The following is a 57,671-nucleotide window of genomic DNA, read 5'->3' on the forward strand; positions in this document are numbered from 1 at the left end:
GAGGAGAGTGCTGACAGGCGGAGTGGGAATCCTTTTGTTTGCGCTGCTATGCATTCCGATGTACATGTTCCGGGAAATAGTCGGAAATTCTGCAATCGCCTCTTTGATAACCGGTGGCTGGTGGTTGATGATCGGCATCGTGTCTATGTGCTTTATCTATTATTGCTATGAAGTAACCGTATGCAATCTTATGTTCCAGTGTATTTTGGGCCTTGCACTGGAAAATCTGGTGACTCTTGTTCTCCAATATCTGATTTGTAAAAAATTGTTTCCTTCCTTGCAGACGGAGCATACAGTTCTGTATATTGTGCTGACTGTTCTGTGTTATGCGCTGTTTGACATAATGGCATACCTGCTTCTTGTACGGAAAAATGTCAGAGGACAGATCGTAGTGGAAGAGGACTGGCGTACCTTTTTTATCTATCTGACGATTTATATTTTCATTTCAGTAATGGGAGATGTGACAAGCCTTATTTTCCATTGGGGGCAGGCTGGCGGCAAAATGTTTGGTGGGATGGAGGTATTTTCCCATACGGCAATACCGTATTTTTGCATTGCGGTAAATGTGATTGTCAATCTGGTAATCGTCCTTTTGCAGAGCATGACATACCGAATCCTCTCCTTGCAGCAGGAAAAAAAGATGATCCAGATACTTCAGAAGGAAAAGGAGCAACAGTACAATTTCAGCCGTGAAAATGTGGATCTGATCAACCAGAAATGCCACGATCTGAAACGGCAGATCCGGGCGTTGAAGCTGGTTCAGGGGGAAGAAAGAGACCGGCTTTTCAAGGAAACAGAAGAAGCAGTACAGTTTTATGATGCCCATGTGAAGACAGGAAATGACGTGCTGGATACTATTCTAACAGAAAAAAGTTTTGTGTGTACAAGACAGAGCATCCGTTTTTCATGCAATATCCATGCAGAACATATGGACATCATTGATGTGATCGATTTTTACACAATAGTAAGCAATGGCCTGGATAATGCAATTGAATGTGTTTCCAGGTACGAAGATAACGAGAAAAAGGTAATCAATGTAGCGGTTCTGGAACGGGGAAGCATGCTTCACATTTTTATTGATAACTATTTCGATGGTGAGCTGGAATTCCGCAACGGATTCCCGGTGACCAGTAAGGATGACAAAGGTTATCACGGCTATGGGGTGAAAAGCATGCAGATGATTGCGAAGAAATATGGCGGGGATATTCGGATCAGTGTGAATAATCATACGTTTTCGCTGCAGATTATGCTGCCGGTGAGGTAGGAAAGATTCGCAAATAGAGAAAAATATGTAACTGTTCAGTACCTTCACAGTTACGAGCTAAAATGCATTTCAAATCACCTACGGTGATGGTATTTTGAAAGAGAGGCATGCGGATTGTAGGAATGCTTTTTTAAATATGAGGAGAAAGTATAAATGAAAAAAATAAAAGGTGTCAATTTAGGCAACTGGCTTGTCCTGGAGAAGTGGATGCTTCCGGAAATGTTTGAGGGAACCGGTGCGGAGGATGAGGTCTGGCTAAATCGGAAGATGAATCCCGCAGAGTTAAAAGAAAAGATGAAGGAGCACCGTGATACATTTATTACGGAACAGGACTTCGCATTTATCAAAGAGCAGGGAATCTGGCTGCTGCGCATTCCGGTTCCATACTTTATTTTCGGCGACCGGCCACCTTTTAACGGATGTGTGGAATATCTGGACAAAGCCTTTGACTGGGCAGAGAAGTATGGCTTGCAGATATTAATTGACCTGCATACAGTTCCGGGAAGTCAGAATGGATATGACAATGGCGGTCTGACCGGTGTATGTAAATGGTGCAAAAATCCGGAGGAAGTGGAGTTTGCCCTTACCGTACTGGAACGGCTGGCGAAGCGTTATGGCCAGCGCGAGGGATTATATGGAATTGAAGTTCTCAATGAGCCAATCAGCTTTCTTGTGTATGCGACAGCGCCTTCTACCGGGAAAGCAGTGGACAAAGAAGAAGCCAAAGGTTCCGGCTATGTTCCCCTTCCGTTTTTGGAAAACTTCTATCGGAACGCCTATAGGCGTCTTCGGAAAATTCTCCCGGAAAATAAGACCATCGTGTTCCATGACGCTTCCGCCTGAGACACTGGGGAAAGTTTTTCCATAAAGAACATATGAAAAACGTGGTGCTGGACACCCATATTTATATTTTTGCCATGGAAAGCTTCGTACCGATTCATATGCCGTGGGTTTATCAGATTTACATAAAGAGCCAGCAGCGGCTGATAGAGAGAATTCAGAAGGATGTGCCGGTGGTGGTTGGCGAATGGTGCATCTGTAATAAATATGCGGAGAAAGCGGTTTCACAGGCGAAATCAGAAGAAACTGCTGCAAAAGAGAAGCAGGAAAAAACCACTTCAGAAGTGAAGCTGGCAGAAGACATTTCTGATAAGAGCGCAAAGGTAATAGAGCAAGACGAACTGCGTAAGAAACGTTATCTGGAAATCGCAGCCATGCAGCTTCAGGCATGGGAAAGCGGTGCAGGCTGGATCTACTGGAGCTATCAGTTTAAACCAAATCGAAAGGAGCCTCTTGATGAAAAGTGGAAAGAAAGCTGGGATTTTTCAAGATGTGTGGAAAACGGCTGGATTGAATTCAAGAACCGATAAAAAGAAGGTCACATTGCGGGAAATGATCTTCGGATATTTCCTGGGACCCCTTCTGGTACTGTCCATGACCAGCGTGGTAGCGTCTTATTACCTTACCTTTTACCGGACTTATGAGGATGTTGTAAATCAGAGAGTTTTTCTGACGGTATTGCCGCTGATCTCTGTGATCCCTATGGCATTGTCAAACATTGTAATCGGAATCATGGTTGGAAAGACCAGGACGAAGCAGGGAAAAGCAAGACCTTACATATTAATGGCAGCGCCAATGCTGCTGATTTCCGGAATCCTGGTATTTTGCATTCCTTATTTCAGTCTGGGCGTGCGCATGGTCTGGATGGTGGTAACCTACAATTTATTTGCTGCCATCGCCAATCCGGTCTATGGTACTTCCCACTATCTGATGGTGTCTTTGTCCACTCGTGACCTGGATCAGAGAGGAAAGCTTTCCGTTGTTTCGAATATTCCGGCGGTGGCAGGAAACGGTCTGATCAGCAGTATCGTAATGCCGCTGATTCTGGGCTGGATTAATTCTGCCGGCAGCAACGGCGTGATGCAGAATCGCTGGCAGGTGGTTATGACCATATTTGCGGTACTGGCATTTGTGGGCTGTATCCTGGAGTACTTCTTTACCAGAGAGCGCATCACGGAAGAGGATATGGTGGAGACAGATGCGGGAGTAAATAAAGCAGAAACTACAGGAACTCCTTCCACCCTACAGCAGCTTAAAGGCGCAGCCTCCGATTCCTACTGGTGGATCATCATCATTTTCTATATGCTGTACCAGATGGGTGTTATGTTTAAAGGTGGCTATGTGTTCAACATATTCTGTCATGAATTTTTCCAGGAAGTGCACATTTTCGGAATGACTTTGTCCGCAGATATGGCACAGTCCGTTCTGGCTCTGATCAGTGGAATCCCGCTGGCAGCAGGTATGTTGTTTATCTGGCCTCTGGCAAATCGCTTCGGAAAAAAGAATATGATCCTGGCAGGCTGTGTGGTTTCTATTGCAGGAAGTATTGTGTGTCTCCTGGCACCGGATAACTTCGTAGTGATGCTGGCAGGTCAGACATTGAAAGGCTTGTCCAGCGTACCAGGTGCATACATTATGATGGCACTGTTCGCAGATGTGCAGGATCACCTGGAGGCGAAGCTTGGTTACCGTGTAGATGGAATTTCCATGTCGGTTTACAATACGGTACTGACTGTGGTAAACGGTCTGGCTGTAGCTGTGTTCAACTTTTTCTATGACAGCGCCATGTTTTCCCATAAAGGAACAGCTGCATTCTTTTTCCTTGGATTCGAGATCGCGGCACATGGAATCCTGATTATCGTAGTATCCTTCTTGAATGTGGAGAAGAATATCAAGGAAGAGCAGGAGCTGATCGCCAGGAGAAAGGGACAGATATAGAGACTGTTTGAAAAACAATGTGGTTCATATATGGCAAAAACAGGCAATGCGGGAGGATGCATTGCCTGTTTCTGTTAAACTGAGAAATTAGAGCATAAGGATTATAGAAAGTCTTTTTCACTTAATATGAATGAATTTAGGAAATAAAGGAGATCACAATAAAATGAGCGATAAAAAATTCAACTGGATCTGGCTGCCCACCTGGACAGCAGAGGACAAAGAGAACCCGGCCTTAGTTTTGTTCCGCAAGGAAGTGGAAATAACAGGAACTCCAATTGCCGGAAAAATTACCATTTCAGCAGATTCCAGGTACAAACTATATGTAAATGGCGAACTGGTGGAGGTTGGCCCGAGCAAAGGAGACCGGCAGGTATGGTATGCAGATGATGTTGAGCTGCTTCCGTTTTTAAAAAAAGGAAAAAATGTAATAGCGGTCCGTGTCCTGAGATACCCGACTATACAAAGCAAAGGCTGTTTCGGAATCTACCGCACAGAATATCCATTCCTGTATGTGGAAGGCGACGCCGAAGATAACCTTGGCAGACAGTATACTCTGGACACAAGTGAAGGCTGGCTGGGAAGAAAAGATGAAGCATTTCATATCGTATCCGAATCCGATCTTTTTGCCCCATTACAGATCCTGGAAAATACAGGTGGTTCCATGTGGCAGAAGGGCTGGATGAAGCCTGGATATGATACTACAGGCTGGGCGCTTCCATATGTGTATCCAGATATGAACCGTGCGTGCAGCCCGGGAAACCTGGAAAAAAGAACAATTCCGTTTCTTTACAGAAAGAACCGGAAGTTTGAAAAGGTGATGCAGCTTGGCGAGAATGCACTTTTCGCAAAAGAAGAATGGGAAGATTTTCTTTTCGGAAAAAGAAGCCTTTGCATCCCGGAAAAGTCAACCGTATCGGTGGAAATCAGTGCCGGTGAGGAGATGACCGGTTATCTTCACCTTCTTATGGAAAAAGGAAGCGGTGCCCGGATAAAGATTTTACAGTCCGAGGCCTATGTGCTGGGCGGTGAAATTGGTGACTTAAAGGTTCCCTTAAAGGGTGACAGAGTAGATATGGAGCATGGATACCTGGATGGTTTTACCGATCAATACAAATGTGCGGGATATGGAACCGTAGATGAACCGGAAAGCTACGAGCCATTCTGGTTCCGGACGTTTCGGTTTATCCGCCTGGAAATTATTACCCAGGAAGAGCCGCTGATATTGCAAAAATTTGATTATACAGAGACCGGATATCCGCTGGAAGTAAAGACAAAGGCAGTTGCTTCCGATGAGCGCTTTGCAAAAATATGGGAAATCAGCGAGCGTACTCTGCGCCGTTGTATGCATGAAACCTATGAAGATTGTCCGTTCTATGAACAGTTGCAGTATGCAATGGATGCAAGAACCCAGATTTTGTACACCTATGCAGTTGCGGCAGATGACCGCCTGGCAAGACGCTGCATGGAAGATTTCCGGCGTTCCCAGAGATACGACGGACTTTTAAACTGTGCAGCACCCAGATATGATGTCAGTGTGATACCAGGATTTTCTATCTATTATATTCTCATGCTGTACGATCACATGATGTATTTTGGGGACAAAGAATTGCTGGAAAAACATTTGCCGACAGTAGAGGGAATTCTGAATTTTTTCCATTTTCACCGGAGCAAAGATGGGTACGTGGACAAGATCGGAGGATTAAACGGAAAGGTCCGCTTCTGGTCTTTTATCGACTGGGCTGTGGAATGGGCAGATACCACAGGAATCCCGCCAGCAACCTTGAAAGGTCCTGTAACTATGGAAAGCCTTCTATACATATTAGGACTTCAAAAAGCTGCAAAAATAGCGGAGTATCTTGGAAGAAAGGAATTAAAGCAGATTTTGGAGCTGCGGGCAACTGCTGTGCAGACTGCGGTAAGAACATTTTGTACCGGGCCAAACGGAATGCTGCAGGACGGTCCTGGAATCAATGAGTACAGCCAGCATACTCAGGTCTTTGCGGTTCTCACTGACACGGTAACCGGGGAGCAGGGAAAGCAGAATCTCAGAGAAACTATTTTGCACAAGGAACAGTATCCCCAGTGTTCCGTTGCTATGGCATATTATCTTTTCCGTGCTCTGGAAAAAAAAGGAATGTATGAGCTCACAGAATCCTACTGGGATATCTGGAAGAAGATGATTGAAAAGCATGCTACAACCTGTGTGGAGGATGACGTGCAGGAGCGAAGCGACTGCCACGCCTGGGGAGCATTGCTTCTCTATGAACTGCCATCCGTGATTCTTGGCGTACGTCCTTCGAAGCCTGGGTACGAAGATATGGAGGTAAAGCCAGTACTGGGTTATCTTACATGGGCAAAGGGTGAGGTAATTACGCCGAAAGGGACGATTCAGGTGGAGTGGAATAAAGATGGAGAGGAAGTTCACATTTTTTGATTTCAGATTTACTCTCTAGGCTGTATGAGTATCAAAACAAATAACGAATCTATTAACACTACAATGATAATTAATCGTCGAAAGAAGACGGGAATCACAAGTCGTAGAAGAGTTTAGACCGGGAATATTATCTGGTCTGCAGTATGGGGATAAAATTATTGTTGATTCATTGGAAACAATCGCGGATACTCAGCTGGATTTGAAGAGCGTATTTTTACAGCAGTAACAAATGGTGTGGATATCGTCAGTTAGAATAGTGATGTATTAATCCTATTGACATACTAGGGTACTTTATAGTAACATAAATCAAAATCGGCCGAGCTTTTTGCGCGAAGGATATTTTTTGTCTGAAAGGGAAAGATGGAGCTGGGGAGAGACTAAATTTACTGCCACAGGAGGCTAATCATATGAGCGAAATCACTGCAACAAAAGAGCAGCAGAATAAATACGAAGCTTTAAAAGAATACTTACGCAGTCTGGGAAGTGTGGCTGTGGCTTTTTCGAGCGGGGTGGACTCTACGTTTCTTTTGAAAACAGCACACGATGTGCTGGGGGATAAATGTATCGCGATTACTGCCATGTCCTGTTCTTTCCCGAAGAGAGAACTGGAAGAGGCGAAGACCTTCTGTGAGAAGGAAGGAATCCGCCACATTACAGTAGAGTCTGAAGAACTGGAAATTGAGGGCTTCTGCCAGAACCCGACTAACCGTTGCTATATCTGCAAGAAAGAATTATTTGAGAAAATCTGGACATTGCCACAAAAGAAGGCCTGAATGCAGTGGCAGAGGGCTCAAACATGGATGACAACGGAGACTACAGACCAGGCTTACAGGCTGTTGCAGAGCTTGGGGTAAAGAGCCCGATGCGCCACAGCGAATTGTATAAAGCAGACATCCGTGCCCTGTCTAAAGATCTTGGCCTTCCCACATGGGAAAAACAATCCTTCGCCTGTCTTTCTTCCCGTTTTGTATACGGTGAGACTATCACGAAGGAGAAACTTGGTATGGTAGACAAGGCAGAACAGCTTCTTCTGGATCTGGGATTTCATCAGCTTCGTGTGCGTATTCATGGTACACTGGCACGAATTGAAGTATTGCCAGATGAACTCCAGAAAGTCCTGGAGAACCGCAACCAGATCGTGAAAGCATTCAAAGAATACGGCTTCACATACGTGACCATGGATCTTCAGGGATACCGAATGGGAAGTATGAATGAGACATTGAAGAAATAGTTTCGGTTTATGCATTATCGTCTATACTATGCTGTTAGTTAATTGTTTTAAATGCTGTTTTGCTTTATCATTGAATTAATCGTCTGACAAATATTTGGAGGGAGTATACTGCGTGCTCATTTGCAGAATAGCAGGTTATCCATTTGGGGGAAGCGGTTATTGTTCTGTTGCGGATAATAATGGAAAAGACTTTTGCTCTAGAGCCTGTTTGAAAGGACGAAAAAAAGAATAGCGAGGTAAAGCGTATGAGAAACAGACGACTGGCACTGGCTGCAGCATTGCTGCTGGCAATCACAAGTGCAGACGGAGCAGCACTGGCAGTAAGTGGATCTGATTTTTCTTCTGAGGAAGTAGCAGAAGCAGTTTTTGACGAAGTGGAGAATGAGGGTCTGGACAATCAGGATGAGGTTCAGGAACAGGTTCAGACTCCGGAGATGGATCAGGTGGAGGATCAGTCATCCGAGGATTCATTCTCAGATGCGTCTGGCATGGAAGCAGCTGCAGAATGGCAGAATGAGGAAGCGGCAACAGCAGACGAAGCCCTGGTTTTTTCAGATGGAGAAGACACAGGAATTACCTACACCTTGTCAGATGATGGGAAACTGGTAATTTCCGGAACTGGAAGCATCGCAGATGATGCATTTGCTGGCAACACTAAAATAACAAGCGTGGTTATCTCTGAAGGAGTGACCGGCATTGGTTCCCGTGCATTTACCGGCTGCACCAATCTGACAAGTGTGACAATTCCAGAAGGCGTAACAACCATAGATGGTATGACATTTGGCAATTGTACCAGTCTGACAAGTGTAACCATTCCGGGAACGGTAACCTCAATAGAAGTTCAGGCATTCTGGAACTGCAGCAGTTTGACAAGCATAACTATTCCTGCAAGCGTAACGAGCATCGGAAGCGGTGTATTCCAGGGCTGTACCAGCTTGACAAGTGTAAAGCTTTCAGAGGGTCTGACCAGAATTGGAGATCAGACTTTTGGCAGATGTAATGCGTTAGAAACCATAGAAATCCCGGCAAGTTTGACATCTATAGGAAATGATGCGTTTAAAAACTGTGCCAAGCTGAGAAGTATCCGCTGCTATGCAAATAGCAGCACGTGGCAGCCCAGATACATTTGTGATTCAAATACAACCGTATATTACAGCTACAATCCGAACCATACTCATTCCTATAAGTCACATGTGATAAATGAGTGGCTGTACCTATTCAGGATCTGAAGAAGAAATCTGTGAATTTTGCGGTGATTACTATACGAAAGAAACACCGGCACTTGGTCATGACTGGAACCGTGGGGAAACAACAGAAGATGCTTCCTGTGAAAGTGACGGAGAAAAAACTTATACCTGCAGAAGATGTGGTGACAAAAAGAAAGAGACAATTCCAGCAACCGGACATAGCTGGGTAAGGTCATGGCATGAAGATGCAACCTGTACAGATGACGGAGTCGATGAATACACCTGCAGATATTGCGATACGGAAAAGAGAACTACAATAAAAGCAACCGGACATAAATTTTCTGCATGGGCAGTAACACAGGAAGCAACTGTGGATGAGGAAGAAGTCCAGACACGTACCTGCAGTGCATGCGGTGAGCAGGAAACAAAAATTACCCGGGACAGACTGCAGCCAACAATGAAATTGAATCAGTCCAGTATTGTGCTGAAGACCGGACAGAAGACGAAGTGTCTGAAAGTAACCGGGCTTGCAAAGGGAGATTTCATTTCCACCTGGAGTACGGATAACTGGAGTATTGCAGATGTATCTGTTAGTTCAGATGGAACCTGTAACATTACCGCCGGTAAAACTACAGGCAAAACCCGTATTCACATATACCTGAACAGCGGATATGAAAAGTCTGTTACCGTAAAAGTCCAGAAAACCGCTGTAAAAACCACAAAGATCAAAGGTGTGCCGAAAACACTGAAATTAAAGAAAAATCAGAAATATTCCCTGAAACCGGTTTTAAAACCAGTAACAAGCAAAGAAAAAATCACCTACAAATCCAGCTCCTCCAAGGTGGTAAAGGTAGATTCCAAGGGCAGAATTACTGCAAAGAAAAAAGGAACAGCCGTAATTACGGTGAAAGCAGGGAAGAAAACAGTTAAGTGTAAGGTGACTGTGAAATAACGTATATTTTGAAAGGACAGGAATGAAATATTTTCTGTCCTTTTTCATGAATATTTATTGATTCTTTTTCTCACATTTCCTATAATAAGTCTATGTGTTATGAATTTACCCATGTGACATGTAAAAACGCCGGAAAGGATATTGTATCCCATAGAAGTCAGCGATGCATTTTACCTGTTGCAGGGGCTTTTTGTTTTGAAGATTTGGGATTTCAAACACGCTCTGGTCTGCCATGGCAGCAGGTCTTTGGACAGTGTTGCAGACAGAAGTATATATTGAGTTAAGCTACGGTATCAGGTGCCGTGAGGGAGTAAAAGAGTATGAAGAAAAAATGTGTGGCAATGATGTTAATCGCAATAATGACCGCATCTTTAGCTGGTTGTGGAAGCAGCAAGGACGGAAGCGGTAAATCTGTAAAGCTGGATTCGGATCACCCGGTGTCCCTGACGATCTGGCATTATTACAACGGTGCCCAACAGGCAATGTTTGACACCCTTGTAAAGGAATTTAACGCCTCCGTTGGAAAAGAGGAGGGTATCTACGTGGAGAGCTACAGTCAGGGTTCCGTATCCGACCTTGAGGAAGCAGTCAACAGCTCTTTGAACGGAGAAGTAGGAGCAGAAGAACTGCCGGATATTTTTTCTTCCTATTCTGATACTGCTTACGCAGTACAGCAGCAGGATAAGCTGGCAGACCTTTCCGTGTATTTTACAGAAGATGAGCTGTCCAGGTATGTAGATTCCTACATCCAGGAGGGCTATTTTAACCAGGATGGCGCTTTATATCTTTTCCCAGTTGCCAAATCCACAGAGATCACCATGATCAATAAGACTGACTGGGAGCCTTTTGCAGAAGCCACTGGAACTACAGTGGAGGAACTTGCCACTACAGAAGGTATTACAGAGGTTGCACAGCGCTACTATGAGTGGACGGATGAGCAGACCCCGGATGTGCCGGACGATGGAAAAGCATTCTACGGCAGAGACTCCATGTCCAACTATTTTATCATTGGCATGAAGCAGATGGGAAAGGAAATTTTCCAGGTGAAAGATGGAAAAATGACCTTAAACACAGACGAAGATCTGATCCGCCGCCTTTGGGATAATTACTATGTACCATATATGAAGGGCTATTTCGCATCTCTTGGAAAATTCCGTTCCGATGATGTGAAGACAGGAGATATTCTTGCATACACGGGCTCCACATCTTCTGCCGTATACTTCCCGGATACCGTGGAAATAGGGAATAAAAGCTATCCGATTGATTACATCGTATGTGATTCTCCGGTTATGGAGGGCGGCGAGAACATAAAAGTTCAGCAAGGTGCCGGAATGGCAGTGACCAAGTCTGATGAGGAACATGAGTATGCTGCAAGTGTATTCCTGAAATGGTTCACACAGAAGAACCAGAACCTGCGCTTTGTATGCGAATCCTCCTATATGCCGGTTCTGAAAGAAGCCAACAGCGTAGACGCACTGGATTCCGTTATTAAAGAGAATAATATAGAAGTCAACCAGAAGGTTTACGATTGTTTTACAACGGAAATGGAAGACTTTGATAAAACAAGTTTCTATACAATTGGAGCCTTTGACAATAGCTACAGTGCCCGTAAGATCCTGGATTATTCTCTGGCTGACAAGGCAAAGGCTGATAAAGATGCCATGGACGCTGCAATCGCAGACGGAGAGAGCCGGGAAGAGGCTCTTGCACAGTATCTGACAGATGAGAATTTCCAGAGCTGGTATACGGAATTCTGCCATAGCCTGGAGTGTATTTGAAAAAACATTCCTGCAAACACGCTCTGGAACAGGCAGTTTCCAATTCCCGATGAAAATCCGGGTAAGACAAAATATTTTATAAAATGAACCGGATAAGCTTGCAAAGTGGTTTTTTAGACAGATTCTGGACATAAGGAGGTGAGGAAGGCTGTGAAGAAAAAGAAATCTCTTTGGAATATATTTCTGATTCCTATACTGATCATTGTGTTTGTACAGGGTGCAGTCCCATTCCTGACATTGATTTTCAGCGGAATCCGCTCAAACATGGAGAATGCGGTTATCGGTCTGGACAGTCATACGGTGGAGAACCGTAAGGTGGTTCTGGAGAACGATATGATCGAGCAGTGGAGCAGCGTGTACAAGGAAAGTGACAGTCTGTCCTCTGCGCTGACAAAGGTATTGAGCAATCATCAGATGGATATGCAGGGCTTCATGGGCTCAGGGAAAGTTCAGGAGGAATATCTGGAAACGGTTTTTTATGATATGGTGGAGGTTTTGCAGTACAATTCCACTTCTGGAATTTTTCTGGTTCTGGGAAATGACGGTGATACAGATTCGGAAGGGGAATACAAAGGCTTCTGGGTGAGAGACTCAGATCCCCAGACCAAAACGGCTTCCCGCACGGACCTGCTGATGGAGCGTGGAAGTAAGGTACTGTCGCAGAATATGTCCATTTCACTGGATACTTCCTGGCATACAGATTTCCACTTCCAGGGCAATGGGAAAAGAGATGCCGATGACTTTTTTTACCAGCCATATATAACAGCAGAAAATTACGTTGATTCCCGCACCAGTATGAAAAATCTGGGCTATTGGTCGAAGCCGTTTATTCTGGAAGATTTCTATAAGGATAACCATAAGATGATCACATATTCGGCACCTCTTGTTTATGATAAAACCGTTTACGGTGTGCTTGGAATTGAAGTGGGAGTGAATGATCTGACCAAATTTTTTCAGGTAAAAGATCTGGATTCCGATCTGAATGCAGGATTTGCCCTTGTGGTAGACCATGGAAATGGAAATTATGAGGGAATTGCCGGTGAGGGTGCGCTGTATGATGCAGTTTCCCGGGACGGAAGTGACTTTGTTCTGGAGGAGCCGGTGCAGGAGAATTTGCGGCTGGTACAGGGGGCTGCCATTGGGAAACAGCAGATTTACGGACTTGTGAGCAATCTGGAGCTGTACAGCAGAAATGTGCCGTATGAAGATACGCAGTGGGCATTGTGCGGTTTTGTTACAGAGGATTCTGTGTATGGATTGATTTCCGATGTTTATGAGAGAATTCTGGGAGCGATTCTGGGAAGTGCCCTGATGGCGGTTATTCTGGTTTATTTTCTTGTCCAGTATGCGACGGAACCGGTTTACCATCTGGTGGAGAGTGTACGAGGCGGAGTGAAGGGAATTCACGGTTTTCAGGAGTCAGGTATTCAGGAGCTTGATGAGCTCCATAAAGTGATAGAGAATCTGACGGATACCCAGATGCAGACAGAGAATCAGCTTCTGGAGGAAAAGGAGCGCTATCGGATTGCGGTAGAAAGTTCCCAGGATGCCTTTTTTACCTACAAATGTAAGGAAAAACTGCTGGAAATAGTTAACAGTAAAGGCAATGACGGTGTATGGGACTGCGGAAAGCATCCGGAATTTCTTGATAATGACAGTATCCATCCGGCAGATAAGGCAAAGCTGGTGAACGCAGTAAAAAGCTCAGACGGCGTTCTGGATGTTGACTTTCGTCTGCAGCATGCCAATGGAGAATTTCAGTGGGTAAATCTATCCGGAAGCATTACTTTTGATGAGAATAAAGAGCGCAGCAGGGTCGTTGGCTGTATTCACAATGTGCATCAGCACAAGCTTCTGGAGCAGGCGCAGAAAAGAAAGCAGATTTATGACTCCATTACCTCTTTTTACCGCCTTGGAAGCGGACTGGAAGTTGTGGAAACACTGTGTCGGGATGACCCGGAAGGGGTACTGGTACTTCTGGAAATCCAGCAGTTTTCCAAAATCGATGAGCGCTATGGCCTGATCTTCGGAGATATTATTCTGGAGCAGTTTGCCGGTCTGCTGGCGAAGCGCTTCCAGGAGGACGGTTTAAACGGTGGTATTTATATCAGGGCTGGTGCAGACCAGATGCTGGTATGGCTGCCGGTATGTACGACCGGACCGATCGTGAGAAGTGTGCAGGGACTGGAAAAGGAGTTTGGGGCGCTTACAGATGAGAAGCATCTGTCCCTTTCCCTGAAATGTGGAATCGCAGTTACAGGCAGCAGAAATTCGCTGTCTGAGGCACTTGAACAGACGAAGACTGCTCTTACAGCTGCACGTCATGGAAAGCAGGAAATCATGTTCTATGAGGAGCTTTCAACGGTGGAAAAAGCCTGTGCGGTTGATGTGGCATTTGCGGAGGTGGCTTCTCTGGAACGTCTGAAGGAAATGACACTTTCCTCTATAGCTCTGAACCTGTTTGACAGAGATGGTGATACTTCTGTGGTTCTGGATATTCTGGCGTTGAAGCTGCAGGAGAAATACCATCTGACAGACATTGTGATCACCCATTTCAACGGGGAATATATGGTAAATAACCTGCTGTACTGCTGGAAAACCTGGGAGAAAAAGGATGGCTGGGACGGTATGGTCCACTGTTCTGAGAAGCAATACCAGCACTTTGTGGAGACACAGGAAATGCAGCAGCTTCTGACTTCCGGGGAAAGCATATGGAAAGAGCCGCTGATTCAGCCTTTTGCTTCAGGCAGAAACGATATTGTATTCCATATGACAGATAACGGACAGTATTCCGGAAGTATTGTATTCCGGGACATTGACCAGGATGTTCTGGAGAAAAAAGAAGAGTGTAAGTGTCTGGAAGAAATCAGCGCAATTATTCAAAACCGGTTGAATCTGGAGCGTCACGATCTTTCTGCCAAGGCGAAATCGGATTTCCTGGCCCGTATGTCTCATGAGATCCGTACTCCTATGAACGGTATTATAGGTATGACGGAGATTGCATTGAAAGATGGACAGACTGAGGAGCGGCGAATCGACTGTCTGAGAAAAATCGAGTACTCCTCGGAATATCTGCTTGGACTTATCAACGATATTCTGGATATGTCCAAGATTGAGAGCGGAAAGATGAGGCTGATCGAAGAAAAATGCAATCTCATGGAGATGATACAGGGACTTCGTCCTTTGCTGGAAGCGAAGCTGAACGAAAATAACATTCAGTATATAGCAGATATCCAGCTGAAAAACCATTGGTTTATGGCAGATTCCCTGCGGCTGAACCAGGTTCTGGTAAATCTTCTGGGAAATGCGCTGAAGTATTCCAGACCAGATGGACATGTGTGGCTGACCGTTCGCGAGACAGAAGAAGAGAAAGGCTTTTCCAATCTGTATTTTCAGGTCAGGGATGATGGAATTGGAATTGCACCTGAGAAACAGCGGCTTATTTTCCGGCAGTTTGAGCAGGCGGATAATTCTGAAAATGCAAGAAAACAGGGCACTGGTCTTGGTCTTGCCATCAGCAGAAGAATTGTGCGGATGATGGATTCCGATATTAAGTTGGAAAGTGAGCCTGGTAAGGGAAGCAGCTTCAGCTTTAACGTGAAGCTTCAGCCGGTAAGCGGAGAGAAGACTACGGTCACCAGCCAGCCGGAGGAGATCAGCTTCCCGGGAAAAAGAATCCTGGTGGTTGAGGATAATGAGCTGAATATGGAAATTATCTGTACGATTCTTGAAAATTACGGAATTAAAACCGAGCAGGCAGTTAACGGAAAAGAAGCTGTGCGGCGCATGGAAGAATCCGTTCCCGGATATTACGATATGATCTTTATGGATATTATGATGCCGGAAATGGACGGACTGGAAGCAACCCGGACCATCCGGAATCTGGATCGTGAGGATTGCAAAAAGATTCCGATTTACGCAATGAGCGCCAACGCTTTCGACGAGGATGTGAAACGTTCCCTGGCAAGCGGTATGAACGGACATCTTTCCAAGCCTGTGAATCTGCAGGTGCTGGAGAAAACGCTGCAGAAAGTGCTGGGATAAAAATAAATGGTTTTTTAATGCATCTTGTGCAATATATTGACAGTTTGTGATAACCCCGTCTTTTACAGACGGGGTTATGTTATATTTATGGCAATATAGAAGGGAGCGATCACAAGCATGAAATATCAGAATATCATAGATAACATGACCCTGAAGGAAAAAGCCGCATTCCTCAGCGGAAAAAGCGAGTGGCAGACAAGAGATTTCCCGCGTCTGGATATCCCGTCGATTTTCTGTTCAGACGGACCGAATGGTGTGCGTAAACAGGCTGGAGCAGGAGATCATCTGGGAATCAATCCAGCAGTACCGGCAACCTGTTTTCCTACAGCGGCAGCTATGGCAAATAGCTGGGATGAAGAGCTGGAGCAGAGGGTAGGCGTTGCCCTTGGTGAAGAATCCATGGAAGAAGACGTAAACGTTCTTCTTGGACCTGGACTGAACATTAAGAGAAATCCTCTCTGTGGACGTAACTTCGAGTATTTTTCCGAGGATCCTTATCTTTCCGGAAATGGCAGCTGCTTTTATCCGCGGTGTGCAGAGCACAGGAGCAGCAGCCTGCGCAAAGCATTTCGCTGTAAACAGCCAGGAGCTTCGCCGTATGGCAATGAACGCAGTGGTAGATGAGAGAACTCTCCGTGAGATTTACCTCACCGGTTTTGAGATTGCCATCAAAGAGGGTGGCGCGAAAACGGTTATGAGCAGCTACAACGAGGTAAACGGTGTTTACGCCAACGAAAACGAGCATCTGCTGAAAGACATTCTCCGTGACGAGTGGGGCTTCGAAGGCTCTGTTATCACTGACTGGGGTGCTTCTAACGACCATTCTCTCGGTGTAAAGAACGGTTCTACCTGGAAATGCCGACTCCGGGACTTGATGCAGCAAGAGAGCTTCTTGCCAGCGTAGAAAGCGGCAAGATCAGCGAGAAGGACATTGACGAGCGCGTAGACGAGCTTCTTGATCTGGTACTTACCACCACCGAGAATGCAAAGCATTATAAAAAAGTGGCAGACAAGAAAGCCCTTCATGAGGAGCACCACAAGCTGGCACGTCTTGCCTGCGAGAACAGCGCAGTACTTCTGAAAAATGAGGACGGAATCCTTCCGGTTGGAGCGAAGGTTCAAGCAGCCGTAATCGGTGACTTTGCTTTTGATCCAAGATACCAGGGCGCAGGTTCTTCCATGGTAAACTCCACAAAAGTAGATTCCATCAAGGACATGCTGGAGACCAGCGGAATCTCTGTGACTGGAATTGTACGCGGTTATCAGCGCGATGGCAAGGAAGACGAAGCTATGAAAAAAGAGGCCGTAGATCTTGCCCGCCGTTCTGATGTGGTTCTGTTTTTCTTCGGATTGAACGAGAAAAGCGAGACAGAAGGTCTTGACCGCAAGCATCTCCGCATTCCGCAGAACCAGATCAACCTGATCCAGGAGCTGGCAAAAGCCAACGCAAACATGATTGGTATCATCAGTGCAGGTTCTGTTATTGAAATGCCATGGCACCATCATTTCAAAGCCCTGCTTCACACCGCTCTCATGGGTCAGGCAGGTGCAGGTGCAGTGCTTGATATTCTTTCCGGTAAAGTCAACCCATCCGGAAAGCTTGCTGAAACTTACATTAAGAAATATGAGGATACTCCTTCTTACAATTACTATCCGTCACAGGAGCGGAACTCTGAGTACAGAGAGGGAATTTACGTAGGATACCGCTACTTCGACACCGCAGGTGTGCCGGTAAACTATCCATTTGGATATGGTCTTTCCTACACTACATTTGAATATGACAATCTTCAGGTGAAGCCGGATGGGGCGACGTTTACCCTTCGCAACACCGGAAAGTATGATGGTGCAGAGATTGCCCAGCTTTATGTAGGACTTCCGGGAGCAAAAGTTTTCCGCCCGGTCAAGGAGCTGAAAGGCTTTTCCAAGGTGTTCTTAAAGGCAGGCGAGGAGAAAACCGTTACCATTAAGTTCGACGACAAGACATTCCGTTACTGGAATATGAAGACAAATAAATGGGAAGTAGAAGGCGGCGTTTACAGCATTATGATCGGTGCAAGCTGTGCGGATATCCGTCTTCAGGATTCTCTTGCCATTATCGGAACCACTGAGGTAATGCCATACTATACTAACCGCATTTCTTCTTACGTGGAGGGAAAAATCCAGCAGGTCGGAAATGAGGAGTACGAGACGATCCTGGGACATTCCATTCCGGACGGAAGTTGGAGCGGCGAGCTTGGCATGAACGATGCCCTTTGCCAGATGTATTACGCAAAGAGCGGAATTGCCCGCTTCATCTGTAAGAAGCTGGGCGAAAAGTTGAAAAAGAGCGAGGCAGCGGGAATTCCGGATCTCAACACCTTGTTCCAGTATAACATGCCATTCCGTGCAATCGCTAAGATGACAGGCGGTATGGTTTCCATGGAAATGGTAGAGGGACTTCTAAAGGTTGTAAACGGTCATTTCAGCGGACTTGGAAAAGTAATCAGCGGATTTTTCAGAAACCAGAAGCTGAACAAGCAGTATGAGAAAGATCTGGAAGAGCAGAAATAGGAGGAGTATCATTATGGGAAAAATCAAACAGTTAATCGAAGATCACCCGAATATCTGGGAATTTATTAAATTTAACGTATTATCCAACTGTGCAACTATTACAAACTTCATTATCATGTGGCTGTGTACCGGTTTTATTTTCAAAAGCTTTGCAAATACACCATTTAAGTTTCTGGTGTTCAATTACGCAGATAATATCGAGTCCAATCTTGGTTTATGTGGATTTTTAAGCTTTTTGGTTGCAACTGCAGCAGCTCAGACCGTAAACTTCTTTGTACAGAAGAATCTGGTTTTCAAATCCAATGCAGCGTTTGAGAAGGCTGTACCGAAATACATTGTACTTGCAGTTGTGCTGGTGCTTGTATCTGCAGCACTTCCGGCTTACAGCCAGAGCTTTTTCGTAAACATCGGTATTTCCGAAGCACTTGCACCTACACTCGCAAATGTTCTGAACATTCTGGTTCAGGTAGTTCTCAGCTACCCGACCATGAAATTCTGGATCATGCCGAACAAATAAAGATGATTGTCCTTTACCCGGATTGCCTTGCAGTCCGGGTTTTTTAATGCTAGAGCGTGTTTGAAAAAGGCTTTCTGCAAGATGTGCGTCACAATTTGTGGGAGATTTCGCTCGGATGAGGGCGCCGTAGCGGGCTACGGCAACCGATTCGGGTGAAATCTCCCGCAAAGTGGGGCGTGCAGATTGCGGGAATGATTTTTCAAACAGGCTCTAATGTACTTATGCTGCCTCACGCCGCATATTTTACCGATCAGGCACTGGAAGATATGGTGCACAATTCACTGATTGTAACAAGCCAGTATTTTAAAACTATGAAAGAGCAGCCATAAGCAGTCTTCGTCAGCCCACAAACTAAGAATCCCCTCCACAAAAGCAACTGCTGCATAGTGGAGGGGATTCTCATTTACTATAAAATTTATGAATATTTACTGCCTTGCACAATTTCCAGCTTCCCCGGTCATAATCTCAATGCCATGACCAAGAGCTCCAATAATGTATTCCAGACTCTCCTTTACTGCTTTCGGACTGCCTGGAAGATTAATGATCAGAGTCTTTTTCCGGATTCCGGCTGTGGCGCGGCTGAGCATGGCGCGTTTTGTGATCGTCATGCTGTAGGCGCGGATGGCTTCCGAGATTCCTGGAACCTTACGTTCTGTGATATCTTCGGTGGCCTCCGGCATAACATCCCGCGGGGAAAAACCTGTTCCACCAGTAGTCAAAATCAGTTCTGCCTGATTCTCATCTGCGATTTCCGCCATTCGCCTGGAAAGCATGGCACGGTCATCCGGAAGAATATCCATAGATACTACCTGATAGCCTTCTCTTTCTGCGATTTCCTTAATTGCCGGACCGCTTAAATCTTCCCGCTTGCCCTGATATCCCATATCACTGGATGTGATAATTGCTACTCGTTTCATTTTTCTCCCCCCTTCGTTTTTATTTCTTTGAATAAAAAATCTCCACTCTTACCGCCGGTTTTCTCTACCAGATGAATATCCGTCATCACCATATGCTTGTCGATTGCCTTGCACATATCATAAATTGTAAGAAGAGTCACCTGCACACCTGTAAGGGCTTCCATTTCCACACCGGTTTTACCGTCTGTCTTCACAGTGCAAAAAGTGCGGATAATTCCATTTTCTTTTTCAATTTCGAAATCAATGGTACATTTGGTAACCGGCAAAGGATGGCACATAGGTACCAGATCCGAGGTGTGCTTCACAGACATGATCCCGGCAACTCTGGCAACGCCAAGAACGTCTCCCTTTGCCACAGTGCCTGCAGTAAGATGCTCCATGATTTCTGCTCCAACCTGGATAGAACCTGTTGCAATTGCAGTTCTGTGGGTAATCGGTTTATCCGAGACATCCACCATAACAGCATTACCATTTTTATCAAAATGGCTTAGTTTATTACACATAATTCGTCCCTTTTTATAACAATATTAACCTATTGTATTATATTCCGGCTATATCAGATGGACGCTTCCGGTCAAAATCAGCAGATTTCAGATCCTGCCGGCATATTTTTTTCAGGGCTGACTACGCATACATTTCCCTCAGCATCCTCTGCGCAGAGAATCATTCCCTCACTAAGGATTCCTGCAAGTTTCGCTGGTTTTAGTTGGTTACTACCATAACCTTTTTGCCAACCATTTCCTCTGGTGTATAGTAAGCCTTGATTCCAGATACGATCTGGCGAACCTGGCTTCCGATCTTAACCTGAGAGCAAAGAAGTTTCTTGGATTTCTTCACTGCCTCACAGGCAATAACCTCACCAACCTGGAACTGAAGTTTTGCGAAATCATCAAATGTGATCTCCGGCTTCGCCTCAATATCTACAACCTTCTCCTCTGGCTTTTCTTCCTTTGGTTCTTCTTTCGGTGGATGAAGCTCGTTTACTTTTTCCATAACTTCTTTGATGTCCATACGGGCAAAAAGGATCTCCGGTTTATCTGTTACCTTGTTTCCTGACGGATACAGTCCAAATGTCTTCAGATCCTCAAGAGTTCTCTCTGAAGCATTTAACTGACCAAGGATTCTCTTTGTTGTGTCCGGCATAAAGGACTCAAGAAGAGTGGTTCCAATGCAAATGCCCTCAACCAGATTGTAAAGAACGGTTGCAAGACGATCCTGTTTGGACTCATCCTTTGCAAGTGCCCATGGCATTGTCTCATCAATATATTTGTTGCAGCGTTTGAAAATAGTGAACACTTCTGTGATGGCATCTGCTACACGAAGTTTCTCCATCTTTGCATCAACCTTTGCAGGAACAGAAAGAATGAAGCTCTTCAGATCATCGTCAACAGGTTCTGTTACGCCTTTATTCTCTACCACGCCGCCAAAGTATTTGTTTGACATGGAGATGGTACGGTTTACCAGGTTTCCAAGAGTATTTGCCAGCTCGGAATTCATACGCTCTACCATCAGCTCCCAGGTGATCACACCATCGTTGTCAAACGGCATTTCATGAAGTACGAAATAACGGACAGCATCAACGCCGAAGAAATCAACCAGCTCGTCTGCGTAGATAACGTTTCCTTTGGATTTGCTCATTTTTCCATCGCCCTGGAGAAGCCACGGATGACCGAATACCTGCTTCGGAAGAGGCAGATCCAGTGACATCAGGAAGATTGGCCAGTAAATAGTATGGAAACGGATGATATCTTTTCCAATAAGATGAAGGTCGGCAGGCCACATCTTGTTAAACAGTTCAGAATTGTCTCCATCGCAATCATAACCGATTCCGGTAATATAGTTGGTCAGGGCATCCAGCCATACATATACAACATGCTTCGGATCAAAGTCTACCGGAATTCCCCATTTGAAAGAAGTTCTGGATACGCACAGATCCTGAAGTCCCGGAAGAAGGAAGTTGTTCATCATCTCGTTCTTACGGGATTCCGGCTGAATGAATTCCGGATGTGTCTTAATGTGCTCAATCAGACGGTCTGCGTATTTGCTCATTTTGAAGAAATAAGCCTCTTCTTTGGCTGGTACGCATGGGCGTCCGCAGTCCGGACATTTTCCGTCTACAAGCTGGGATTCTGTGAAGAAGGACTCACATGGAGTACAGTACATTCCCTCGTACTCTCCCTTGTAGATGTCCCCTTTTGCATACATTTTCTTGAAAACCTTCTGAACCTGTTTCTCATGGTCTTCATCTGTGGTACGGATGAATTTGTCATAGGATGTGTTCATCAGATCCCAGATGCTCTTGATCTGACCGGATACGTTATCAACGAATTCCTTAGGTGTAACACCTGCTTCTTCTGCTTTCAGCTCAATCTTCTGGCCATGCTCGTCAGTTCCGGTCTGGAAAAATACGTCGTAGCCCTGCTGTCTTTTATAACGCGCAATGGCGTCTGCCAGAACCGCCTCGTAGGTATTGCCAATGTGCGGCTTGCCGGATGTATAGGCAATGGCTGTGGTGATGTAATATTTTGGTTTACTCATTGTATTTCCTCCTTTTCTGTGTAACAAAAAGAGCTGGTTAAACTTCTCCTTCCTGTCACAACATAAAAAAAACGTCTTCTCAAATATACTGAGAAGACGAGTTATCCCGTGTTACCACTTCTATTCATTCCCGCCTCACGGTACAGATGGAAAAACCATCTTCGGGAATCTCACCGGGTACCTTCATACCCTTACGCTATAACAGGCGTTCCTGTCGCAGCCTAAATTACTTCAACTGCGCCCCTCCAAAGCCATCTTCCATCTGTTCCATACACACCCCCTCTCAGCCTGGAAAAGCAACTCTTAACTGCTCATCTCCCGGGGGATTCTCTGTAATGCGGTACGCAAATGTACTCTCTTTTTCTATGGGTTTGGCTTATAAATTCATATAAAAGAGCGTATCACATTTTAATGGGTTTGTAAACCCAAATTTATCATTTTACAGCGATGCAATATTTATAATTTTAGTGTAAATTTAGCCAAATTACTATTGACAAATTTGCAATTATCTTGTATATTAATATCAGTAACAATTACTATTATTGAGAGAAAGGAGGAATCAGATGGCCACATTGAAATACAGCCGCCAGAGAGAATCTATTAAGGAGTTTCTTACTGGCAGAACCGACCATCCCACCGCTGATTTTGTTTATGAGAATATGAAGCAGATTTATCCAAACATCAGCCTTGGAACTGTATACCGAAACCTCTCTCTTCTCGCTGATCTGGGTGAAATACAGAAGCTTTCCAGCTTTGGCGGAGCAGACCGATTCGATGCCCGCACCGTTCCCCATTGTCACTTTATGTGCACCCGCTGCGGCAGAGTGATGGACGTATTCAGCGAACATATTGATAAAAGCCTTGAGAGTATTGCAGCTGACTTTAAGGATGGTCAGATTTCCGATTATAAAGCAAGATTTTTCGGAATTTGCAAGGAATGCCTGAAGGAAGAGTCTCACTAATCAGTTGAATAAATTTTTCATTTTCTGATCATAGCTATTCTGTAGGGAATTACAGCCGCTCGACAAGCAATGGCCACAGCACCAAACTTTAAGTGAACATTCGATCCTGTTAGAAAAAAGTTTCAATAACTCTTGACAAGCAAGAAACAATATGTTACCATAAAACAGTAATGATTACTATTATTAAAAACTAAATAAAAATTTTATATAAGAAAAGGAGAATTTAATTATGGCTAAATGGGTATGTAGTGTATGTGGTTATGTTCATGAAGGTGACACAGCTCCGGAAGTATGTCCAATCTGCAAGGCTCCGGCTGAGAAATTTACGAAACAGGATGATGAAATGGCATGGGCAGCTGAGCATGTTGTGGGCGTTGCTAAAGGTGTCAGCGAAGACATCCTTGCTGATTTAAGAGCAAACTTCGAGGGCGAGTGCTCTGAGGTTGGTATGTATCTTGCTATGGCACGTGTTGCTCACAGAGAAGGATATCCGGAAGTTGGTATGTATTACGAGAAAGCTGCTTATGAAGAAGCAGAGCACGCAGCTAAATTCGCTGAGTTATTAGGTGAAGTTGTTACAGACAGCACCAAGAAGAACCTTGAGATGCGTGTAGCAGCTGAGAACGGCGCTACAGCTGGTAAGACTGATCTTGCGAAACGCGCTAAAGCAGCTAACCTTGACGCAATCCATGACACAGTTCATGAGATGGCAAGAGATGAGGCAAGACACGGCAAGGCATTCGCTGGTCTTCTTAAGAGATACTTCGGCTAATCTGAAAACCGCATAAAATAAGGATTTTTACGAGGGGGAATCACGAAAGTGGTTCCCTCTTTTTGCAGATTTATGCCATTTTCAGTGTGGAAATCAGGTGTCCCTAACCCATTTTTCACTCTAAAAAAATCCCCAAATGTGTACTTAGAAAAAGTGTACTTTTTGCGCTGCTAAAACCAAAACAGGAACCCTCACCTAATGTATTAAGTGAACGTTCCTGTTTTTACTTTACTTAACTGTTACTGCCACTTTCGCAGATTTTCCGCTTTTCAGTTTTACGGTGAGAACTGCTTTTCCACGTTTCTTTCCGGTTATTTTGCCTTTTTTCGTTACTGTGACGATTTTTTTGTTGCTTGACTTCCAGGATTTAACGCTGTCTCCTTTACCATATGTTACTTTTATGGTAGTGGATTTCTTCACTTTAATGGTTACTGTTTTTCGAACCTTGATCGTTGCCGGAAGTTTTGCAATTGTCTGTTTTATTGTTTTCTTGCAGACAGAACATTTTCCGGTCTTTTGTCCTGCTTTCAAAACGGTGGCTTTCTTAGTTACTTTCCATTTTTTCACATTATGTGTCGGGGCAATCTCAGTTTGCTGACGTATGATTGTTCCGCATACGCAACACTTTGTGCCATCCGTTTTTCCTGCTTCTGTACAGGTTGCCGGAGTTCCTTTGACTATAACTTCTGCATGACCGGTCACAGGAAGTTCATACTGCTCTTTCAGCACTAAACCGCATACAGAGCAATGTTTTCCTTCCGTTTTTCCAGCAGTGGTACAGGTGGTTTCTATAGCCTTATCTGTTACCTCTTTGTGACCGATTGCAGGGATTTCTTTCTGTTCTTTCAGAATAGCTCCGCAGATCGCACAGTGGCTTCCTTCCGTCTTTCCGGCAGTCGTACAGGTAGCTTCTACGGCTTCATCTTTTGCTTCCTTGTGGCCAAGAGCCGGGATTTCTTTCCGCTCTTTCAGGATTGCTCCACAGATCTCGCAATGGCTTCCTTCCGTCTTTCCAGCGGTCGTGCAAGTGGCCTCTACGGCTTCATCTTTCACCTCTTTGTGACCGAACGCCGGAATTTCTTCCTGCTCTTTCAGCACTTTTCCGCAGTTCGTGCAATGGCTTCCAGCTGTCTTTCCGCTGGTAATGCAGGTGCCTCTACGGCTTCATCTTCCACTTCTTTGTGGCCATACGCTGGGATTTCTTCCTGTTTTTCCAGGACTTTTCCGCAAATCGCGCAATGGCTTCCTTCCGTCTTTCCGGCAATCGTACAGGTGGCATTTACGGCTTCATCCTTTACTTCGCTATGGTCAAGCATTGGAATTTCTTCCTGCTCTTTCAGCACTTCCCCACAGGTCGCGCAATGACTTCCTTCCGTCTTTCCGACTGTCGTGCATGTTGCTTCTACGGCTTCATCTTTTACTTCTTTGTGGCCAAGCGCTGAGATTTCTTCCTGCTCTTTCAAGATAGCTCCGCAGGTCTCACAATGGCTTCCTTCGGTTTTTCCGGCTGTCGTACATGTTGCTTCTACAGCTTCATCTTTCACTTCTTTGTGACCCAGTGCTGGGATTTCTTCCTGCTCTTTCAGAACGGCTCCACAAGTCGTGCAATGGCTTCCTTCCGTCTTTCCCGCTATCGTGCATGTTGCTTCTACGGCTTCATCTTTTACTTCTTTGTGACTAAGCGCCGGGACTTCTTCCTGCTCTTTCAAGATAGCTCCGCAGGTCTCACAATGGCTTCCTCGGTTTTTCCAGCTGTCGTGCATGTTGCTTCTACGGCTTCATCTTTTACTTCTTTGTGGCCTGTTGCCGGGATTTCCTTCTGTTTTACCAGCACTTCATTACAAACAGAACAATGGCTTCCTTCCGTCTTTCCCGCTGTTGTACAGGTGGCTTCTACAGCTTCATCTTTCACTTCACTGTGGCCTGTTGCTGGCACATCTTTCTGTGCCACCAGCACTTCATTGCAGACAGAGCAATGACTTCCCTCGGTCTTTCCTACAGTCGTGCAGGTGGCTTCTACAGCTTCATCCTTCACTTCCTGATGTCCTGTTGCCGGGATTTCCTTCTGCTCTACCAGCACTTTATTACAGATAGAGCAATGGCTTCCCTTCGTCTTTCCCTTCTCCGTACAGCTTGCAACTACCGCCTCATCCACAATCGGATTGTGATTTCCCAAATCTGTGGTAACGGTCTTACGCCCAAGCACTTCATTACAAACAGTACAACGAACTACTTCGTCATAACTTCCATGAGCGATACAGGTTCCTGCAACTTCATTTTCTTTAACTGCCTCCCCTACAGTATGCTCTAATTTCTCAACCACAGTTCCGCTCTTTATAACAGCGCTGCATGTGCTGCACACCAGATCGCCGGTATAGCCATCAGCAGAGCAAGTAGCTAATTTTTTATTAATAGTTTTCTTTGCATAACCAGACGAACATCTGCCGCCATAATGAACAACAGGATTTGGCCACGTCCTTGCTGATGCTTTATTTACAATATCTGTCCACTGGCCTGAGGTTCCTGAAAAGAAAATATCAGTCATACCAGTGCAATATCCAAAAGTAGTATCTTCAAGTTCAATTGCCGAATTTTTTATCGTCACTTCACGCAGCTTTTCACATTCATAAAAGCAATATATGTCCACTTTTTTAACCGTTGACGGTATGGTGATTGACGTTATCTTTGACTTACTAAACGCTGCATTTCCTATCTCTGTAACAGATTTTCCTATGGTGATGGTTTCCATATCCGGGAAGAAATAGAATGCACTTCTTCCAATTTTTGTCACGGATCCGCCGACAATAACGCCTTTCATCTGATCCCGTAAATTCAACCAGGGCTGATTATCAGGCTCATAATCATACATACAGCCACTTCCTGCAATCGTCAACACATAGTTCTGATCCAGGTACCAGTACGCACTATCACCGCATTTTCCGCTGGCAACAACGGCATAATGTTTTGTCGCATTTTTTAAATATGGATTAACACTGTAATCGACAGATATATTTCCCCATTCAGCTTCCGTTCCGCTATATACAACATCTTTCAGATTGCGGCTAATAAACGCTCTGTCACCGATAAAATTCAATGTACGTGGCAGCTCTATTACGTAAATCTCAGACTCATAAAATGCAGATTCACCAATGCTGGTTACACCTTCCAGAATATTTATATATTTCAAACCAGAATAGCCAAAAGCATTCTTGCCTATACTTTTCAGAGATGTAGGAAGTGATATTTGGGCTAATTCTGAACACCGGTAAAATGCACTGTCCGAAATTTCTGTCACACCTTCCGGAATAACAATTTCTGTTAATTTCGAATAAGCAAAAGCGCTTTCACCTATCACTTTGCAGCCATCCGGGACTGTATAACTTCCAGTACCTCCTGCTGGATACACAAGCAAAACGGTCTTATCTTTATTAAACAAAGCACCTTTATAAGATGTAAAATTCTGATTATACTGATCCAGACTGATACTTCTTAAATCTTTACATCCATAAAATACAGACCCACCTATTTCTGTAACAGTGGAAGGCAAAGAAATCGTCCACAAACTCGCACAGTCGCTAAATGCATATTCCCCGATTTTTACAACACCATTTGGAACCCAAATTTTCGTTAGTGAAGAATTCCCCCAAAACGCATTTCCCTTAATTTCTCTCACAGTTTCAGGAATTTCAATATCTGTCAGGCCTGCACCAAAAAAAGCACTAACTCCTATCGTTTCAACCTTTCCCGGAATTATAACTGTGCTCAGCTTAGTACAATATGCAAAAGTCCGGTACGGAATCTCTGTCAGATTTTCAGATAACGTCACAGAAGTGAGATTTCTGCATTCTTCAAACACAGACTCTCCCATGATTAAAACAGAATTTGGAATTGTAATAGTTTCCAATGATGAACACTTGCAAAATGCTCCACCCCTGATTTCTGTTATGGAATCTGGTAAATTGATTTTCTTCAGACTCTGGCAATTCGAAAAGGCAGTATAATCAATAAACGTCACAGAATCTGGAATAACAACTTCTTCCAGACTTCTTAAATTTGAAAAAGCATTTTGGGCAATAGAAGTAAAACCGTCTTCAATTACCACCTTTTTTATACGTCCATATGTGTCAAGGAGATATCGATTTGATACAGCGCACATTTGCTTCGGGGTAAAACGAAGTTCCCCATCTTTATTTAATTCCCAACTGCAAAACTTATCTTCTCCTCTGGCATATCCAAGACTTGCATAAGATGCATTTATATTACTTGCCAAATTCGCCAGCGTCAAAGTTTTTCTACTGCTTTTATAATATATAGAAGCGTCATCGTATCCGCATATTGTCTTTACAGAACAGTTAGAAAAAGAATTTCCTGTCGCATACATCTGGGACGAACCCAGGAACGTAACCTTTGACAGTGCACTAGCATGAAAAAATACATAATCTCCCAATGTATTTACATTCGAGGGAATTGTAATTTCCGCTAAACTGACCGTATCAGCAAATGCATAATCCCCAATCTTAGTCAAACTATCTGGCAAACTAATTTGTTGCAAATTGGCAGCATCACTGAAAGCTCTATTTTCCAGTGCAGTTATACCATCTGGAACCTCATAAGAAGAATCGCTTTTGGCGCAAGGATATTGCACCAGCGTTTTCCCCGCAAACAGTACACCGTCAACTGCGCTAAAAACTGTATTTCCATCTGCTACGCTAATGCATTCCAGCCACGGCATGAGACTCCAGCTTAGGTTTGTAATATCCGTTAAGCTCTGTGGAATTTCAATTGCAGTAATTTTTTCAAGTACAAGAGAATTAGAGCCAATTCCTGTTAACGTACTTGGAAAATATATTTTTTCACAACTCTTCGAAATAAATGCCCTATTCCCGATATATGTAATTCCCTCACTAATCACAATTTTTGTGATTTGCTCTCGATAGGAATACCACGGTGCAACACTCCACCTGGAATAATCAGTCATAGCTCCTGTACCCGTAATTTTCAAGGTACCATTAGAATACGCCCATTTCACATCCGTTCCACAACTTCCGCTTGCAGCAGCTGCAAACATGACTATATCTGACGTTTCACCTTCCATCTCAGATTCGTCTTCAGATGCCTCATCGAAACTTTCTTCTGTCTCAGGTCCGGAAAAAAGCCTTCATTAGGCAGTTTCTCTGTTACTTCCCCATCAATTGATTCATCCTCCTGACCATCGTCCATGCCGTCCTCATCGGAAGGCTCATTTCCGAAGGTTTCATTCTCAGAAGATCCGTTTTCAGAAGGTTCATTTTCTATAATTACGGACCGACTTTCAAAACCAGCTTCGAATGTTTCTTCACTTTGTATTCCCTCTATATCCTCTGCCAGGACTGGCACAGAAAAGTTTAAGCTCATGGCTGCTGCCAGTACGAGCAACTGAATTTTTCTTTTCACATTTTACCTCCATAGTCATTCTATTATCTGTCGCAAAAAGTCCTTAGCATTTCACCAAGGACTTTTTGTGACAGCAGAGGCTGAACCTGCCAGCCTCTGCGCTTCGGATCTTTATTTTACAGTAATCTTGATAGAAACTTTCTTGCTTCCGGATTTTACTGTGATAACTGTTTTTCCTTTCTTCTTTGCAGTTACCACACCCTTGCTGCTGACAGTTGCTACCTTCTTGTTGGATGATTTATAGGTAACTTTCTGAACAGAGGTGATTGGGTAGATAACCGGTGCCAGAGTAAGTTTCTTCTTTGCTTTTAATGTAGTGTTCTTTAAGCCGCTGATCTTTGTAGTTTTTACAGCACCTTTCTGGACTTTTACTTTGATAGTAGCGGTCTTTCCACTCAGCAGTGTAACAGTAACGTTGGCTGTTCCGGTCTTTTTCTGTGCAATGATCTTTCCGGAATCTGTTACTTTTACGATCTTGGTGTTGCTGGAAGTCCAGGATTTGATTGCATCACCAGGGGTGAGGTTGTAAACCTGAACTTTTGTGGTTGCCTGTTTTACTTTCAAGGTGATGCTGGTGGTGTTTACGGAAATGGTTGCCGGGAGTTTGGAACCGGTTTCGGTTTTCTCTTTATGACCGCATGCCACACAATATTTAACGACGGTTTCCGGTGCTAATACAGTTGCTGGATAATGTGTAGCTGTATTATACTGATGTCCTCTTGCCAGCAGCTCTTTGGTAACTTCTTTCCCACAATTAGAGCAGCGGTCAACTTCTTTGCCTTTCTCAGTGCAGGAAGGCTCAGTCCGGTTTGCAACGTAGTAGCTATGACCTTTTGCAGGGATAACTTCTGCCTGTTCTTCTACAACTCCACAATTGCGACACTTGTAATATCCAGTTCTTCCTTCTTTTTCGCATGTTGCATCTACACCGCTGACCCAATCATAATCATGATACTCTTTTTCAATAGAACGGTGTTTTGTATCTCCACATTTACTACAAATGGAAGTCTCCTCACCTTCCAAAGTACAGGTAGCTTTTCTTGTAACTTCCCAATCAGAATAATTGTGCTCTGTTTTTGGAACGTTTACAGTGAAGGTTGTTCCACAGGTTGCACAGCTATAATCGCGAGTTCCAGCATTATCGCAAGTGCCTGCGTTATCTTTAATCAAAGTGCAATAATGGATATTTGCATCAGTTAGAAATTCGTTCTTTTGAGATATTTCAATTGCTTTCCACTGATCAGCTGTTCCTAAATAATGAACAGTGGCCAGGCTGGAACAGCCATCGAATGCCGCATCACTAATTCTTTTTATAGATGCTGGCAATGTAATTGTTTTCAAATTTTTGCAGTATCTAAACGCTTCACCTGAAATATTTTCTGCGCCTTCTGGAATTACAATTTCACTAAGTGATTCTGAATTATAGCAAAAATCATATGGCACATTATTTACTGTATTATTTAAAACGATGGTTTCCAAATTTTTACAATACCTGAACAGAACCTCACTATCATCATAACTGCTTATGGCTTGTACAGTTTCTGGAACAACAATCTTTTTCAGATTCTGGTTGTAATAGAATGCATTTCGGGAAATTTGGGTTACTCCAGTAAGAACCACATATTCAGTTCCCTGTAAGTTTGCAGGATAATAAACCAATCTTGTTCCATCTTTGCTGTATATTACGCCATCTTTGCTTGTGTAATTTGGATTTTCGTTGGAAATGATCACGCTTTCCAGTTTCGGACAATTCTGGAAAGTAAAATCATTTTCCAAACCCTTTCCAATCGTAATTGTTTTCAAATTGTCACAGTTCCAAAATGCATTAACAGTCTTTACGGAATCTCCAATTTTAACACTCTCCAGATTTTTACAATAGCCAAAACTGTTTACATAATAAATTCCGTCTTCAATAATAATTGATGTAACGTCATCATTATCACTATCAAATTCCGATACAGTTCCAGTTCCGCTTACCGTAACTTTTCCACTAAGCGTCATAATATATGTGGAATCCGTTCCGCAACTTCCAGTTCGACGGCACACAGTACAGTTGTCATCATCCTGATCATTCTCGCCATTCATATGATAGAAAGAATAGCCTTCACGTTTATATAACCCGCCCTTAAATGCAAAACGACATGGCATTGTTACCTTACACTCTGGCATGTCATACCAATAACCTATAGACGTAACACTGTTTGGAATAAGTAAATTAGCTTCGGAACTTATATTATAAAAAGCTCCGCCCACAATTGATGTAACCCCTTCCGGTATAGCAACATCTACTAAACTTGTACAATCCTTAAACATGCCATCAGGAATTACTTTTGCATTCTTGCTTAATACAACCTTTTTCAAAGAAGTACAACCATAAAATGTATATCCTCTATTCCAATTATCCATTTCATATGTCTTAACACTATCTGGTATTATCACTTCTTCCAATGATGTACATCCTTTAAATGCATACTGATTAATTTTTTCAACACCATCTGAAATAATTACCTCTTTCAATGATGCACAATCATAAAATGCTTGATAACCAATAGCTAATACGCCGGATCCTATAACTATTTTTTGCAAATTAGTATAATTGTATCCGAAAAATATATCTTTTAATTGAGTTCCATTTGTTCTATCTTTTATTATGATATTTTGTACATTTGAATATACATCTTCTCCAAAATAATAACCAGATAATGATCCGCTTACCCCACTTCCAATTACCAAAGAGGTGATGGTATAATCATCGAACTGTACCCATGCACCATCTGACTTGAATTGCAAAAATACATTATCTGGCAATTCTCCTTCTCCATCCAGATAGAACACTCCATTCACATCCAGTCTCCATGTCAGACCTTCCGCATTTTCCACATTACCTTCAATCACCGTCGCCGCAGACTCATCAATATCCAGCCCAGCCGCACGCTCATCCAGGCTTGCCACAAACTCATCTGTCTCGCCGTCAGCCTCGGTTTCTTCTGCTTCACCCTCGGCATCCCCTGTCATTCCATCTACGTCATCCAGTGAATCATCTAACAGAAATCCGTCGGCATCTTCGAATCCTTTTACATCTCCACTTTCTTCAACCTGTTCTGGTTCTGCCTCCATCACTACCGCGTCTTCCATTTCTGACTGGAATGAAAATTCCTCTGCAGAAACGATCAGTGGCTGTGCGCACATCGCTGCTGTCAGTACCAGTGCCAACCCCTTTTTAGCCAATTCGCTCCTTTTCATTAAGTTTCCTCCTCCATTTTTTAGATTCTTTTTAAATCACTCCTACTTGTAAGTGTACACGATTTGTCATTTTTATCAACTCAATGTCGAAATTAGCACTTTTAATGTAGGAATTAACCATAAGTTCTCCCCAAGCTTTTACAGTCGGATGATTTATCATAACTCTACCTTCATACAAAAACAATTACCTGGCAGCATATCTTAGAGTGTATTTGAAAAAGTTTTTCTGCAAAAAAAGCTGGAACACTCACCTTTTAAATGAATGCTCCAGCTTCTTTTTCAATATATGACTTTACTTATTTGTATTTTATGTATTCCTTTTCACGTTTCGCTTTGCTTTTATGAATAGGATTTTCCGGCAAAATGTATATTAAGCTTATACTCGACGCCTTCTTTGTCTTTTACCCTAAGACTAACCCATTCACCAGTACTTCTGTGGCGAATAGATCCGCCATTTTTCATCTTGCGGTCTCTGCTTTCAGCATAACTGGTTGCATCGTAGCTATACCCTGCAAATACCAGTTTCCAGCCTTTTGCCAATTTCCAGGAAACCTTGTGTTTACTTTTCTTGTCATAGATCCAAACTGAACCTTTGTTATTTACAGAAAAAACATTTTTCCCATCTACCTTCAGATACTGGACAGGTCTGGCTTCTTTTATAACAATCGTTGTTTTTAAGGTATATATTTTCTTATTCTTTTTAACTTTTATTGTTACTTTTGATGAGCCTAACTTGGTATTTTCAAAAGTAAAATAATCCCTTCCTACACTTTCAATTCTCGCCACGTTACGGTTGGAAGATTTTACAGAAGTTATTTTACCGTTTTCTAAATTTTCAAGATATACCTGCTTATCATTTACATAGGTAGATCTGTAACGGACAATTCTTTTCTCAACCTTCGGTGCAGAATCTGTCGCAGCTTTCGCTTCAAATGGGATAAAACACATGGAAAAAATAAAGCAGGCAACCCATAGAAGCAATCCTTTTTTCATAAGTTTCTTTTTCATAAAGTCCTTCTCCTTTTTACTATTTTTTCTAAATAAATAGATATTTCATTATAAAATAAAGCAGAAATAAAAACAATTATCTGGCAGCATAGTTTTCAAATCAGACGCTACCCACAGCCTGATTTGCGACCAAAATTATTCAAAAGTCGCTTTCGCCGTATCAACAGAGTGCTCCGTCTTATTATCAATGTCTGTGTCATTTCCAGAGAAAATACTTCCAGCGAAATCCAGGACTTCGTTTCCAGGTAAGTTGTCAATGCACACTGCAGTTCCATTTTCGGTAAAGGTATTGTTCAAATAGCTGGGTGATGTACCATAGGCCATATTGCTGTTGAATTTCAGCGCAATATTATTATTGGTAAAAGTACAGTCCGTTGCATTTACCCAGGCTCCATTATTGGCAATTGCAGCTGTATCCCAGCCATCAAAACTACACTGTGAAAGCAAAACCAAGCAATATGCGTTCAGCCCGATTCCAGAATTCCCCTTAAACTGTATTCCCGAAAACTCCGCATAATTTCCATTCAAACCGCGCATGCTGACAGTTCCTGTAAAAGTGGTCGCATCATCCCCATCTGCGCTGCCATAAATCCCCCACACATGATTTCCAAAAACAACATCACCATCATAAGTTACTGCCGAAAGGTGGAGATATACCGGTGTCTCCGATGGCACCTCTTCTTCAATAGAAGCCAACAGCGCATTCAGTTCCTCCGTAGTTTCCATAGGCGTATCCTCTGAAAAATAGGTAACTGCCGCCTGCTTTTCAATGGTAAGCCGTGTACTAAGAGAAATGGTGTCTCCGTTTTTCATAGTCAGGTTCCACAAGATATCGTTGGTGCCACTATCTGAAGAATAGATAATATCCGAAACGTATGCCGCATTTAGAAAACTTTCGTTATGGATCGGTTCTATATATTCTGCTTTCTGGGAATTTTCTCCAGGTTTTGTGTCCACCTTACAGGATTCCACTTTTTCCGAAAATTCTTCCCACGCCAATTCTCCAGTCTCCTGATCCAGAACATATAACTGACAGGGAAGAGCACTCTGCATTCCCTGCGCCAGTGTATCAGTACGTTCGCCCTGGGCATGCCCTGTTACACCATCACTCTCGGAAAAACTCAACAGCACTTTATAGGATTTTCCTTTATCCGTATAGACCACCTGTGCCCCGCCTTCATAGGACTTCGGACGGTGATGCAGGGAAAAAGCTGCCCCGACAGCTGCCACAATCACCAAAACTGCTGCTACGCTCAAAGCCGCTTTTTTCCACCGCTTCGGTGCTTTTACTTCCTGTTTTTCTGTCTGGACAGCTGTACAATGAGGACAAAAAGAGGCATTGTCCGGAAGAGGCTGTCCGCATTTCACACATTTTTTACTCATATTTTTCTCCTTGTATTATAAGTTTACAGGCTCCTTTTCCCCAAGCCATATGTTTTATAAAACCTCCATCAAGTGAAGGATATTCTTGTACCTTTTCTCCGGATTTACCATGGTGCAGCGTTGGACGATCCTGCCCATTCTGCCACTGGCAAGCTTCCTGGAAGGATGTTCTCCGGTCAGCATAATGTTCAGCAAAACTCCAAGCGCATAAATATCAGCCGTCCGTCTGACTGGGAAAGTCCATACTGTTCCGGCGCTGCAAAGCCTGTTGTCCCTAGAATCTGCGTATCTTCCCGGTTTTCATTTTTGTAGATTCTGGCAGCATCAAAATCGATCAGAACTGCTTCTTTTCCGCGTATAATCACGTTATCTGGCTTCACATCCCTATGTACCACTCCCATGGAATGAAGCACCCACAATGCGCTGCACAGCTGGCGGGTGATCTGCTTTGCCTGTGCTGCAGTCAAAAGGCCGCCCTGCAAAATCTCACCAAGGGTGTCACCCTGCACATATTCTTCCAACAGAACTGTTTTTCCCTCTTTTTCCCCGACCTCCATGATCTGAGGGAGATTAGGACAGGAAATGGAGAGAAGTTTCTGGTATACTTCACTGCTGCCAGAAAAATGTCTGAAAATATAGCGGTTTTCGCTTGCCAGGTGGCGTACTAGGATTACTTCTCCGCGCTCGCTTTTTTTGATCAGCCGGATCTGGTCATATTCGTCATGAACTGCGCTTAAAAGACTGTCATAAATGTCCATATTTCTCCTTATCACCAACTATTATTCCCCAAACGTACATGTACGTAACATGTTGCGCTATGAAAGTCAGCTGTTCCTCACCTATGGTGCTCCCACAGCTGCTGGGGAGCAGCAACCACTATGCTGACTGCATATTGTTTTTCAGAATTGTTTATAGTATAGTTTTATTTGAGTATATTGTTAGAAATATTTTAACTTATTGATAAATTATTGTAAAGGCGCGGAATATGAAAAAGAAAAATACAGATGGTTTGCAGCAGGAGCTTATGGACTCCCCGGATCTGAATCAGTTCCTTTCTCAGAATCAGGAACAGTTTGAAAATAAAAGTGTGGCAGAATTATTAAACCGTCTGTTCGAAAAAAAGCATATCTCAAAGGCAGCGCTTGCCAAACAGGCCGGTATGAGTGAAATTTATCTGCACCAGATTTTTGCAGGTCGCCGAAATCCTTCACGGAACCGTCTGCTGTGCCTGTGTTACGGGCTTGAAGCGACAGTTGAAGAAACACAAGAGTTGCTGAAGCTTTGTGGAATGGCGCAACTTTATCCGAAATTAAAGAGAGACGCCATTATCTATTATGGGTTGTTGCATGGACTTAAATTGTTTGAAATTAATGATAAACTTTTTGAGGAGAATGAGGAGACGTTGTTTTAATTCTCTTCCCCCCTCCGACGCCTAATAATACAAAACTTAGATTCTATATATTGCGAAGCACGTTGCTGTGCAGCACAAAAGTTGTAATTTGATTTACAATTTCTTCTTGCCACCGCTTTTATAATGTGCTATTATACCACCAGAACCAAAGGGGAATGAATGTCTCCCTGGGATCATCCCGAACCGCTTATCAAGCTGATGACTTCTGTGATAACAATTATCGCAGAAAGCATCAGCTTTTCTGCGTAAAAAGGAGGAATTTATAACAATGTTAACATCTTTAGCCTTTATTTTTCTTGTAGGCCTTTCCCTGGCAGCAATCTGCCAGGCACTGAAGCTGCCCCGTATTATCGGAATGCTGCTCACCGGTATTCTCCTGGGACCTTATGTACTGGATGTGCTGGATCCATCCATTCTTTCCATTTCCTCGGAGCTGCGGCAGATCGCTCTGATCATTATTTTATTAAAAGCCGGACTTTCCCTGAATTTGGCTGACCTGAAAAAAGTGGGACGGCCTGCGATCATGATGTCCTGCATCCCGGCTACCTTTGAAATTCTGGCATACTTTTTGCTGGCTCCTTACTTTCTGGGGATCACCAGACTGGAAGCTGCTGTTATGGGTGCCGTAATGGGCGCCGTTTCCCCGGCTGTGGTTGTCCCAAGAATGGTACAGTTGATGGAGGAAAATTACGGCACAGTCAAAAGCATTCCCCAGATGATCCTGGCTGGTGCTTCCTGTGATGATATTTATGTGATCGTACTGTTTTCCACATTTTCTACTATGGCACAGGGCGGCAGTGCACATGTGAAGGATTTTATCAACATTCCGGTTTCCATTGTCCTGGGTATTGTACTTGGAAGTGTGACTGGTTATCTTCTTTCCCTATTTTTCGAGACGGCTTACGCACACAGCCATATGGTGCGGAACAGTATGAAGGTGATCGTGGTAATGGGCGTATCTTTCCTACTGATGTCTATTGAGACATGGCTGAAACCGGTGGTTTCTATTTCCGGGCTTCTGGCTGTGGTAAGCATGGCTTGCGTTTTAAAGCTGAAGTGTACCCCTTCCGTCTCCGCCCGTCTTTCCCAGAAATTCGGAAAGCTGTGGCTGGCTGCTGAAGTCCTGCTTTTTGTACTTGTGGGTGCATCCGTAGATATCCGCTATACCTTGAAAGCAGGTCCTGCAGCCCTGGCTATGATCTTCGCCGCCCTGCTGTTCCGAACTCTTGGCGTCACCCTCTGCGTAGCCGGAACCAACCTGACCGCAAAAGAAAAGCTGTTCTGCTCCGTTGCCTACCTGCCCAAAGCAACCGTCCAGGCCGCCATCGGCTCCGTCCCAATGGCCATGGGCCTCTCCTGCGGACAGATCGTGCTCTCCGTAGCAGTTCTGGGCATTCTGATCACCGCGCCGCTGGGAGCGATTGGGATGGATTGCAGTTATAAGAGGCTGCTGAAACGAGAATCGTGTAGCTAAAATAGCAAAAGGCACCCTTACACAAATTCGTTTGAGGATGCCTTTTTCACTATTCTATTTCAGTTACATATATTTGTTTGAGTTCTCTATCTCTGAATCGTTACGACAATTTTACTTAGAGAATACTGCATCATTTCTGGAAAGAAGATATACACAATATTGATTCATGCTGATTCCTTCTCTCTTAGAATGTTCTGCCAATGATCTATGCAGGCTTCGAGGTATTCTCAACTTAAATTGTCCCGAATAATCTTCCAAGCTGTCTGGCTCATGAATTTCTATCCCATCTTCTAATGCAGCCTCAAGCCAGGCTTTTTTCGCATCCACCGCATTTGCCACTGCACGTTCTAAAGTTTCTCCGCAAGTAATGCAGCCAGGTAAATCTGGATAAGAAACTACAAATCCGCCTTCGTCTTTATCTTCCACAATTTCCATACGATAGGACATTACCATATAATCATTCAACGTCTTCATCATTTTTCACCTCGCCTTCCACAATCTGTCTTACTATCTCTACATACACTTTCTTGATTGGTTCATGCTTCGGTATTGTAATTGGCGTGCACCCTTGTTTTCTAAACGTATAATGACTGCTTCCACTTCTCGGTGCATTCATTTCATATCCATAACTTTCCAATACCTTCCGCAATTCGTCAAATCGGAGGTCTTTCGATAAATTGCATATACGTGTTATCAGTTTATCCCATTTTGACATTTATTATATCTCCTATTCACATTATATGTGGTGTTACATATGGTGTCAATCATTTTTTTGTTTGTCAATCTCATCATACTGTTTACATAGATTCAAAATGTTTCTAATTTTTTCCATATTATTACCCCAATATTCATCAGCTGCATCAAATGGCATCCCATCAAGCAGCTCCAATCTAAATTTTGCTAAATTATATCCCTCTCTCATACCATCAAAATATATTTCTTTAATAAAATTTCCAAGCTTGTCATCTCCGTAACAATACATCGTTTTAGAAAATTTCTTACTATCGATCAATTTTCCAAGGTCTTCTTTTGACATTTTTTGCCTCCTTGTTGTATATTTTTTATATATTTAGTTTATCAATATAGCAGTAATATTGTCAAGTCATTTATAAGAATATACAAATATCATAATTTTGACTTTAACATAGATGACCGAATTCGCAAAAGTAATGGATATTTTTCAAATCCTACTATATAATGGGCTCAGAATAAAAAATCTACTGTTGTATATTTTAACGGAGGAATTTTCTTATGATAAATTTTGATTTTTTCACTCCTACTAAGATTCTGTTTGGAGCTGGGCGTGAGAGTGAGGTTGGGAAACAGGTTGCAGCGTTTGGCGGACATAAGGTTATGATCATTTATGGAAAAAAGGGCGGACATATTGAAACTTCCGGGCTTTTGGACAGAGTTCATAAGAGTTTAAGTGATGCCGGGCTTTCCTACGTGGATTTGAACGGCGTTGTACCTAATCCACGTCTTTCCCTGGTAAAAGAGGGGATCCGCATTGGACGTGCAGAAGGTGTTGACTTCCTTCTTCCCATTGGCGGAGGCAGCGTAATTGATACAGCTAAGGGAATCGGTTACGGAATTGCCAATGATTTTGAAATGGAAGACCTGCTTTATGGACGTATAAAAACAGATAAAAACCTGCCCATCGGCGTTATTCTTACAATCGCAGCCGCAGGCTCTGAAATGTCTTCTTCTATGGTTCTTACAATTGAAGATGGCATGATGAAGCGTTCTTATGGACATGACTGCGCACGCCCCAAATTTGCTATTATGAACCCGGAGCTGACCTACAGCCTTCCGGCTTATCAGACTGCCAGCGGCGCTGCTGATATCATGATGCATACTATGGAGCGCTATTTTACCCCAACTGACACAGACACCAGCCTTACTGACCGAATCGCAGAGGGACTGATGGTTTCTGTACGTGATGCAGCCCAGATTGCTGTAAAGGAGCCTGAAAACTATGAAGCCCGGGCTACTCTTATGTGGCTGGAAGCCTTTCTCATAATGGTCTGACTGGTGCCGGACGTATATCTGATTTTGCCACACACAAGATTGAACATGAGCTTGGCGGTATGTTTGATGTGGCTCACGGCGCCGGACTTGCAGCTGTCTGGGGAAGCTGGGCGAGATATGTATATAAGACAAATCCGGGAAGGTTTGCACAGTTTGGTAAAAAAGTTTTCGGAATTAATATTTCAAGCTCCACAAATATTACTCCAAATTCGGATGCCCCAGAGCAGCCAATTAAACCTTCGCCGATCATCACTGATCCAGAACTTACATCCACGGATACCGCTGCCCTCGCAGCAATCACCGCCTGGGAAACCTGGTGTCACTCCATAAGCATGCCAACCACCCTCACCGAACTAGGCATCCACCCAACCGACACCCAGATTGAGGAAATGGCTGAGAAATGTGTTTTCGGAAGAAATGGACATGTTGGATTTTTCCAGCCGCTGACGAAGGAGGATATTGCAGCAATCTTAAAGATGGCAAAATAATCCTGTTTTAAATTTTTAAAAGGCCCCTGTAGGCTGTCTATTTTTGACAGCCTACAGGGGCTCCTTTCTTATGATATGTATTTTAACTTTGCTTCTGTGACACCGCTTTGCCCAGTCGGTTATAAATCGTCTTCGCGTCCAGGATGTGCGGCACCCCGGTGGCGTCTGCGGCGGCGCCGGCGGTTACCAGGATGTACTCCCTGTCGTAAATCTGAGCAAAGCTGGCCAGGCAATGTCCGGCTTCGGAGGTGTAACCGGTTTTACCACCCAGGATCTCTCCACCGGTGACGCTTGTATCCGACATATTCTTAAACATGGTACTATAATACGTAATCCCATCCGGATGCACATTTGTCCCCGGCGTAGAGTAAAAATGACTCTCGATCACATCCCGGAACGTATCATTATGAAGCGCATACTTAAGCAGCAGTGCAATATCATACGCCGTACTATAATGCTCCGGATCATGCAGCCCTGTGCAATCCACGAAATGGGTGTTCTTCATCCCAATAGACTTCGCCTTAGCATTCATCTTCTCCACAAAGTCCGCCTCAGCCCCCGAAACTTCATTTGCCAGCGCCAGACAACATTCTGCCCCCGAGGCAAAATCACTCCATAAACAAGGTCCCGGATCCTCACACTCTCCCCCGGCTGAAATCCCGCCTGCGTCGCATCCTGCCCATCCAATGCATAAAAAATATCCTCACTAAGCGTAATCTCCCGGTCCAAATCTGAAAAAGCTTCCAATGCCACAATTGCCGTCATAATCTTCGTCATCGAAGCCGGATAAATCCTCTCCTCCCCATTCATCTCCCCAATCACTTTCCCACTCTTCACATCCATCAATACCACATTTGAACTATTCACTCCCGACATATCCAGTCCCGTTACCGGCGGTCCATCAAACCACCCTGTCAGCCCCGACACCTTCGCCTCTAACCCTCTATTCCAGCAAAATGCAATGGCTAACACCGTCAGAATTAAAACCTCCACCAGTGCACTAACCAGTACTCTCCGTCTCTGCTTCTTTTTGCGAAGTTTTTTCTTCCTCTCAATCTGAACCCGTCTGCTCCGCTCATTCATCAGAGCGCCCCGGTCATTTCTCACCGCCTTCACGCGCTCCTCTTCCTTTCGTCTATCTCTATACTCCGCCACTGCAAAGCACCACCTTTCATTTAGTCCTTACATTATACACCATCCCATCCTACTAAACCATTCTCTAATTTTCCTATAATTTCTCAAAAAAGAGAAAGAGAGGATATCCCCTCTCCCAGGTGAAAGAAGATTCCTCTCTACCAAATGTGTGAAGCAGGGAAAAAAGATTCCTCTACCCAATGAAAGAAAACGAAAGCAGAAGATCGCCCTCTACCAAATGAGTAAAAGCACCAAAAAAGAATCTCTCCCCCCAAATAAATAAAAGTAGCGGAAAAGATTCCCTCTCTCCCCCCCTCCAGCACCTCACCCACCACCCCACCGCTCCCAGCGCAGCGAAGCGCCCGCGTCCCTCCTAAACAACCAGCCAGTGCAGGGTGGAGTGTTGGGGGGCTTCGTGGCGGGTTCTTGCAGGGACTTAGGCGGCGGACGGTTGCGTTGCCAGGCAGGGCGGCACTGTCTGAGCTCCGCAGGAGCGAGTTTGCCGCACTGACTGGCGCCCTTAGCAACCGTCCGCCGCCTTAGACCCTGCAAGGTTCCGCCACCAGTCCCCCAGCACTCCACCCTGCACTGGCGTACCTTATTCAGAAACGCAAAAAGCACCCACCTCGCGGTGAGTGCTCTTCATTTTCATCTATTAAGCTAACTTGATCGGGTTGATCTTCACTCCAGGACCCATTGTCGGAGCAATAACAACGCTCTTTAAATACTGTCCTTTCAGTGTGCTAGGTCTAGCCTTTACAATAGCTCCAATCAGCGTCTGGAAGTTGTCGCTTAACTGCTCCTCAGTAAAGGAAGCTTTACCGATCGGCACATGGATAATGTTTGATTTGTCAAGACGATACTCAATCTTACCAGCTTTGATATCATTGATAGCTTTTGTAACATCCATAGTTACAGTACCAGCCTTCGGGTTAGGCATTAAACCTTTCGGTCCAAGTACACGACCAAGACGTCCAACAACACCCATCATATCTGGAGTTGCAACAACAACGTCGAAGTCAAGCCATCCTTCATTCTGGATCTTCGGAATAAGGTCCTCAGCGCCTACGAAATCAGCACCTGCAGCCTTAGCTTCCTCAGCTTTTGCATCCTTAGCGAATACAAGAACGCGAACAGTTTTACCTGTACCGTGTGGCAGAACTACTGCACCACGGATCTGCTGATCTGCATGACGTCCATCGCAGCCTGTGCGGATATGAACTTCGATAGTCTCGTCAAATTTGGCAACAGCAGCTTTTTTAACTAAGCTGATAGCTTCATTAGTATCGTATAATGTTGCGCGGTCAACTGCCTTAGCAGCCTCCACGTATTTCTTTCCTCGTTTCATTTCTATAACCTCCTGTGGTATTTGCGGGGAAAAGCCCTCCCACTTACTATTTGTGATTAATCAACTACTTCAATTCCCATACTTCTTGCAGTACCAGCAATCATGCTTGCTGCTGCTTCGATGGATGCTGCATTTAAGTCTTTCATCTTAAGCTGAGCGATCTCCTCAACCTGAGCTTTTGTAACTTTAGCAACTTTTGTTTTGTTCGGTACGCCGGAACCGGATTTGATATTTGCAGCTTTCTTAAGAAGAACTGCAGCCGGCGGAGTTTTGGTTATGAAGCTGAAACTTCTATCTGCATAAACAGTGATTACTACAGGAATGATCATACCATCCTGATCTGCTGTTCTCGCATTGAACTCTTTTGTAAACTGAACGATATTTACACCGTGCTGTCCAAGAGCCGGACCTACAGGTGGTGCTGGAGTTGCTTTACCAGCGGGAATCTGTAATTTGATATATCCTGTTACTTTCTTTGCCATTTTCGGCACCTCCTATGTGGTATTGGCGGGGGTATGTCCCTCCCACGATATTGTGTTACCTTTGTCTGTTACATTTTCTGAACTTCTGCGAAACTGATCACAACCGGTGTTTCGCGTCCAAACATCTCTACATTGATCGTTACAAGCTGTTTCTGCGGATTGATGGCAGTCACAACACCTGTAGTCTCTTTCCAGGCTCCGCCTGTTACTACTACGGTATCGCCCTCAGCGAAGTCAACGCGGACAGTCTCATCTTTGATGCCCAGCGGCTTCATTTCCTCTTCTGTGAGCGGTACAGGCTTGGATCCCGGACCAACAAACCCAGTCACTCCACGGGTATTCCGGACAACATACCAGGTATCGTCGTTCATGACCATGTTGATAAGAACATAGCTTGGGAACATTTTTCTCTGGACCTGCTTGGAAACACCATTACGCATCTCCACAACGTCTTCCAGAGGAACCCGTACTTCCAGAATCTGATCCTCAAGATGTCGGTTTTCAATTGTCTTCTCAATGTTGGCCTTTACCTTGTTCTCATAACCGGAATAGGTATGGACAACGTACCATTTTGCTTCTGACATACAATCACCTTTGTCCTTATTTGATTAAAAGATTAATGCATTCCAGAATGCCTGCATCCATCACACTGATGATCGCACCGAGAATTACGGTTATGACAATAACAACAACTGACTGTTTCATCAGTGTATCGCGGTCTGTCCAGACAATTTTGTTGAACTCTGCCTTCAGCCCCTGGAACCAGGATTTCTTCGGCTCCTTAGCTTGGCGGTCTTGCCTGCAGATTTTTCTTTTTCTTGCATAGCCTAACCTCACAATCTAAAGTGACTATTTTGTTTCCTTGTGCATTGTGTGTCTCTGGCAGAACTTACAATATTTCTTGGTTTCCATTCTCTCAGGATGGTTCTTTTTCTCCTTGGTCATATTGTAGTTACGCTGCTTGCACTCTGTACATGCTAATGTAATCCTAACGCGCACAACTTCCACCTCCAGTGTTTTCATTTGCATGGTCTTAAATCAGCCTTTTCGGTGTATCCGCCACCGTTTTTCGGCATAAAAAAAAGACCTAACTTCCATGTCGCTTGTACAGTTTACCACACAGCAGACATATCCGTCAAGTCTTTTGCATATAATTCTTAAGGATTTTTGACTAAAAATAAGCTCCAATCCATGCCGGATAACAGCAAAAAACACGCTCCAGTCATAGAAGCTCTGTAAAGCCCTTGGGCGGCAAAGAAAAATCACTTTCCATGCACACTGAGAAAATATAATTCTCAAATTCCATTGTCCTGAAAAAGCCTGGTCTTTTCGGTGATTTTCCCAGAACAAAGCCCTGATCTTTTCGAATGATCTCGAAAGAATCAAGCGGAAGGCTCATCCCCCTGCCTGTCATTTTCATATAACTTTCCTTTAAGGTCCAAAGTGTAAAAAAAGCTTTGCCCGGGTCAGAAGCAGCTTCTATATATTCCCGCTCTGTCGAATGGAAATAATGCTCCGCAATTTCCAGAGGCGCATTGACATTCCGCTCAATGTCGCATCCCACTTCATCATCCGACACCACTCCCACCACATAGTCTCCGGCATGGGAGATATTAAAATGGAGATGATCCGCCACAGGCTTCCCATTTTCGGAATATTTCAGGCTGCTTTCGGAAAGTCCGTTCCCATTCAGGATCTTCCGGATCATAATTCCTGCGCCCAGACTCCTTTTTCGGTCATCCGGCTGAAGATACCGGATGACCTTCTTTCTTCTCTCTGGTCCAACTTGTTCCAAAAGACTTTCATTCTGCAAGGGATCCTCAAGAGTATTGATATTGATTCTATATAATTTTATCATTTCTTACTATAAAAAGCACCGGGTAGCAACTGTAGATTCCCCAGGCCTGCTCCAGACAGGTTGCTGTTCACTTCGCCATGCACGAATTCAACCTTTATTTCTTCTCAATATTAATCTTCTGATCAAATCCGGTAAGGCTGAAAACATCGTACACTTCATCAGAAACATTTACAATCCTGAAGCCTTCCTTGCCTGCCATCTTCTTATAAGCGGCGATTACCAGACGAAGTCCGGCAGAAGAGATATATTCCAGGTTTGCAAAGTCAAATACCAGGCTGGTTGTACCAGGATCAAGTGCTGACAGCTCCTTTTCCAGCTGCGGTGCAGTCTGGGTGTCAAGCCATCCTGTGATCTCCATAGTTACCTTGCTGCCCTCTGTCTTACTTACAATTTCCATTACAATTTCCTCCTTTAAGTTACAGGAAACACACTCAACGGGTTTCCGGGGTTATCACGCAGCGGGCCCAGGAGGGGACTTCCAACACGAGTTCCCACCCTGCCCACTGAGTAAACCAGTTACTGTCCAGCTGTATGTAAAACTTCATCTGTGGGCAGTAACTTTGTTCCATCATCAATCAAAGAATGCAAGTCTGTCAAGTGCCTCAATAGCGCTTTCCAGATATCTGTCATCTGTAACCGGCCATTTGTAATCCAGTCTGTAAAGAACCTGTGCTGTAAACCGGTTGCTGTAATCCAGGGTATAGATCTCATTTTCATTATGAGCCGTATACGCGATCAGTCCGGAAACAACATCTGAGTCATCACTGTTCTTTGCAAATTCTTTTACTGCAGCCTCAAACTCTTCATCACTTACAATGTCAATGTCAAATCCATGGCTCCGCATTGCATAGATCAGATCCGCCATATAGATATGGTGGCTGTTGCAGGCGTGGAATACGGTAAATCTCCGGTCTGTCTGCACCAGTCTCAATACTGCAAGTGCAGTAGAATCAATTGGTGAAAATTCTGTAACTTCGTGCATAGCCCCAATTGGGAATTTACCAACTGCCTCATATCCTCTCAGGCTTCGCAGGAATCCGTTTGTAATAAAGTTGATCTGGAATTCACCATCTGAATTTCGGCTCATCAGATTTCCTACACGGATAACCTTTCCGTCAAGCCCACTGGAAACAGCTTCCAGTACAGCTCTCTCTGCAAGGAATTTTGTGCGGATATATTCATTTGTGATGTTCTGTCCAATATACAGATCGTTTTCATTAAAGACTCTGGACATTGGCGGAACACCATCGGAACCTTCTCCGGCAACAGAAACAGTAGAAATCTGGATCAGTCTGCGTCCACTATTTTTACAGAATTCAATCAGATTTTCCACTCCGTGTACATTTATCTTCTCCAGTACATCACCAGCTGCAAAATGCTTTACGCAGGCTGCGCAGTTAATAATGGTGTTAAATTTGTAATCTGCAAATTTCTCCACCTGTTCTTTCGAGGTAATATCGCCATCCACACAGATAATACGCTCTCCAAACAGTTCCTGGCACGGATTATCGAAGTAATACATCAACATATGCATCATTCGTTTCTCCATGGACTCATATTTACCCTTACGTACCAGACAGTAAACCTTACCGTCATAATTATCCAGGTAAGCCTTCAGAACATGAATTCCCAGGAAGCCGGTTGCACCTGTGATCATGATATCACCAATTTCTTCCTTTGTCACCTGGTTTACGTTTTCTTCCACATTTCCGCTGATCACGCTCTGAATCCGGTTATAATTGTAGCTGGAGAATTCGTTCTCACTCTGCGGATTTTCAAATGCCTCACTGTTATCCACGATTGCAGAAAGCTCACGGATGGTCGGATATTTGAAAATGTCTGCATATACAATGGAAATATTCTTGGAAAGGCACATAACAGCAACTTTTGATGCAGTAAGTGAGGAGCCTCCAAGTTCGAAGAAGTTATCCTCAATTCCTACTTTTTCAATGCCAAGTGCTTTTTCAAATATCTCGCAAAGTTTAATCTGGACAGCGGTAACAGGCTCCACATAGGCTGTGCTTGCTGTGGTGGTTACTTCTGGTACCGGAAGCGCCTTTTTGTCTATCTTTCCGCCAGGAGTCACCGGCATTTTCTCAAGATGGACAAAGAAGGATGGCATCATGTAATCCGGAATCAGCGGGTTCAGGAACAGTTTCAGCTCATCTTCCGGAATGATTTCACCAGTATAATAAGCTGTGATATATTTGTTTCCGCCTTTTTCGATCACTATAACAGCAGCATTCTTCACCTTATCGTGCTTCAGAAGAGCTCCTTCGATCTCACCAAGTTCAATACGATATCCTCTTATCTTTACCTGGGAATCGATTCTTCCGATATATTCAATATTTCCGTCACCTTTCATGCGGACCATATCACCGGTTCTGTAAAGACGTTTGTCCTCGTCACATACGGAGAACGGATTTTCCACAAATACGGAAGCCGTCTTCTCAGGAAGATTGTGATATCCTCTTGCAATCTGACGTCCGGCATGGCAAAGCTCACCAGAAGCGCCTACCGGAAGCCGTTTCATATTTTCGTCCACAATGTAGCTGCGGATATTCCGCTGTGACTTACCGATCGGGATGTTGTCGTACTGTTTGTCAACCCAGAACTCTGTGGAGGAAACAGTATTCTCCGTTGGACCGTAGCCATTGATCATCTGGTAAGTTCTATCCCGGTAATATTTGAACTTCTCACCACCCAGGGTGACAAATTTCAGGCTCGGAGCATCGTCAAGAAGCTCTGCAACCAACTCGCCCATCTGAGTTGGGAAGGTAGCTGTGGTAATTTTTTCTTCTTTTATGAATTTTCCAACAGCAACCGCATCTTTTCGTATGCTCTCTGGCAAAATGTACAGTACTGCGCCTGCAGTAAGCGGAGCAAACAGGTCGATCACGGATGCATCGAAGCAGAAGCTTGCAAACTCTGCCACAATATCATCTGGTGTCAGTTTTCTTGTCATAAGGATATACTCGATCAGGTTCAGCAGGTTCCGCTGTTCAAGCATAACACCTTTTGGTTTTCCGGTGGAACCGGATGTGTAGATCATATAAGCCAGGTTCTCTGCTTTCGGAGCTGTGAGCTCTACAGAAAGTGCAAAGTCTTTGGATTCTGCTGCCACGTCATCCAGGCTGATCACATTCTGGTCGTAGAAGCCTACCAGACTGCGGTAACGGTCTATTACAAGCAGGTTTTCTGCCTCGGAATCCTTCAGCATGTACTCAATTCTGCTCTGCGGATATTCCGGATCCAATGGAACATACGCACCGCCGGCTTTCATAACACCGATATAAGCTACGGCATATTCCTTTGTTCTTCCGCACAGAATACCTGCAACCTTTTCCCTGCCAAAGCCATTTTCCGTAAGCTTCTGAGCAACATAATCTGACATATGGTCCAGTTCTTTATAGGTAAGCTCGCCCATTCCGTCTTTTACCGCCGGTCTGTCCGGATATTTTGCAACAGCTTCCCTGAACAGGTCTACAAAGGTCTTTCCGGCATGGGAAGGATCATCTTCCATTTTGGTTTCTTCCTCAAACATCAGTCTGATGTCTGCCGGCTCGTATTCTCTCAGGATTCCATCTGCCGTTGTTTCCAGGTTATCTGCAAGGTATTTGATGGTTTCCTCGTTGTACATGTCGCCTCTGTACTCAATCTCAAAGACAAACTTATTTCTCTCAATTGAAATACTGATGGAAACAGGTGCCTTTGCCGCATTCAGCTGAACAGGTTCTTCCTGCGCATATTCCCCGCCGATATTATCAAAGGCGAAGTTGTCGCCCTGATAGATCACCATGGCATCTGCCTTGATGTTGAACTCATGGCTGATCTGGGAGAACGGATAAATATCGTTGTTCATGGAATTAATCAGCTGCTGCTGGACAGCATTCAGGCAATCCGCAGTGCTTCCTGAGAAATCACAGTAAACGGGAAGAGTCTTTACCAGCATACCCACGGTATCGGAAAGTCTGGAATCGTTTCTGCCGTGGTAAATAGTGGTAAATACCGCATCCTTCCTGAAATTGTATTTTCCAAGAGTAATACCAAAAGCAGAGATAAAGAATACATTCTCTGTAATTCCGTGCTTCTTACAGAATGCCTTCACGTCCTGTACGGAGAACTCACTGGTCTCACGATGATACATCTCTGCGGTTGGAGCTGCTCCGCTCTTGTCTGGATAGAAGTTGATGCTTCCGCCCGCATTTTCAAAAACGGATTTATAGTAGTTCTCTGCATTCTTATAAGCATCACTTGCCAGAGCATCCCTGTTATCAAGGGCCAGATCATAGGAAGTATACTCTTCCACTTCCAGCTTTTCTCCGCTGTAAGCCCTGTTAATGTCGTTCAGGATAATGCCCAGGGAGGTACCATCTGCAACAATATGATGAATGTCAAGGAACAGATAATTTCCATCACAGGTTCTGTGAATCTCAAAGCGGAAAAGCTGTTCATTAAACAGCATGTACGGACGAACCAGAGTTTCCCGGTTCATTCCATTTATAATCTGCGTCTTATAAGTGAAAGCATCATTACGTTTCTGAAGGACTTCTCCTTCGTCGCTCATAAAGAGACGAGTTTTCAGGTAAGGATGAGCTGCAACGGTGCTGTCAATTGCTTCTGCCAGCTTATCCAGGTCAACCTTTTTGTCAAGCTTCAGAAGATATGGGATATTGTAAATGGTGGATCCCATATTGGCTGTACACTCGATGAAAATTCCCTCCTGGGTATTGGTGAGAGGATAATTTTCCTGGATTTCCCTCTTGGTTTCTTTTCCGGCAGTCTTCACAAAGCCTCTAACATCTGAATAGTTGGGTGATCCTTGATGTCAGATGTTTTTATCACAATGTCAAAAGCTTTAGAAATAAGGATATTCAGCTTAATAGCAGTGATAGAGGTCAGTCCTGCCTCGTAAATATCTGTGGTAATGCCGAATTCGGTATAGCCAAGAACCTCAGCAATACAGTCAAACAGCTTCTGCTGAGTCTCATTCTCCGGTTTCACGATCTCTTCCACTTTTCGCTCTGGCAGTGGAAGGGCTTTTTTGTTTACCTTCTGATTCTGGTTCAGCGGAATCTTGTCGATCTGCATGGTAACTGCCGGAACCATGTATGGAGGCTTGGTTTCTTTGATGAAATCATTTAACTTATTTATGTCAACCTGACCGTCAGATACTACATAAGCTGCAATATATTTTCCGCCGCCATTTGGATCGTCAAAAGCCACTACGGTTGCATCCTTTATGCCTTCGTATCTTCTTATGACCTCCTCAACCTCGGAAAGCTCAATTCTAAAGCCTCTGACCTTAACCTGGGAGTCTTTTCTTCCAATGATCTGGATGTTTCCATCCGGAAGATATCTGGCAACATCACCGGAATGATACAGGACTTCATAACCTTCTGCATCGTCATAAATATTCTTCGTATAAACTTCCGAAGTTTTCTCCGGTTTATTCAGATAGCCTCTGGAAACCTGCCATCCGGAGATCATCAGTTCACCGCAGGCACCGTATGGAAGCAGATGACCAAACTTATCGGCTATATAAAGCTTGAAATTATCAAGCGCTTTTCCGATTGGAATATTTGAATAATATTTATCCACTTCAAATACAGTTGTAAAAATTGTGCACTCTGTAGGACCATACGCATTAAAGAATTTATAATCCTTCGGCGGTTCCATAGGAACAAGCTTCTCTCCACCTATGGAAAGATATTGCAGACTCTCGCAGCTCATTTCCATCGCAAACTGTCTTCCCACCTGTGTAGTCATAAAGGAATGGGTAACGCCATTCTCTTCAAAATAACGCTGAAGTGCAATAAAATCAAGACGGATTTCTTCCGGAATAATGTGAAGCTCTGCACCGTTTGCAATTGCACCGTAAATATCCATCATGGAAGCATCAAATCCAAAGGACGCATAAGCTGCTATTTTGGAGCTGTGATCTACCTGGTAATACTTTTTGTACCAGTGGCAGAATGCAGTGATATTTCCATATTCCAGCATACAGCCTTTCGGCACGCCGGTGGAGCCGGAAGTGTACAGTAAAATAAACAGATCATGAAGCTCTGGCTTCTTAAGTTCCACATCACGCTCTTCCAGCTGTGGGATCTCATCTGTAAATAAAACAGGTCCCTGATAGCCGTCTACCAGCGGCAGAAGCTCTCTGTCTGCGATCAAAAGCTTAGCAGCAGAATCCTCCAGCATGTACATCAGGCGGTCTTTCGGGTAAGTAGGGTCAAGAGGCTGGTATGCCGCACCGGCTTTGATCACGCCCATTGGTGCGATGGCCATGTATTCGCAGCGGGGGATCAGAATGGAGACTACATCCTCCCTGCCGATTCCCTGGGATGCAATATATTTTCCAAGTCTGTTGCTGAGCTCGTCCAGTTCTTTGTATGTATATTTCCGGTCTTTAAATACCACTGCGGTGTGGTCTGGAATGGTCTCTGCCAATTCAGCGAACATGTCAGAAATGGTTTTGCTTCTGTCAAATTCGTTTTCTGTATGATTGAATTCTGCGATCTTGTTTACCCCACTCTGAGAGATCACAGAGATTTCAGAAACATATTTTGTTTTCAGCATGGAGCTCATGGCAGCTTCATAGGAATCCAGGATTCCGTCAATAAAGGCCTGGCTGTACATGTCGCTGCGGTATTCTGCTGTAAGCACATAAGTGTGGTTGTACTCTCTTACCTGGATCAGCAGAGGCATTTTGGCCATATCCAGGGAAAGGTCGTGGCCTCTGGCAATGGTGTCTCCAATTGGATAATCGTCGCTTAACTCTGCCTGGTATGCAAAGGTAAGATCCGAATTCAGCCCGTATTTTGCACAAATATCGGAAAATGGGAAAATATCGTTTGCCATGGAGGACAGCATCTGCTCGGAAAGCTCTGCCATATACGCCTGTACGGTGGTCTTCGGGTCGAATTTGCAATAAACAGGAAGGGTTTTTACCAGCATGCAGACTGTGTTTTCAAGCCTGGAATCGTTTCGTCCATTATAAATAGTAGACAACAGACTGTCCTCTGCATTGGAGTATTTTGCCATAAGGATGCCGAACAGACCTGTAAATAAAATATTCGGGGTAACACCCAGCTTCTCGCAATAGGAAAGAATGGCCTCTTCTTTCAGGCCCATGGTCTTCTCCAGATAACCTTTTTCAGGAGCTTTTCCATTCAGGTCTGGCATAGGGAGGGATTCCGTTTCAATTCCTTCAAAAATACTGTCATAATATTTCTCAGCTTTTTTGTATTTGCCCTCTTTCATCTGCTGTTCTTCGTCAAGGGCCGCATCAAATCCGGTATAGGACTCTTTTTCCAGTTTTTCACCCATATAGGCCTTATTGATATCCTCGAAAATGATATCATAGGAGTTGCCGTCAGCAATAATATGGTGGAAATCAGTAAAGAGGTATTTCTTATCTTCTGTCACATAAATTGCCACACGAAGGAGACGTCCCTTTTCCAGCTTAAACGGACGTACAAGGCTTTCCTTCTGGCTGGCAAATTTCTCATTTGTGGTCTCGATCACTTCCGGCACAAATGTCTCATTTCCAGGGCGCTGTACCATCTCCCCATTATCGTCAAGATATACCTGTGTGAGCAGATAGGAATGGGCGCTTACCATTCTGGCAATTGCATCGGATAATTTCCGGGTATCCACTGTTGGATCCAGTTCAAAAAGGAAGGGGATATTGTATACGGTACTCTCAGGATTTTTGCTGCATTCTGCAAAAATACCCTTCTGGGAACCGGTAAGAGGATAAACCTCTCTCTTTTCGTAGGTTCTGAGTTTCGGCGCCAGCATGACATATTTTTCCAGCTTCTCCACGGTATTGTTCTCGTGGATATCGCTTGTTTTTACGGTAACACCAAATTCCTCTGAGATCAGAACACAGAGCTTCATTGCACTGATGGAGGAAAGGCCGGCCTTGTAAAAACTGGTGTCGATTCCGAAGAAGTCGTTTTCTACTACTTGGGCCACAATGTCAAAGATCTTCTTCTGCATTGGAGTTTCCGGCTCTTTCAGATTTCTGGGCTGCGCCACCGGCTTGGGCAATGCTTTTTTGTCAATTTTGCCATTCTGTGTTAAAGGCATTTTTTCCAGCTGGATGAAAACATCCGGAACCATGTAATGAGCCAGGGATTCTGACGCATAAGCGGTAAGCGCTTCAACATTGATCTGGCGGTCTGCCATAAAGTAGCAGCAAAGATATTTATTATCCACCGGTACTGTAATACTGGTGATGATCCTTCGAAGCTGTTAACAACCTCCTCGATCTCACCAAGCTCGATTCTGAGACCGCGAAGCTTGATCTGATTGTCAATTCTTCCGAAAAATTCGATCTCGCCATCTGGAGTGATCTTTGCAAGATCGCCTGTTTTATAGGCTCTTTCTCCGTTGAGAGTGATGAAAACTTCTGCTGTTTTCTCCGGCAGATTGATGTAGCCACGACCTACTCCAAGACCTGCAATTACAAGCTCTCCGGTCTCTCCGTCCGGAAGGATCCTGTTCTCTTTGTCAACCACATAAACCTGAACATTGCCGTTTGGCTTTCCGATGGTAATGTTTTTGCTGTCGGTGATTACCTTCATGGTACAGCTGATGGTAGTCTCGGTTGGTCCATAGCCGTTCATAATATAAGCATCCGGGTTTACTGCGTGAATCTTGTCAAAAAGTGCAGGCGGGAATGCTTCTGCTCCTACGTCAAATACCTTGATCTGGGCAGCTGCTTCCTGAAGCTGGGGCAGATCGATCATATTGGAAAGATAGGTAGGAGTTGTGGTCATAATATCCACTTTATTTTTTACAATTAAATCTCCAAGCATAATGGGATTCAGGATCTCTTCATCGCTTGCGATCACTGCAGTCATTCCATTGGTGAGAGGGAGAAATTCCTCCAGTACCGAAACATCAAATGTCATGGCTGCCATGGAAAGGGAAACGCTTCCCCTGCTTACATAGCCATAGGTTTCCGCATTCTTTGGATTAGGATTTACAAAATTGGCAAGGTTGATATGCTCGATCATAACACCTTTTGGTTTTCCCGTGGAACCGGAGGTGTAAATACAGTAGCAAAGATCATGTTCCTTAATCCTGGTATCCGGGTTCCCGGCATTTGGATTTTCCAGCAATTCTTCAAGCAGAAGCACCGTACAGGAAAGCCTGGAAAACAGCTCCTGGCGGTCCTTCGCGATTTCCTTTGTGGTGATAATAAAGGGAACTCCTGCATCTTCAAAAATGAACTGCACACGGTCATCGGGATAATCCGGGGCTGCGACAGCAAATGCACCACCAGCCTTCAAAATACCCTGACGGACTGCGTAAAAGTCACAGCAGCGCTCCAGTACCACACCTACGATTTTTTCACAGCCAACGCCTTTTTCAATAAGAGAATTCGCAATTCTGTTTGCTCTTTCATTCAGCTGTGCGTAGGTAAAGCTTTCCTTGCTGGAAGCTACAGCACATTTGTCAGGATGAAGCCGCACCTGCTCTTCAAACAGCTTTGTCACAGGCTGAAATTCAAAAACAAAATTGCTCTTTTCGTTAATGTCAGACATTTCCTGCACCTCCTAAAATGATATTATAGTATTATTCATATCAATTGCGCGGATATAATCCATTGATTTTGAAATCTTTTTCACCAGCTCAATTCCATGGATATCAAACTCCTCATGGTCATAGCTGTATTCCAACGGATTAAAATTCACTCCGTTGTCTCTTATCCTTAACTGGCAAATGTCATCCTCCAGGCAAAGATTGATGTCGATCCAGTTGGAAGTTTTTCCACCAAATTTAATGATATTCACAGTCATTTCTTCTGCACACACGGCAGCAAGATTGGCTCTGTTTCCGGATACACCGTTTTCCTTGCAGAACTCCAGGATTTTTCTGTTAACCGCGCCAGCTTCTTCCATGGTGCTCTTAATGGAAAAATCAAAATTGATTCCGGGATTTTGGTCCGGAACAATATAAAAAGTAGAATTTTTGTGTTTGATCTTTCGGAAAATCCAGGCTGCGATCAAGGTTATGATCTCTGTGGCAACAAATGCAGCACCAATTCCATTTGTACCGATTCCATCAATCTGTTTCCAGATAGAAATTCCTATAAATGTTGCAGGAAGAACTGCCACTGCGTTTTCAAGGAAGGTAACAAAGCTTGCAATTGCAGTCTCTTCAATAGATTCATAATAGCTTACGGTAAATTTATTCCAGAGATAAGGCACTACACATAAAGCAAAAATACGCAGTGCATGAACCATCTCCCGTCCCAGCTCTCCGCCGCCTCCGAACATAATGGTGATCTGTTCTGTAAACAGCATGATCAGAACGAATATGACTGCCAGCACGATGTAGCTGTATTTCAGCATTTTTTTGCACAGGACACGGATTCCCACATAGTCTTTTTCTCCAAAAAGAATTCCTGCAACATTAGGAATTACGCCAATGATTCCGCCTGTAAGCATTTCCACGATCAGCAAAACATTGTCGCAGACCGTAAATACTGCCATTCCGTCTTCCCCGATCTGATTCATAATGATGGTGTTCAGACCAAGGGCTTTTACAAAATTGGTTGCCATGAAAACAAGCATGGGCACACCTGTAATCACTGCCTCCTTCACGATTCCGAAATCCTTTGCATTCAGCCGCACGAAACTGATATTCCTCTTATCTGAGCGAATATAGAAAAGGAAAACCACCATGGCAAAAAGAAAGCCAAGTACCGTTGATAAGGATGCACCTGTAACTCCAAGTGGTGTAAATCTAAGAAATATGTAATCCAGCACAAGATTTATCACATTGGCTGCGATCAGATAAACAGAAGCAAGCTCCGGATGGTTTTCCACCCCAAGGTAGTTTACCATCATCAGACCAATTCCGATTACCGGTGCACCTAACATGCTAATGCGGATATAGTCTCTTGTATAAGTTGTCAAAACTCCGTCTCCGGATACCAGAAATCTGGCAATAGGTCCTGCAGCAGGAAATGCAATAAGAGAAAACAGCAGTCCCACCACGAGTGTGACAATAAAAGTGGCCGAAAACAATCTCGAAGCCCCTTCTTTGTCACGTTTACCAAGCATATTTCCTGCGGCTATGGAACCTCCCACACCCAGACAGTAACCGGTAAGCTGAACTATCGTTTCAACCGGAAGACTCATTGTGACTGCGGACATTGCTTCTACACCAATTAAATTACTTACAAAGATAGTGTCCACAATGTTTCCAAGCTGAAGTGCCAGCGACATCATAATACCTGGAACGATATACTTGTTTAATTTCGCATTCAGCAACCTGTTATTTCTGTTTTCCACCATTCCATCCCCTTTCGAAATTTTGGAGTATTTCTAAACAAAATCAGAATACTCCATATTTATATATAATTTAGCAAAAAATGAAATATTTTTCAATAAAGCAACGAAAACAACGTCAAATTAAACAAAAATAGCTTAAAAAAATACCGGTTTCCCGAAGATATCCCTTTAATGGAATTCTTTGGAAACCGGTAGTATCCTTCCTGATATGTAATTATTCAGCAGACTCCAGAACATGTTTAAAAAGGCTTTCTACAAAATGTACGTCACAATTTGCGGAGCCTGCAGATTGCAGGAAATAAATTTTCAGGCAAGCTCCAAAGCCCTGTGGCAGGCTGCTTTATGCCCCTTTTCCACCTCCTGAAGCACAGGAGCTTCCTGCCTGCAGCGGTCTGTTGCATAGGGACAGCGGGTATGGAATTTGCATCCTGACGGTGGATTGTAGGCACTTGGCACGTCACCCTCCAGAATGATACGCTGACGTTTCTTCTTCACATCTGGAAGCGGGATTGCAGAAAGAAGAGCTTTTGTATAGGGGTGCATCGGATTGGAATAAAGCTGGGCTTTTTCTGCAACCTCAACCACACTTCCAAGATACATAACTGCAATTCTGTCACTGATATGGCGGACTACACTCAGGTCATGGGAGATAAACAGGTAGGTCAGATTTTTCTTCTGCTGCATATTTCTCATAAGATTCAGCACCTGCGCGCGGACAGATACGTCCAGTGCGGAAACTGCCTCATCACAGACAACAAATTCCGGATTCAGGATCAGTGCCCTTGCAATTCCGATTCGCTGCCTCTGACCGCCTGAAAACTCGTGAGGAAAACGATTCAGATACTGTTTATCCAGTCCAACCTCCTGAAGGATCTCTTCCACCATTTCCCTGCGTTCTTCCTTAGTCCCCACTTTATACACCTCAAGAGGGGCACTGATCAGATCATAAACGGTCATTCTGGGATTCAGGGAGCTATATGGATCCTGGAAAATAATCTGCAGCTTCCGGCGCATTTCCCACATTTTTTTCTTATCATAGGTAAGGATGTCTTCCCCATTGTACATAACCTGGCCCTCTGTTGCCGGGATCAGGCGGAGAATAGTTCTTCCCAGAGTGGATTTTCCGCAGCCGGACTCTCCGA

The 57,671-nt window shown here is 44.0% G+C and carries 46 protein-coding genes, 3 pseudogenes, 1 riboswitch and 1 other annotated feature (2 of these 51 cut by a window edge); of the genes and pseudogenes, 20 read left to right on the plus strand and 29 right to left on the minus strand.

Features of this window, described 5'->3' with window-relative positions; genetic code table 11:
- The 15 genes and pseudogenes from DW904_RS02465 to DW904_RS22695 all read left to right on the plus strand — a co-directional run.
- A protein-coding gene (locus DW904_RS02465; RefSeq protein WP_118577920.1) for an ATP-binding protein crosses the window boundary here: on the plus strand, positions 1-1,264 show its 3' portion. 116 nt of this gene lie to the left of the window's left edge; only the last 1,264 of its 1,380 coding nucleotides appear in the window; the start codon falls outside the window, past its left edge; its stop codon occupies positions 1,262-1,264.
- A gap of 153 nt (positions 1,265-1,417) precedes the next feature.
- Entirely contained in the window at positions 1,418-2,107 is a 690-nt protein-coding gene (locus DW904_RS23230; protein ID WP_207664902.1) for a cellulase family glycosylhydrolase, read from the plus strand.
- Between the two features lie 32 nt (positions 2,108-2,139).
- Complete coding sequence (locus DW904_RS23235) at positions 2,140-2,634, plus strand: hypothetical protein (protein WP_207664903.1); 495 nt, start codon at positions 2,140-2,142, stop codon at positions 2,632-2,634.
- Positions 2,561-4,042, plus strand: coding sequence for an MFS transporter (locus tag DW904_RS02475; RefSeq protein WP_118577921.1), 1,482 nt, complete (start codon positions 2,561-2,563; stop codon positions 4,040-4,042). Before DW904_RS23235 ends, DW904_RS02475 begins: the two co-directional genes overlap by 74 nt.
- 163 nt (positions 4,043-4,205) lie before the next feature.
- The gene (locus DW904_RS02480) at positions 4,206-6,476 is read left to right on the plus strand and encodes an alpha-L-rhamnosidase C-terminal domain-containing protein (RefSeq protein ID WP_202187653.1); all 2,271 of its coding nucleotides are present in this window, start codon (positions 4,206-4,208) and stop codon (positions 6,474-6,476) included.
- Between the two features lie 407 nt (positions 6,477-6,883).
- Positions 6,884-7,707 (plus strand): annotated as a pseudogene (larE, locus tag DW904_RS02485) (ATP-dependent sacrificial sulfur transferase LarE).
- A gap of 245 nt (positions 7,708-7,952) precedes the next feature.
- The gene (locus DW904_RS02490) at positions 7,953-8,936 is read left to right on the plus strand and encodes a leucine-rich repeat protein (protein WP_118577923.1); all 984 of its coding nucleotides are present in this window, start codon (positions 7,953-7,955) and stop codon (positions 8,934-8,936) included.
- Complete coding sequence (locus tag DW904_RS02495; protein WP_118577924.1) at positions 8,908-9,846, plus strand: Ig-like domain-containing protein; 939 nt, start codon at positions 8,908-8,910, stop codon at positions 9,844-9,846. Before DW904_RS02490 ends, DW904_RS02495 begins: the two co-directional genes overlap by 29 nt.
- A 320-nt stretch (positions 9,847-10,166) precedes the next feature.
- Positions 10,167-11,624, plus strand: coding sequence for an extracellular solute-binding protein (locus DW904_RS02500; protein WP_118577925.1), 1,458 nt, complete (start codon positions 10,167-10,169; stop codon positions 11,622-11,624).
- Positions 11,625-11,774: 150 nt separating this feature from the next.
- Positions 11,775-15,668: an ATP-binding protein gene (locus DW904_RS02505; RefSeq protein ID WP_118577926.1), complete on the plus strand. Its 3,894-nt coding sequence runs from the start codon at positions 11,775-11,777 to the stop codon at positions 15,666-15,668.
- Between the two features lie 117 nt (positions 15,669-15,785).
- Positions 15,786-16,292 (plus strand): glycoside hydrolase family 3 N-terminal domain-containing protein, encoded by a 507-nt coding sequence (locus tag DW904_RS24860; protein ID WP_347561996.1) that lies wholly within the window; start codon positions 15,786-15,788, stop codon positions 16,290-16,292.
- Positions 16,177-16,572 carry a glycoside hydrolase family 3 N-terminal domain-containing protein gene (locus DW904_RS24865; protein WP_347561997.1) on the plus strand — a complete coding sequence of 132 codons (396 nt, stop codon included), beginning with the start codon at positions 16,177-16,179 and terminating at the stop codon, positions 16,570-16,572. Before DW904_RS24860 ends, DW904_RS24865 begins: the two co-directional genes overlap by 116 nt.
- Positions 16,524-18,218 (plus strand): glycoside hydrolase family 3 C-terminal domain-containing protein, encoded by a 1,695-nt coding sequence (locus DW904_RS02510; protein WP_347561998.1) that lies wholly within the window; start codon positions 16,524-16,526, stop codon positions 18,216-18,218. The genes DW904_RS24865 and DW904_RS02510 overlap by 49 nt, the downstream gene beginning before the upstream one ends.
- Before the next feature lie 13 nt (positions 18,219-18,231).
- Complete coding sequence (locus DW904_RS02515; RefSeq protein WP_118577927.1) at positions 18,232-18,735, plus strand: GtrA family protein; 504 nt, start codon at positions 18,232-18,234, stop codon at positions 18,733-18,735.
- Positions 18,736-18,926: 191 nt separating this feature from the next.
- On the plus strand, positions 18,927-19,064 hold the full coding sequence (locus DW904_RS22695; RefSeq protein ID WP_202187654.1) for a hypothetical protein: 138 nt from the start codon (positions 18,927-18,929) through the stop codon (positions 19,062-19,064).
- A gap of 96 nt (positions 19,065-19,160) precedes the next feature.
- Here DW904_RS22695 and DW904_RS02520 read toward each other — a convergent pair whose 3' ends face one another.
- From DW904_RS02520 to metG, 3 genes and pseudogenes are all read right to left on the minus strand, one after another.
- On the minus strand, positions 19,161-19,652 hold the full coding sequence (locus tag DW904_RS02520; RefSeq protein ID WP_118577928.1) for a MogA/MoaB family molybdenum cofactor biosynthesis protein: 492 nt from the start codon (positions 19,650-19,652) through the stop codon (positions 19,161-19,163).
- The gene (gene moaC / locus DW904_RS02525; RefSeq protein ID WP_118577929.1) at positions 19,649-20,155 is read right to left on the minus strand and encodes a cyclic pyranopterin monophosphate synthase MoaC; all 507 of its coding nucleotides are present in this window, start codon (positions 20,153-20,155) and stop codon (positions 19,649-19,651) included. Before moaC ends, DW904_RS02520 begins: the two co-directional genes overlap by 4 nt.
- A 77-nt stretch (positions 20,156-20,232) precedes the next feature.
- Positions 20,233-22,190 (minus strand): annotated as a pseudogene (gene metG, locus DW904_RS02530) (methionine--tRNA ligase).
- An 89-nt stretch (positions 22,191-22,279) separates the two neighbouring features.
- Positions 22,280-22,565: a binding site (T-box leader), on the minus strand.
- A gap of 188 nt (positions 22,566-22,753) precedes the next feature.
- Here metG and DW904_RS02535 point away from each other — a divergent pair.
- Both DW904_RS02535 and DW904_RS02540 read left to right on the plus strand, forming a co-directional pair.
- On the plus strand, positions 22,754-23,152 hold the full coding sequence (locus tag DW904_RS02535; protein WP_118577930.1) for a transcriptional repressor: 399 nt from the start codon (positions 22,754-22,756) through the stop codon (positions 23,150-23,152).
- 229 nt (positions 23,153-23,381) lie between these two features.
- Positions 23,382-23,924 (plus strand): NADH peroxidase, encoded by a 543-nt coding sequence (locus tag DW904_RS02540; RefSeq protein ID WP_118577931.1) that lies wholly within the window; start codon positions 23,382-23,384, stop codon positions 23,922-23,924.
- A gap of 228 nt (positions 23,925-24,152) precedes the next feature.
- Here the strand turns inward: DW904_RS02540 and DW904_RS02545 are convergent, their stop codons facing one another.
- The 9 genes from DW904_RS02545 to DW904_RS02580 form a co-directional block, all read right to left on the minus strand.
- Positions 24,153-25,022 (minus strand): hypothetical protein, encoded by an 870-nt coding sequence (locus tag DW904_RS02545; protein ID WP_118577932.1) that lies wholly within the window; start codon positions 25,020-25,022, stop codon positions 24,153-24,155.
- A complete protein-coding gene (locus tag DW904_RS02550) occupies positions 25,016-25,633 on the minus strand; it encodes a hypothetical protein (RefSeq protein ID WP_118577933.1) in 618 nt (205 codons plus the stop codon). Before DW904_RS02550 ends, DW904_RS02545 begins: the two co-directional genes overlap by 7 nt.
- Entirely contained in the window at positions 25,630-29,019 is a 3,390-nt protein-coding gene (locus DW904_RS02555; RefSeq protein WP_118577934.1) for a leucine-rich repeat domain-containing protein, read from the minus strand. Before DW904_RS02555 ends, DW904_RS02550 begins: the two co-directional genes overlap by 4 nt.
- Complete coding sequence (locus tag DW904_RS02560; RefSeq protein WP_118577935.1) at positions 28,995-29,357, minus strand: hypothetical protein; 363 nt, start codon at positions 29,355-29,357, stop codon at positions 28,995-28,997. Before DW904_RS02560 ends, DW904_RS02555 begins: the two co-directional genes overlap by 25 nt.
- Before the next feature lie 111 nt (positions 29,358-29,468).
- Positions 29,469-32,600, minus strand: coding sequence for a leucine-rich repeat protein (locus DW904_RS02565; RefSeq protein WP_118577936.1), 3,132 nt, complete (start codon positions 32,598-32,600; stop codon positions 29,469-29,471).
- Positions 32,601-32,939: 339 nt separating this feature from the next.
- Entirely contained in the window at positions 32,940-33,608 is a 669-nt protein-coding gene (locus tag DW904_RS02570; RefSeq protein ID WP_118577937.1) for a hypothetical protein, read from the minus strand.
- A gap of 135 nt (positions 33,609-33,743) precedes the next feature.
- On the minus strand, positions 33,744-34,991 hold the full coding sequence (locus DW904_RS02575) for a zinc ribbon domain-containing protein (protein ID WP_118577938.1): 1,248 nt from the start codon (positions 34,989-34,991) through the stop codon (positions 33,744-33,746).
- 54 nt (positions 34,992-35,045) lie between these two features.
- Complete coding sequence (locus tag DW904_RS24460) at positions 35,046-35,174, minus strand: hypothetical protein (RefSeq protein WP_279254379.1); 129 nt, start codon at positions 35,172-35,174, stop codon at positions 35,046-35,048.
- A gap of 5 nt (positions 35,175-35,179) precedes the next feature.
- Positions 35,180-35,749: a protein kinase gene (locus tag DW904_RS02580; RefSeq protein ID WP_243110267.1), complete on the minus strand. Its 570-nt coding sequence runs from the start codon at positions 35,747-35,749 to the stop codon at positions 35,180-35,182.
- A gap of 227 nt (positions 35,750-35,976) precedes the next feature.
- Here DW904_RS02580 and DW904_RS02585 point away from each other — a divergent pair, with 227 nt between their 5' ends.
- Together DW904_RS02585 and DW904_RS02590 are read left to right on the plus strand one after the other, a co-directional pair.
- Positions 35,977-36,402 (plus strand): helix-turn-helix transcriptional regulator, encoded by a 426-nt coding sequence (locus DW904_RS02585; protein ID WP_118577939.1) that lies wholly within the window; start codon positions 35,977-35,979, stop codon positions 36,400-36,402.
- 142 nt (positions 36,403-36,544) lie between these two features.
- Positions 36,545-36,617: riboswitch (Fluoride riboswitch) on the plus strand.
- 53 nt (positions 36,618-36,670) lie between these two features.
- Positions 36,671-37,876, plus strand: coding sequence for a cation:proton antiporter (locus tag DW904_RS02590; protein WP_118577940.1), 1,206 nt, complete (start codon positions 36,671-36,673; stop codon positions 37,874-37,876).
- Between the two features lie 111 nt (positions 37,877-37,987).
- Here DW904_RS02590 and DW904_RS02595 read toward each other — a convergent pair whose 3' ends face one another.
- Genes DW904_RS02595 through DW904_RS02605 form a run of 3 tightly spaced genes read right to left on the minus strand, consistent with a single transcriptional unit; the run spans position 37,988 to position 38,912 of the window.
- Positions 37,988-38,350, minus strand: coding sequence for a type II toxin-antitoxin system HicB family antitoxin (locus DW904_RS02595; RefSeq protein ID WP_118577959.1), 363 nt, complete (start codon positions 38,348-38,350; stop codon positions 37,988-37,990).
- The gene (locus DW904_RS02600; protein WP_118577941.1) at positions 38,334-38,591 is read right to left on the minus strand and encodes a type II toxin-antitoxin system HicA family toxin; all 258 of its coding nucleotides are present in this window, start codon (positions 38,589-38,591) and stop codon (positions 38,334-38,336) included. The genes DW904_RS02595 and DW904_RS02600 overlap by 17 nt, the downstream gene beginning before the upstream one ends.
- A 45-nt stretch (positions 38,592-38,636) precedes the next feature.
- A complete protein-coding gene (locus DW904_RS02605; protein WP_118577942.1) occupies positions 38,637-38,912 on the minus strand; it encodes a hypothetical protein in 276 nt (91 codons plus the stop codon).
- A 215-nt stretch (positions 38,913-39,127) separates the two neighbouring features.
- Here DW904_RS02605 and DW904_RS02610 point away from each other — a divergent pair.
- Positions 39,128-40,392, plus strand: a pseudogene (locus DW904_RS02610) (iron-containing alcohol dehydrogenase).
- Between the two features lie 82 nt (positions 40,393-40,474).
- Here DW904_RS02610 and DW904_RS02615 read toward each other — a convergent pair.
- The 14 genes from DW904_RS02615 to DW904_RS02665 all read right to left on the minus strand — a co-directional run.
- Positions 40,475-40,975 (minus strand): hypothetical protein, encoded by a 501-nt coding sequence (locus DW904_RS02615; RefSeq protein ID WP_347562002.1) that lies wholly within the window; start codon positions 40,973-40,975, stop codon positions 40,475-40,477.
- Positions 40,921-41,547, minus strand: a complete 627-nt coding sequence (locus DW904_RS24870; RefSeq protein WP_347561999.1) for a D-alanyl-D-alanine carboxypeptidase — start codon at positions 41,545-41,547, stop codon at positions 40,921-40,923. Before DW904_RS24870 ends, DW904_RS02615 begins: the two co-directional genes overlap by 55 nt.
- Before the next feature lie 634 nt (positions 41,548-42,181).
- Complete coding sequence (rplA, locus tag DW904_RS02620) at positions 42,182-42,874, minus strand: 50S ribosomal protein L1 (RefSeq protein ID WP_118577943.1); 693 nt, start codon at positions 42,872-42,874, stop codon at positions 42,182-42,184.
- A 56-nt stretch (positions 42,875-42,930) separates the two neighbouring features.
- Positions 42,931-43,356, minus strand: coding sequence for a 50S ribosomal protein L11 (gene rplK, locus DW904_RS02625; RefSeq protein WP_117852954.1), 426 nt, complete (start codon positions 43,354-43,356; stop codon positions 42,931-42,933).
- 68 nt (positions 43,357-43,424) lie between these two features.
- Positions 43,425-43,940 carry a transcription termination/antitermination protein NusG gene (nusG, locus tag DW904_RS02630; RefSeq protein WP_117852952.1) on the minus strand — a complete coding sequence of 172 codons (516 nt, stop codon included), beginning with the start codon at positions 43,938-43,940 and terminating at the stop codon, positions 43,425-43,427.
- Between the two features lie 16 nt (positions 43,941-43,956).
- Positions 43,957-44,193: a preprotein translocase subunit SecE gene (gene secE / locus DW904_RS02635; protein WP_347562000.1), complete on the minus strand. Its 237-nt coding sequence runs from the start codon at positions 44,191-44,193 to the stop codon at positions 43,957-43,959.
- Between the two features lie 12 nt (positions 44,194-44,205).
- On the minus strand, positions 44,206-44,355 hold the full coding sequence (gene rpmG, locus DW904_RS02640; RefSeq protein ID WP_117853039.1) for a 50S ribosomal protein L33: 150 nt from the start codon (positions 44,353-44,355) through the stop codon (positions 44,206-44,208).
- A 223-nt stretch (positions 44,356-44,578) separates the two neighbouring features.
- The gene (locus DW904_RS02645; protein WP_226837789.1) at positions 44,579-45,169 is read right to left on the minus strand and encodes a 4'-phosphopantetheinyl transferase superfamily protein; all 591 of its coding nucleotides are present in this window, start codon (positions 45,167-45,169) and stop codon (positions 44,579-44,581) included.
- 139 nt (positions 45,170-45,308) lie between these two features.
- Positions 45,309-45,611: an STAS domain-containing protein gene (locus DW904_RS02650; RefSeq protein WP_118577945.1), complete on the minus strand. Its 303-nt coding sequence runs from the start codon at positions 45,609-45,611 to the stop codon at positions 45,309-45,311.
- Between the two features lie 174 nt (positions 45,612-45,785).
- Positions 45,786-50,003 (minus strand): amino acid adenylation domain-containing protein, encoded by a 4,218-nt coding sequence (locus tag DW904_RS23490; RefSeq protein WP_243110268.1) that lies wholly within the window; start codon positions 50,001-50,003, stop codon positions 45,786-45,788.
- Positions 50,000-53,410: a non-ribosomal peptide synthetase gene (locus DW904_RS23495; protein WP_243110269.1), complete on the minus strand. Its 3,411-nt coding sequence runs from the start codon at positions 53,408-53,410 to the stop codon at positions 50,000-50,002. Before DW904_RS23495 ends, DW904_RS23490 begins: the two co-directional genes overlap by 4 nt.
- Positions 53,302-54,774, minus strand: coding sequence for an amino acid adenylation domain-containing protein (locus DW904_RS23500; RefSeq protein WP_243110270.1), 1,473 nt, complete (start codon positions 54,772-54,774; stop codon positions 53,302-53,304). The genes DW904_RS23495 and DW904_RS23500 overlap by 109 nt, the downstream gene beginning before the upstream one ends.
- 12 nt (positions 54,775-54,786) lie before the next feature.
- A complete protein-coding gene (locus DW904_RS02660; RefSeq protein WP_202030773.1) occupies positions 54,787-56,532 on the minus strand; it encodes an MATE family efflux transporter in 1,746 nt (581 codons plus the stop codon).
- A 303-nt stretch (positions 56,533-56,835) separates the two neighbouring features.
- Positions 56,836-57,671 carry the 3' portion of a dipeptide ABC transporter ATP-binding protein gene (locus tag DW904_RS02665; RefSeq protein ID WP_148463505.1) on the minus strand. Its footprint extends 151 nt past the window's final position, so only the last 836 of its 987 coding nucleotides appear in the window; its start codon lies beyond the right edge, outside the window; it ends in the stop codon at positions 56,836-56,838.

This window comes from Ruminococcus sp. AM42-11 (assembly GCF_003480145.1).
GTDB classification, from domain to species: Bacteria; Bacillota; Clostridia; order Lachnospirales; family Lachnospiraceae; genus Blautia_A; species Blautia_A faecis.

Bases quoted from the DNA above. Each gene is read 5' to 3' on its own strand.
- DW904_RS24865 (WP_347561997.1), top strand. From the start codon at position 16,177: ATGGCAGCTGCTTTTATCCGCGGTGTGCAGAGCACAGGAGCAGCAGCC.
- DW904_RS23230 (WP_207664902.1), top strand. From the start codon at position 1,418: ATGAAAAAAATAAAAGGTGTCAATTTAGGCAACTGGCTTGTCCTGGAG.
- nusG (WP_117852952.1), bottom strand. From the start codon at position 43,940: ATGTCAGAAGCAAAATGGTACGTTGTCCATACCTATTCCGGTTATGAG.
- DW904_RS02575 (WP_118577938.1), bottom strand. From the start codon at position 34,991: ATGAGTAAAAAATGTGTGAAATGCGGACAGCCTCTTCCGGACAATGCC.
- DW904_RS02580 (WP_243110267.1), bottom strand. From the start codon at position 35,749: ATGGACATTTATGACAGTCTTTTAAGCGCAGTTCATGACGAATATGAC.
- DW904_RS24860 (WP_347561996.1), top strand. From the start codon at position 15,786: ATGAAATATCAGAATATCATAGATAACATGACCCTGAAGGAAAAAGCC.
- DW904_RS22695 (WP_202187654.1), top strand. From the start codon at position 18,927: ATGATTTTTCAAACAGGCTCTAATGTACTTATGCTGCCTCACGCCGCA.
- DW904_RS23500 (WP_243110270.1), bottom strand. From the start codon at position 54,774: ATGTCTGACATTAACGAAAAGAGCAATTTTGTTTTTGAATTTCAGCCT.
- DW904_RS02490 (WP_118577923.1), top strand. From the start codon at position 7,953: ATGAGAAACAGACGACTGGCACTGGCTGCAGCATTGCTGCTGGCAATC.
- DW904_RS02515 (WP_118577927.1), top strand. From the start codon at position 18,232: ATGGGAAAAATCAAACAGTTAATCGAAGATCACCCGAATATCTGGGAA.
- DW904_RS02500 (WP_118577925.1), top strand. From the start codon at position 10,167: ATGAAGAAAAAATGTGTGGCAATGATGTTAATCGCAATAATGACCGCA.
- DW904_RS02600 (WP_118577941.1), bottom strand. From the start codon at position 38,591: ATGTCAAAATGGGATAAACTGATAACACGTATATGCAATTTATCGAAA.
- DW904_RS02605 (WP_118577942.1), bottom strand. From the start codon at position 38,912: ATGTCAAAAGAAGACCTTGGAAAATTGATCGATAGTAAGAAATTTTCT.
- rplK (WP_117852954.1), bottom strand. From the start codon at position 43,356: ATGGCAAAGAAAGTAACAGGATATATCAAATTACAGATTCCCGCTGGT.
- DW904_RS24460 (WP_279254379.1), bottom strand. From the start codon at position 35,174: ATGCTGACCGGAGAACATCCTTCCAGGAAGCTTGCCAGTGGCAGAATG.
- DW904_RS02495 (WP_118577924.1), top strand. From the start codon at position 8,908: ATGAGTGGCTGTACCTATTCAGGATCTGAAGAAGAAATCTGTGAATTT.
- DW904_RS02540 (WP_118577931.1), top strand. From the start codon at position 23,382: ATGGCTAAATGGGTATGTAGTGTATGTGGTTATGTTCATGAAGGTGAC.
- moaC (WP_118577929.1), bottom strand. From the start codon at position 20,155: ATGTGTAATAAACTAAGCCATTTTGATAAAAATGGTAATGCTGTTATG.
- DW904_RS02595 (WP_118577959.1), bottom strand. From the start codon at position 38,350: ATGAAGACGTTGAATGATTATATGGTAATGTCCTATCGTATGGAAATT.
- DW904_RS02660 (WP_202030773.1), bottom strand. From the start codon at position 56,532: ATGGTGGAAAACAGAAATAACAGGTTGCTGAATGCGAAATTAAACAAG.
- DW904_RS02555 (WP_118577934.1), bottom strand. From the start codon at position 29,019: ATGGAAGGTGAAACGTCAGATATAGTCATGTTTGCAGCTGCTGCAAGC.
- rplA (WP_118577943.1), bottom strand. From the start codon at position 42,874: ATGAAACGAGGAAAGAAATACGTGGAGGCTGCTAAGGCAGTTGACCGC.
- DW904_RS23235 (WP_207664903.1), top strand. From the start codon at position 2,140: ATGAAAAACGTGGTGCTGGACACCCATATTTATATTTTTGCCATGGAA.
- DW904_RS02520 (WP_118577928.1), bottom strand. From the start codon at position 19,652: ATGAAACGAGTAGCAATTATCACATCCAGTGATATGGGATATCAGGGC.
- DW904_RS23495 (WP_243110269.1), bottom strand. From the start codon at position 53,410: ATGGCAGACCGCCAGATCAATGTTGAAGCGCTTACCGCTTATGCGTCA.
- DW904_RS02535 (WP_118577930.1), top strand. From the start codon at position 22,754: ATGGCCACATTGAAATACAGCCGCCAGAGAGAATCTATTAAGGAGTTT.
- DW904_RS02510 (WP_347561998.1), top strand. From the start codon at position 16,524: ATGCCGACTCCGGGACTTGATGCAGCAAGAGAGCTTCTTGCCAGCGTA.
- DW904_RS02475 (WP_118577921.1), top strand. From the start codon at position 2,561: ATGAAAAGTGGAAAGAAAGCTGGGATTTTTCAAGATGTGTGGAAAACG.
- DW904_RS02565 (WP_118577936.1), bottom strand. From the start codon at position 32,600: ATGAAAAGGAGCGAATTGGCTAAAAAGGGGTTGGCACTGGTACTGACA.
- DW904_RS02590 (WP_118577940.1), top strand. From the start codon at position 36,671: ATGTTAACATCTTTAGCCTTTATTTTTCTTGTAGGCCTTTCCCTGGCA.
- DW904_RS02585 (WP_118577939.1), top strand. From the start codon at position 35,977: ATGAAAAAGAAAAATACAGATGGTTTGCAGCAGGAGCTTATGGACTCC.
- DW904_RS02650 (WP_118577945.1), bottom strand. From the start codon at position 45,611: ATGGAAATTGTAAGTAAGACAGAGGGCAGCAAGGTAACTATGGAGATC.
- DW904_RS02570 (WP_118577937.1), bottom strand. From the start codon at position 33,608: ATGAAAAAGAAACTTATGAAAAAAGGATTGCTTCTATGGGTTGCCTGC.
- DW904_RS02480 (WP_202187653.1), top strand. From the start codon at position 4,206: ATGAGCGATAAAAAATTCAACTGGATCTGGCTGCCCACCTGGACAGCA.